The sequence below is a fragment of the Pseudomonas sp. LSJ-87 genome, assembly GCF_032971465.1.
GTDB classification, from domain to species: domain Bacteria; phylum Pseudomonadota; class Gammaproteobacteria; order Pseudomonadales; family Pseudomonadaceae; genus Aquipseudomonas; species Aquipseudomonas putida_Z.
Genome location: NZ_JAWJYQ010000007.1, coordinates 56,487 through 113,487 on the forward strand (window position 1 = coordinate 56,487; position 57,001 = coordinate 113,487).

A 57,001-nucleotide genomic window follows, 5' to 3' on the forward strand; every position below is an offset into this window, starting at 1 on the left:
GGCCATCATGCCGAGGTCAGAGGCTGCTGTCTCGAAGCACATGTCATAGTTTGTAGTAAAGACCTTCAGGCGAGGATCTCGGACTCGTCGTCTCGCCAGCTTTTGCAGCAACTGCCTGTATGCCGAAATATCGGCGGTCGGGGCCCTCAGGAATGCAGAGCATGCGTGCAGGATGACTGCTTTGACCTCGCTGACGAACTCTTCGACAGTCGCGTCTTTGTTGAAGGCGAGATAGGCGTCGCACTGTGAAAGGAAATGCTCGATGTTTGGATTGGTGGTTTCTTTGTAGTGCACCACATCCATCACGCGTGCTGCCGCTTCGGTGGGATCCCCTGAGCCAGCTGTGCACATCGAGCGCTTCCACAGATCCCACATGCTTGGCCCACCTGGAGCCCCTAAAGACGTCCCACTTCCTGCCAAGAAGCCCAGATTGGGAACTTGCAATGCCGCAGCGAGCATGTCCGACAGAGCCGTGCGGTTGGAGACGATCCTCGCTGGATCAGATGGTGGAGCGCCCTTGAGAACGATGTGGGCGTGTTCATTCAATGGCGCCCAATCAGAAGCCCCTGGTGCCAAGTAGGCCTGAAGGCCCTTACGGTTGGCATCGAGCTCCACAGGTTTGTCAGCAGCGGGCGAGGGTACTACGGCATCTTGAGAAGGGGTGAAGGCTGGCGGGGCGTTTTCGTTGGACATCAACACGATCCTTGAAGGTGTGGCGTATCCCGATGGCGTCCTATGGGCCAATCGAGTGCGCGTGATGAAACCTATGGGCAACGCAGTGTGAGCATAATGCCATCAGCGCTATGAGGCCGGTAGTAGGAGAGGGCGCTGAACCTCACAGATACTTAAACGTGTGTTTAGAATGTCAGTCGTTAATGGCCTGGGCGCTTTATTTGGCCACTTATAAACAACCCTCTGCGTCTCTTACGCGCCCCTTGTAGCCCCACTCAGCTCCAATTCTGTCCCGACTTTTAGAAAGAAGTGAAGGCTATGAGCATATTGCTACCAATGGCGAGCAATATGCTCGCCAGTACGAGCTTATTGCCAGCTTGTACCGGTCAACTGATGGCGTAGCATGACAACATGAGCAAGATGACAGCAACCATGCACGGAAGCGCGTAGGTGTGCAGCGCTCATGGATAACTGTGGTTTTGATGAGCACAACTCGTTGAAACGGCTAGCCCTTAATTCAATTACAATATCTAGGGATTTCCAAATGATGTCACTCCGTAAGCTTTTTGTTCTGGCTGCGCTTCCCTTCTGCATCAGCCTGGCGCAGGCGAAAGAATATAAAGAGATCCGATTTGGCGTAGATGCCAACTACGCTCCCTTCGAATCCAAGGCTCCAGATGGCAAACTTGTCGGCTTTGATATTGACTTGGGAAATGCGATTTGCGCTGAGCTCAAGGCTGAGTGCAAATGGATCGAAAGTGATTTTGATGGACTGATTCCTGGGCTTCGTGCAAATAAGTTCGATGGAGTGCTGTCTTCTATGACAGTCACACCTGTACGTGAAAAAGCAGTCGATTTCACAAATGAACTGTTCTCCGGCCCAACGTCGTATGTTTATAAAAAGGGCTCTGGGCTCAGCGCGGATGTGAGTTCGCTCAAAGGCAAGCGTGTTGGCTTTTTCCAAGGTAGCATTCAGGAAGGCTACGCTAAAGCGGTATTGAAGAAGGCGGGTGTTAAGGTTCAGTCCTACCAAAACCAGAGCCAGGTTTACTACGATCTTGTGTCGGGCCGGCTCGATGCTTCTATCCAGGACACGCTTCAAGCGAAAGCAGGATTTCTAAGCTCGCCTCAAGGTGCTGATTATGAGATGAGCGAGCAAGTCGAAAGCGAGTTGCTTCCCTCTAAAACGGCCATTGCAGTTGTCAAGGGCAATGATGACCTGAAGGCCCAGTTGAATAGGGCCATTAAGGCAATCCACGAAAATGGAACCTACGCCAAGCTCCAAACGAAGTATTTTGGTGATTTGAACCTTTACAGCGGCAAGTAATGGTATGCGCCTATCCCACATAGGCGCTTTATTTCATCAAGAGTCGTTCGATCATGATTGATAACTTTTTTGAAGTTGTTGGTCTGCCAGGGCTTAGCATGCAGGGCTTTGGGCCACTGCTGCTGATGGGTACCTGGATGACCATAAAGCTGTCCTTGCTGTCCCTTGCAGTGAGCGTAATATTGGGTCTAATTGGCGCTTGCGCCAAGCTTTCCTCCTTAGCTATAGCTCGGTTACCTGCTCAGATGTACACCACGCTCATTCGCGGGGTACCAGATCTTGTGCTGATGCTCCTGATCTTCTACAGCCTGCAGACGTGGTTAACCAGCCTGACGCAATCTTTGGGCTGGAATTACATCGAAATTGACCCATTTGCGGCTGGCGTGATAACTCTTGGGTTCATCTACGGAGCCTACTTCACGGAAACATTCCGAGGAGCCATGCTTTCCGTCCCCAAGGGGCAGCGAGAAGCGGCAGTGGCTTATGGTCTCAGCAGATCCCAACGCTTTTTCCTTATTACCTTTCCCCAAATGATGCGTTTTGCGCTCCCCGGCATTGGCAATAACTGGCTGGTTTTGCTCAAGGCTACAGCTTTGGTGTCAATCATAGGTCTTGCAGATTTGGTCAAAGCCGCCCAGGACGCCGGCAAGAGTACGTTTCAGCTATTTTACTTTCTTGTGTTGGCGGCTCTTATTTACTTAGTCATTACGACGCTATCGAACTTGGTATTGCGCAGGCTTGCACGTAAATATTCCGCTGGCTCTCGCGAGGCTCTGCAATGATTGAATTACTGCAGGAGTATTGGAAGGCTTTCCTGTACACGGATGGGACGGAAATGACAGGGCTGGCCATGACGCTGTGGCTGCTGACCGCCTCAATCTTCATAGGTTTTTTGGGGGCGATTCCCCTAGCCATTGCGAGGGTTTCAGAGCGAGCTTATGTACGTTGGCCTGTCCAGTTTTACACCTATCTCTTCAGGGGAACGCCCCTCTACATTCAGCTACTGATTTGCTACACGGGGATCTATAGTATCGCTGCCGTGCGCTCACAGCCTTTGTTGGACGAGTTCTTCAGAGATGCGATGAACTGTACCATCCTGGCCTTTGCGCTGAATACGTGCGCGTATACAACCGAGATATTTGCAGGCGCAATCAGAAATATTCCCTATGGCGAGCTTGAAGCGGCTAAGGCCTACGGGCTTAATGGTTGGAGGTTAAACGCATTCGTAGTAGTGCCGTCTGCGCTGAGGCGGGCTCTCCCGTACTATAGTAATGAAGTGATATTGATGCTGCACTCGACCTCGGTAGCCTTCACTGCCACCATCCCGGATATCTTGAAAGTTGCACGTGACGCAAACTCAGAAACGTTCTTGACGTTCCAGTCTTTTGGGATTGGAGCTTTGATCTATTTGGTTCTCTCGTTTGCTCTTGTAGGATTATTTCGCTTAGCTGAGCGACGCTGGCTGTCCTTTCTTGGGCCCGCTCATTGACTTTAGGAATGCCGCTGATGACCAGTCTAATAACACCCAATAGCATTGAGCAGAACCAGCACATGGGCAAAGGCCTTGAGTTAGGGTACAAGCTGACCGTTGAGAATCTTCACAAAAGCTATGGCGACCACCAAGTTCTGAGAGGTGTATCGCTAAAAGCTCATAAAGGTGATGTGATCAGCCTCATAGGTGCCAGTGGGTCTGGAAAAAGTACCTTCTTGCGTTGTATCAATTTCCTGGAGACGCCTACTGACGGCGCTATGACGCTCGACGGGCAAGTGATCAGGATGGTTAAAGATCGTCACGGGTTGCGGGTGGCTGATGCCGCAGATCTACAGCGGCTGCGCACTCGTTTGGCCATGGTATTCCAGCACTTCAATCTGTGGAGCCATTTGAGTGTGCTGGACAATATAACCCTGGCACCTCAGCGTGTTCTAGGCGTTAAGAAAGCTGATGCAGAGCAGGCAGCACGTCAATATTTGGATAAGGTCGGCCTTCCCGCTAGGGTTGCATCACAGTACCCAAGCTTTTTGTCTGGTGGGCAGCAACAACGTGTTGCTATTGCCCGGGCGTTAGCGATGGAGCCTGAGATCTTACTCTTTGATGAACCAACATCGGCTTTGGATCCTGAGCTTGTTGGTGAAGTGCTGAAGGTGTTGCAGGCGCTGGCTGAAGAGGGGCGAACCATGTTGATGGTGACACACGAAATGGCCTTCGCAAAACAAGTCTCTAGCCAGATCCTGTTTTTACACCAGGGGCTGGTGGAAGAGCAGGGTGGAGCGGACATCTTAACCAATCCTCGTAGTGAGCGCCTCCAGCAGTTCCTGTCGAACGGTCTCAAATAATAGCCAATGTTCGGTATGCGGCCAATCGATCTCCGATTGGCCTTTTTTATTTCGGCGATAGGACGATCGTCAATGAAATTGAAGTTTTCACATAAGATCATAATCTCTGCTGCGCTAGTGGTTGCAGCTTCTTTTGCTAGCTTCGCCGCGTACAACGACATGCTACAGCGTGATGCACTGTACCGGGGGATTGAAGCTAAGCTATCGGGTGTGAGTAACTCCACTGCCAATGGTATTTCACAATGGATGTCTGGTCGAATGCTGTTGCTTGATAGCTTGAAGGAGTTGCTCGCGGGCTCTCCGGCCTCAGAGAAATTAATTTCTGTGCTTGATCAATCAGTTCTTAAATCAGTGTTTTCATTTACCTACTTTGGTAATGCGGAGGGGGAGTTTTTTATTCGTCCTCAAGATGAAATGCCATCTGGTTACGATGCCCGTACGCGACCTTGGTACAAGACAGCAGAAGCGCAAAAGCACACCGTGCTAACAGAGCCCTATCGAGATGATACAAACGGGAAACTGATGCTTACTGTTGCGGCGCCAGTCATTAGTAGGGACAGCGTGCAAGGCGTTGTGGCGGGTGATTTGCCGCTTGATACCGTTGAGAAGATGATAAGTTCAGTAGAGCTCAAAGGCATGGGCTACGCATTCCTGGTTGATTCGGAAGGCAAAATATTAGTCCACCCTAATCGTGACCTTCTGATGAAGGATTTCACTTCGGTCTACGCCGGCGGCAAGGATGGGTTTGGCGGTGAGCTCCATGAGGTGCAGCAGGCAGGCAAGCGTGAGTTGGTCATGTTTGCGGCGATCAATGGGCTTCCTGCAGTCAAGTGGTACGTTGGCTTGGCGCTCGACAAGGACAAAGCGTTTCAAGAGCTGGCTGGCTTCAGATTTGCGGCGGTCATAGCTACATCGATCACCGTCGCTGCGACAGTACTGCTCCTGGGCGTCATGATTTACTGGCTTATGCACCCTCTACGACGCATGAGTGTTGCAATGAAGGACGTTGCCAGGGGGGAGGGAGACCTAACAAAGCGCCTTGAGGTTAAAACCCAAGACGAGTTCGGTATGCTGGCCCAGGATTTCAACGTGTTTGTAGGGCGGATACACGATTCGATTCGTGATGTTTCCACCGCAACTGAGTTGGTGTTTACCGAGGTGAAGCTTGTCACCACTTCATCTGCGGGCTCCCTGTCGATGTCTGGCGAGCAGGCGCAGCGAACAGATAGCGTAGCGGCAGCGATTCATGAACTTGGTGCGGCTGCTCAAGAGATCGCCCGCAATGCCGGCGATGCCTCGGTACAGGCAGCAAAAGCTCGGAGTCAGTCTCATGAGGGAGGACAGGTGGTTGCAGGTACCATCTCCAAGATGAGTGATCTCTCTGACAATCTGCGGCTGGCGTCGGGCAGCATTGAATCGTTGAACGATAAAACGGTCAGCATTGGACGCATCCTGGAGGTCATCAAGGGTATTTCCGAGCAAACCAATTTGCTTGCTCTCAATGCTGCGATCGAGGCAGCCCGAGCAGGAGAGGCTGGTCGGGGATTTGCCGTTGTCGCAGATGAGGTTCGTAGCCTCGCATATCGAACGCAGGCTTCAACCCAAGAAATTCATGTGATGATTGATGAGCTACAGGCAGGCGCCCAAGAAGCCGTCAATCGGATGGAAGTGAGTGGCCATCTGAGTGAGCAAGGCATGGCGGTGGCGAATGAGGCGGGAGCGTGCCTTCACGTTATCAATCACCATGTCGGCGATATCGATGGCATGAATCAAGCTGTGGCGACCGCCACCGAGGAGCAGTCCTCTGTCATTGAGTCTCTCAACGTTGATATCGCGCAGATCAATAGCCTGAACACAGAAAACGTGAAAAACCTCCAGTCAACCCTGAGCGCCTGCGAGAACCTGCAATCGCAGATCGAGCGGCTCAGGGGTCTGGTTACTTCATTCCGGACGTGACGCCCGGATGTGAATGGCCCGCCCGTGACGCACTGCTGGCATGAGAGACTTAAAAGCTGCGCTGCCTCAGTTCGTCGCTCACGAACGATATGAACTCGCGAACTCTCGCGGTATGCCGCAGGTCGCGATGTGTAAGGATCCAGAGGCCAGTTGTGAACGGATCCAGCGCATCCGATTTGAGCCTGACAAGGCCTGGCGTGTTATCTCCCAGATAGCGGGGTAGAGGGGCAATTCCCATCCCTGCTAGCGCGGCCTGGCGCAACGAGATCAACGAGTCAGCCTTGAAGATGATTGAACTGGCTGGGATTGTTGATTGAATCCATTTCGTGACAGCCATCTGGCTGAAAGTCAGGTCAGGTGAGATCCACTTGGTGAAGGTCAAGGGGTCGTCACCCTCTAGCAACTCTGCCATTTCAATAGATGCGTACAGGGCGAATCGGACATCGGAGAGGCGCCTGCCAATCAGGGATTCAGTGGGGTTATCTCCAGTCCGGATAGCCACATCTGCATGTCGCTGCGCCAAGTCAGTGACAAAAGGCCCAGTTGACAATTCAACTACGATTTTCTCATGTTGCTTGCTAAATTTCTCAAGAATCTGAGGAAGGATCGAGCCCATAATCGTATCGCAGGTGGTGATTCGAAGTATCCCCTCCAGCTTGAGGTCTTTTCCTTCAAGTCGAAGCGATAGGTCGCTTACGGCTCCTCTCATTATTTCAGCAGTCCGCAGCAGTTCCTCACCGGCTTCAGTCAGCGTATAGCCTGTGGCAAGCCGATTGAAAATTCGTAACCCATGTGCCTGCTCAAATGTATTCACTCGCCGTAGGACGGTGGTGTGATTTACATTGAGGTGCCTGGCTGCTGCTGCAAACGATGCATGTTCAGCTACTGCGAGGATTAACCGTAGATCATCCCAGTCCCAGTTGTGCATTCTTGCAGTCCTGTTTGGTGAAAAAGCAGATTGTTTGGAATTCAAGTAACCACCAGAATTAGTCGTAAGCAGGGCAAACGGCACTGCATAGATGAAGGAGCTGACATGACTAATTTTAACCCTGCGTACTTCGGTCGCTTATTTCTTCGACTCACTGCAGGTGTCGCACTAATCACGCACTCGCTTTATCTCAAGGTGTTTGTATTCACGATGGCAGGGACGGTCGCATTTTTCGAGTCTATCGGACTTCCCGGGTTCTTGGCTTGGGTAACGCTCTTGGTGGAGATTGTCACGGGGGGCATGCTTATCTTGAGACTAAAACCCCATATTGCAGCAACTGCTGCAGTTCCTATCTTACTAGGCGCAACCTGGGCGCATTCGGGCAATGGCTGGTTATTCAGCAACACCGGAGGCGGTTGGGAATATCCATTGTTCTGGACAATGGCGTTGGTATCGATTGCGCTGACTGAGTGGCAGTCCAGTACGGCACTTGCGGTTGCTGAGCCTCAACCATGTGCAATGCCAAAAAGCTAAACCTCTACTGCCAAGCCGGGGAAAATTCGAGCTTGAGTTACTGTATGTGCTGGTGACCGAAAAAGTCAATATGATGACCTTTGCATACGTCCGTCTCGGACGATCGGCTAAGAAGCATCAGGCTGCTATCGGTGAAATCCCCGAGCCACTGCCCCGGCTCACTGATTCTTTCAATGATCCGGGGCTGCGCTTTACAAGCGCCTTGAACGCAGCGGTTTAGGCTCAGCCCATCCCACAATCCATTGGGCTAGAGATTCTTGGCTGCTTCGAGCATGGCATCTCCGATGTTATGCTCTCCAAGCTCCTTGAGGGCCGTGCCCGCACCGACCATGTCTTTCGCCCCATCATCCTGACTTAATTTGAACTTCCCGACAAGATCAGTTATTTCAATCTCAATTAGAAAAATTCTATCAAGGAGTTCGCTGATATATTCTTTAGGGGCGTCAGATATTTTCCAAGGCCTTTCCATTGAGGCCTCATGACGCTTGGTCAGCTTGGCGACCAGTTTGCGGACGTGGGCCTCATCGTGGATAAGCGTGATGCGTCCCTTTGCATGGACGACCTTGTAGTTCCAGGTCGGTACTTGTCTCTCTGTGTCTTTTTTGCTCGGTAGCCAGGTAGGTGAAATGTAAGCACTGCCTGCCTGGAATACCACCAGTACCTCATCCAGGTTCTTTACTTCGTTGAGTAGGGGGTTGTTTTTTGAAACATGGGCACTGAGCACCCCCAGTGCACCAATATTTGGTTCAAGCTCGAAAGGAAGATGGTTGGCATCGAGTCCAGCTGGCCCATGGGTTACCAACGTGCCAAATGGATTATCCATTATTATGGTGTGTAACGCTTCCCTTTGATGTTCACTGAAATATGTCGGTAAGTACATGTCTAGTCCCTGCCTGAAGGGTTTGTTTCTTCACGATCGCCCTATCGCTATTTGATCTCGGAAATGAAACGCGGCAAGCCTTATAAAAATTAAGGCTGAATCATATTTACTGCTTCAAGAACGTCGTGAAGTGATCCTGCCAGCCTTCACTTGCTGCAAAGGGTAGTAGGCCGCTGACCATCCCACGATGCAGCAGTCCATGCGAGAGGACATGGCTCAACATTTCTGACTTTTTCATATTCCCTGGCTTCCCATCTGCAAATACGAAGTTCAGCCTTTCTTCAAGCTCTGCCTCCGTCACAGATTTTGTGTAGTTAACAAACCAATTGTTCGTTTTAGAAAACTTTAACGATAGGTCAGATAAATGTTGCGGTTCGGTTGTAGTGGTTGAGCTGCAGGGCATGGGGTCACCCAACAACCTCCCCTTAAACAGGTTGTCCACGATGTTGATGTGAGCGAGATGCCATAAAGCTTCTGTCAGATGCGGCGCAGTGAACGTGCTAGGAGACTCTGTGAGGATTTTGAACAGCTCGGCTTCAGACCAAGCTTTGTACTGAAACATCGAGTGAAAAACGTCTTTGGCAGTCATTTTTTCTCCTTCGCCCATGTGGGACTGGGTTGGCTTTGCCTTCCTGGCAAAGGGCGGTTGGTGTGGCGACGGTCAGTATATTGACTTTTTCGGTCGATGGCACGAAGCTGTGAGCATGCCTGCCGACCAGAGCAGATAGCCGAGATCTTGGATCCTCCACCCTGGTGGGCCAACGGATGAGCCCTGGCCCTGATGCCGGGTTTGGCTCGGCTGAGCTTAAGAGGCTTGGCCAGGGCAGCTAAGTAATAATTTTATGTGAGTGATTGCTTTACGCGATCCGGAGGTAGCGATGAAACGCACTTTGGACAAAGTCGATGAAAGGATCATCGAAGAACTAACTAGGAATTCGCGTTTAGCTCACAACGATATTGCGCTGAAAGTTAATCTTTCTAGAAACGCTGTTCGGCTCAGGATTGAGCGCTTGGAGCGAGACGGGTATATCAAAGGATATACGATTGTGAAGGGGGCTGCGTCTTCAGACCATCCTCCGATACGAGCACTGGTTTTTGTGTACAGGCACGATCGCATGAGGGGTGCGGACGTGGTGCGCTCTGTCGCTGCGATTCCTGAGGTGATCGCTTGCAATGTAATGAGTGGTGATCTTGATATCGTTCTGACCGTTGAGGCGAGTTCTCCGGACAGAATTAATAAGGTCTGGACTGATATTTCCAGTCTGCCTGGGGTTGTGAATACGGTGACTTCTTTTGTGCTGTCTCATACAAAGTAGTGCACAAGCAAAGCGACATGCTGTGCGAGCATTTTGCTAGCAAGATCTGTCTGTTTGGCATATTCGGTTAAGCAGGGTTGCAGCTTACGATTTCCTCCAGTGGTAAACAACAAAATGAGGCCGTTGCTGTGACTGAATACAAAATTGCTTTGCTGGGTTTCGGCGGTGTTAACCGCGCTCTGGCCCAATTGGTTGCCGAGAAGAATGAACTGTGGGCTGCCGAGCTTGGCTTTACGCTGAAAATCGTTGGCGTTAGCGACATTTTCTTGGGTTCGGTGATCGGTAAGGACGGCCTGGATCCTAAGAAATTGGTAGCTGTGCCTGCAGCCAAAGGTGCCTTCGCAGCCCTGGAGAATGGTAGCGCCGAGCCGGCCAATGAGACGGTCATTCGTTTTTCCGGTGCAGATATCGTTGCTGAAGCCACCTTCACCAATCCGGTCGATGGTGAGCCAGCAACCACGTTCTGCCGCTGGGCTCTGGAAAAGGGCATTAGCGTTGTGACTACAAACAAAGGCCCAGTGGCTCTCCACTCGGCTGCGCTGAAGAAGCTGGCTGCGACGAATGGTGCAGCCTTTGAGTTTGAAGGTGCCGTGATGAGCGGTACTCCGGTGATCCGTCTGGCGCAAGAAACATTGGCCGGTTCGGAAATCACTGGTTTCAAGGGCATTCTGAACGGAACTTCCAATTTCATTCTCAGCAGCATGCAAGCCGGTCTCAACTTCGGTGACGCATTGTCGGAGGCTCAGGAGCTGGGCTATGCCGAAGCAGATCCAACTGCTGACGTTGAAGGTCATGATGTACGTCTGAAGGTGGTGATCCTGGCAAATGAACTGCTGGGTGCGAAGCTGACTCCGAACGATGTGTGCTGTGAAGGCATCTCGAACATCACTGCACAAGATATTCAGAATGCCGCTCAAAATAACTCGCGCTGGAAGCTCATTGGCAGTGCACAGCGCACCCCGGCTGGTACTGTGACTGCTTCGGTTAGCCCGCAACTTCTTCCGAACTCTGATGCATTGGCCGGGGTAAGTGGCGCAACGAATGCTGTCAGCTTTGAAACCAACCTCCTGGGCCCGGTCACTGTTGTAGGTGCTGGTGCTGGCCGTATTGAAACTGCCTACGCACTGCTGTCCGACATCATCAGCATCCACAAGAACAAAACCAAACAGGCGATCTGAATATGAACAGCTTGAGTCTGGCTCTGTCCACAGATTACGAAGAGATCACAGTATTCAACCCGTTTGATGGTTCTGTGATTGGTGAGGTGGCCAAGGTTCCCGCAACTTCTGCTCACTTGGTGATCGAAGCTGCCAAGCACGGTGCTGTGACCGCTCGCAACCTTTCTCGTGCTGAGCGTTCTCGTATTCTGGAGCACACAGCTGCACTGGTGGAGAAGGACAAGGATGATTTCGCGAAACTCATTTCAGCGGAGTCTGGTAAAACAATTCGCCAAGCACGCAAGGAAGTCCTTCGTTGTGTAAACACGCTCAAGCTTTCGGCTGAAGAGGCCAAGCGTAACGCAGGCGAGGTGATTCCATTCGACTCCTATGTTGGTTCTGAATCTCGCCAAGGGTGGTTCACTCGCGAGCCTTTGGGCGTGATCTTGGCTATCACCCCCTATAACGACCCGCTGAACCTGGTTGCTCATAAGCTGGGCCCGGCTATCGCCGGCGGCAACTCGGTGGTGCTGAAGCCTTCCGAGCTCGCTCCGCTGTCCGCCGTCAAGCTGGTGACCTACCTGAACAAGGCTGGGTTGCCTACTGAAGTTGTTTCGGTGGCTACCGGTGATGCTGAGCTGGGTAAGGCGTTGGTTGCTCACCGCGCTGTGCGGATGATCTCCTTCACAGGTGGCTTTGCTACAGGCGAGCAGATTACCAAGACTGCAGGGCTCAAGAAGATGGCAATGGATCTTGGCGGTAATGCGCCAGTAATCGTCATGGCCGACTGCGAGCTTGAGTCGACCGTTGAGTCGTGCGTTTCTGGCGCGTACTGGGCAGCAGGGCAGAATTGCATCGGTACCCAACGCATCCTGATCGACAGCAAGATCTACCAGATCTTCAAGGAGAAGTTCGTCGAGCAGTCCCGCGCTTTGGTAGTGGGTAATCAGGCAGACGAGGCGACGGACGTCGGCCCGATGATCTCTGAGGCAGCGGCCAAACGTGCACAAGACTCCGTACAGGAAGCTGTCAGCAAGGGTGCCAAAGTTCTGCTTGGTAACAAGCGGGAGGGCACTCTGTTCTATCCAACCGTCCTGGAAGACGTGAGCTTTGAGTGCAAGGTCTGGCAGGAAGAGGTGTTCAGCCCCATCGTCATCTTGCAGGAGGTCAGCACGCTTGAAGATGCGCTGGCGCTTGCCAATGAGCCAGAGTACAGCCTGCACGCTGGCATCTTCACCAGCAATCTGAACACCGCTATGAAGGCAGCAAAGCTGCTTGAGGCGGGTGGTGTGATGATCAACGACTCGTCTGACTACCGTTTCGATGCGATGCCATTCGGTGGCTTCAAGTACGGCAGCATGGGGCGTGAGGGTGTGCGCTTCGCCTACGAAGATATGACCCAGCCTAAGGTCATTTGCTTGAACGGGCCCAGTGAATAACGTCTGAAGCCAATTCAGGGGCCGGTTTTCGTCAGGTAGTAAAGGAGGGGCATCCGTGCCCCTTTATTTAAGATCAGGGGAGCGATAATGAGCAACCTTATTCAACGATACCCTAGCCAGGCACCACTCCCTCTTTCCAGAGCTGTGAAGGCGGGTGGTTTTCTATTCCTTTCAGGGCAGATTCCCGTTAGCGCATCCGGTGAAATCATCAAGGGTGACATCAGGGCTCAGACCAAAGCAGTCTGCCTGCGCATTGGTGAAACCTTGGCCGCTACTGGGGCCAGTTTTGACCAAGTCGTCAAAGCAACAGTATGGCTATCAGATCTGAGTCATTTTGATGGCTTGAATGAAGTCTACAAAGAATTCTTCGGCACAAATCTGCCTGCGCGCTCGACAGTCGTTTCTGAACTGGTACTGGGTGTGGATGTGGAGATAGAAGTTCAAGCTTTTATTGGCGGTTCTCACTAACTATCCGTGCGTTTATAAATTTTCTACTCGCCCCATCCTGGTCTACCTGGCTTGGAGTGTGCGAGGTGATAGTTTTTCGATGTGAATATGCTGCGTATGTAAGGTGTGTATGTCTTGCACCTTGCCGTAATACAATAACAAGGTGTTGGCGTATGAGCTTTAAAGAGAGTGTAACTGCTGGCCCAGCTACTGAGCGTGCAAGCAGGGTTAAGTATGTTGGTGCGGAGGACGTCGGTTACAAAAAGACGTTGCGAGCTCGTCAAATACAGATGATTGCGATTGGCGGGGCGGTTGGCAGCGGTTTGTTCTTGGGTGCAGGTGCTCGACTTTCTGAGGCCGGCCCGTCACTTGTTTTTGCATTTGCTGTGTGCGGTGTCTTTGCGTGGTTCATCATTCGCGCTCTCGGTGAGTTGGTTCTCCACAGGCCGTCCACCGGGTCATTTGTGTCTTATGCCCGAGAGTTCTATGGTGAAAAACTGGCTTATGCAGCGGGTTGGATGTATTGGACAAACTGGGTAACGGTTGCGATTGCTGAACTCACTGCGACCGCGCTTTACCTGAATTTCTTCAAGGCGTATGTTCCATTCCTCGGAGACGTCCCACAATGGGCCTCCGCACTGGGTGTGCTAGCGATTATTACTGGTATTAACCTGGTATCTGTAAAAATTTTTGGCGAGCTGGAATTCTGGTTTGCCTTTTTTAAAGTAGCAGCCCTGGTTACATTCCTCTGCGTGGGTGTGTACATGGTTATCTTTGGTACACCCATCGACGGCCATGTTCCTGGGTTCCAGTTGATTTCTGATCATGGGGGGTGGTTCCCTTATGGTGTGATGCCGGCTGTAATTTTGATACAGGGTGTGGTATTCGCTTACGGTAGTATTGAACTTGTTGGCACAGCCGCAGGGGAGGCCAAAGATGTTGAAAAGGTCATGCCTAAAGCCATTCGAGCAGTTGTCTTCCGTATTGTTGTTTTCTATGTTGGCACTATATTGCTGCTTTCGCTGCTTATGCCGAGCTCCTCTTATATCCCAGGAGTGAGTCCATTGGTGACCTTCTTCGGTGCCATTGGGGTGCGCGGTGCTGATGCAATCATGAACATGGTGTTGTTCACTGCTGCCATTTCATCCCTCAATGCCGGGATTTACACCACCGGACGTATTCTCCGCTCCCTTGCTGTAACAGGATCCGCGCCGCCATTCCTTGTGAAAATGAACAGCAATGGGGTGCCGTTTGCAGGGATTATGTTCACGACAATTGCTTCCCTGGTTGGCGTTGCAATGAATGCATTTCTGCCCGGTCAAGCTTTTGAAATTGCCATGTCGTTGACGGCCATTTTGATGCTTGGTGCTTGGGGAGTGATTATTCTCTGCCAGCTCAAACTCTTCAAGCTATCCCAGCAAGGCCTTATTGAGCGGCCTAAATTCAGGATGTTGTTCGCGCCTTATAGCGGTTACGCAACGCTGGCATTCTTCGTTTTGGTCTTCATTCTGATTGCTTGCGACTACCCAGTAGGTACGTACTCCGCTGCGTCTATCCCCTTCTACGCAGCGGTTCTTGTGATTGGTTGGTATGTGGTTCGAGGTCGAGTTTACGGAATCGCAAACGGAAAATTGAAGTTTGATGAAAATCAGGAGTTGGTTTTAACCACAGCTGCTGAAGCAAACGAAGAGTTGGCTGTTAAGCCCACATTAAAAGAAGCTCAATAAGCAAGAGGGTATTAAGATGCGTCCTGATAAAGAAAACTTGGCCACGTTGGGCGTTAGCAGCCAGGCAGTTCATGGTGGCAACGTTATGGACGTCACCACCGGCGCCGTGCGCACCCCGCTGGTCATGGCAAACTCTTATCGTCTTCCTGATGACCCGGAAGACATGGACTGGTCGAGCCCAGATGGGTTGGTCTACACCCGTAACGCGGGCCACAACCAAGTGTGCCTGGAGAAGAAACTAGCAGCTATTGAGGGAGGTGAGGCTGCAGCCGCATTTGCGACTGGCGTTGCTGCACTGCACTCGGTGTTTTTCACTTTTCTGAAAAGTGGAGACCACATTGTCGTCGGCGACGTGACCTACGAAGCGGTGTGGCGTCTGTTCGCAGAGCTGCTTCCTGAGCGCTATGGCATTCAAGCGACCTTCGTCAACATGGGGGATTTGGACGCAGTGCGTAAGGCAATGAAGCCTAACACCAAGCTGATCCATACTGAGTCCATCGGGAACCCGACCACTAAGGTCGCTGATATCGAAGGCTTGGCAGAAATTGCCAAAGCGCATGGTGCTCTTCTGTCGGTCGACGCAACCTTCACACCGCCGCCGTTCTTCCGCGCCTTGAGCAAAGGGGCTGATCTGGTCGTTCACTCCCTTACCAAGTACATCAATGGTCATGGTGACGCCATGGGTGGTGTTGTGATTGGCAGCAAAGAATTGATCGGGAAGATCAAGCATGACGCCTTGGTTGACCTGGGTGCTGTCATTTCTCCATTCAATGCCTGGCTGATAATGCGTGGTTCAGTAACCTTGCCCCTGCGCATCCGTCAGCATCTCGCGACGGCTGAGAAGGTGGCTGCGTTCCTGGATTCCGATGAACGCATTGCCTACGTTTACTACCCGGGCCTACCGTCCCATCCTCAGCACGAGCTGGCCCGTCGTCAGTTCGAAGGCAAAGGGTTTGGCGGTGTCATGGCGTTTGCTGTGAAAGGCAACTCTGACAAGCAGAACCGCTTTGTTGCGAAACTGAGGGTTATTACTTCAGCCGTTTCCATCGGTCACGACGAATCGCTCATCGTTCACGTGGGCCCTGAGGCCCGCGGCGGCTCTGAGCACTATCCAAAAGAGTTCCTTGAGTATGGTCACCTGCGTCTTTCGATTGGTCTCGAAGATGCTGACGACCTGATCAAGGACATTTCGGCGGCCCTAGACGAGACCTTCAGTAACTGAAATTCATTCGGGAGACCTCATGCAACCTCCCGAATCCCTGATCTTCGTAGGTAACCCTCTTTGCCTCCCTATCCGGGAGGCTTTTTTTTACTTAAGGAACCTTACTGATGAAGCTCGGCTACGGTCATGGCGAAAATGACTGTCTTTTTTCCATTGTTGATGTACCGGTGGGGGACGTCTGTTTTCGCAACTGCTGAACACCCCTGTTCAATGATGAGCGTTGTCTCGCTGATCTCCAGGGTCAACGTACCTTGTTCAACATGAAACAGCTCGAAGGTGCCTGTGGGATGGCCACTGGACTCGAAAAACTCACCAGGTTTGATTTCCCACTTCCACAGCTCAATCATGTTAGGCCCGCTTGTGCCTGCGAGTAAGCGAGCTGTGCCACCTTCGGGCCCATTCCAGAGCGTCGGAATCTCCTGCGCGTCAATTAGGCGGGCAGTGGGGGTGCTCGCCACATTCACGACGTCAGCGACGGACAACCCAAGGGCTGCGGAGATCTTGCACAGGATGCCGATACTTGGATTCGCTTTGCAGTTTTCAATCTCTACTACCATTCCCTTGCTGACGCCAGAGCGACGGGCAAGCTCATCAAGAGAGATTTTCTGCTGCTTGCGTACCTCCCTAAGCCGCTTGGCCACTGCCTCGCTGACCTGTTGGACATGGATTTCCGGGTCGGTCGATATATTGACTTTTTTGGTCATCGGTCAGTAAAATGCTCTAAATTGGTCAGTTTAGGAGATTCTCTGATGCTTTCTGTACATCCGTCAATTGACCCAAGGATTGCTGAGCTCACTCCAGGCTTTCGAGCCGTCAGCGTTGTCGTAGAAGCGGCTCCTATCGTCAATCCTGGTGTAGCCGCTGAAGCGATGGAGCGTGCGTATCAGGTTGTTGAGGCAGGCACTGCACATTGGGCTGATGCTCACCTCGCTGCTTGGGGGGACGCGTTCCGTAAGTTTGGTGTGAAGCCGCAGCGTACCCCGTGCTCTGCCGAGGCGCTCCTAAAGCGGGTCAAAAAAGATGGGAAGCTTCCAACAATTGATCCGGTTGTCGACCTTTACAATGCCATCAGCATTCAATATGCCATTCCAGTGGGTGGCGAGAATTTTGCCGCCTACGTTGGCATGCCCCGCTTGACCTTCGCTGATGGCAGTGAAGAGTTTGACACGATGAAAAGTGGCGAGCCTGCGAATGAACCACCTGATGCTGGTGAGGTCATTTGGCGCGATGATCGGGGTGTCACCTGCCGTCGTTGGAACTGGCGTCAAGGTGTCCGAACCCGTCTGGATGCCGAGGCGAAGCAGATGTGGTTTATTCTCGAAAGTTTGCCTGAAATGCCAATTGAGGCACTGAATGCAGCAGCAGATGATCTTATCACCGGCTTGTCGAAAATGATGCCGGGCGCTGTAATTACTAGTGAGCTCATCGAAGCTTGAGTTAGCTTCAGAGTTCTGTTGCCCAGGGGACGACCCCTTGAATTTGGGTTAATCTTGCCGGGACGACCCGGCTTCTTAATGGAGCCGTCGATGGCTTGGGTTAGTTTGATAATTGCAGGGATTCTCGAGGTTGTTTGGGCCTTTTCGATGAAGCAATCAGAAGGCTTCACAAGGATCGGAGCTTCAGTTGTAACTATCATTACAGTTGTTGCAAGCTTTGTTTTGCTTTCCTATTCGATGAAGAGTTTGCCATTAGGTACGGCCTATACTATCTGGACAGGGATAGGCGCTGTTGGCGCGTTTGCGGTAGGTATTGCATTTCTTGGCGAGCCGGCAGGCTCGCTCAGGATTCTAGCTGCCATTATGATTATAGGTGGTTTGTTGCTTATGAAGTTTTCGTCGGCAGCATGATCTTGATTAATTACAAAAGGCCGCCATTGAGCGGCCTTTTGTGCATTCCCAAACGAGCATGCTTTTCGATTTGCATGGTTCGCGAGCAAAATGTGGTTGTTGGTGTTTTGCCATGTAATGCGATTTGTTCTATTCAGCTGCGAATTCTTCATGCATAAGGTGGTATTAGGGCTGCTTGAGAAATTCTCTTGCAACACAGAATGGTCGCTTGATTATTATTTGGAGTAAATATGGACTACGTAAGCACTCGTGGTTCTGCTGAGCCTGCCAATTTTCGTAGCGTTGTTCTCTCAGGCATGGCATCTGATGGAGGGCTCTACGTGCCGGAGAGCCTCCCACACTTCGATAGTGAAGCCATTGCCAGTTGGTCATGGCTTCCCTTTGATGAGCTCGCGTTTCGTGTAATTTCCCCATTTGTTGGCGGTGAAATTGAAAGCTCTGCCTTGAGGTCGATATTGAAAGACTGCTACCAATGCTTTGACCACCGAGCGGTAGCTCCTCTTCAACAGATTGGCCCAAATGAATGGGTTCTGCAGCTGCACCATGGGCCCACGCAGGCTTCCAAGGATTTTGCAGCCCAACTCCAATCTCGGCTTGTTACATATTTTCTGACCCCACCCAGGCAAGCAGTCGTTATTGGGGCGACCAATGGTGATACAGGGCTTGCAGCTGTCGAAGCCTTCAAAGATGTGCCCAATGTAAAGGTGTTGGCCCTATATCCCCAGGACGGTGTGCCTGCCGATCGGTTGGCCGGTTTGATGGGATCCAGCTCAGATCATGTTCGGTTGATCGAGGTTAGCGGTAGCTTCGATGATTGCCAGACACTGGTTTCCAAAGTGCTCAGAGCCTGGCCGGTGAAAGATGTCCTTCCAATCAGTTTCAACTCTACGAATTGGGTGGGCGTCTTGGCTCAGATCGTCTTCTTTTTCCACAGTGCTTTGCAGCTTGGTGGAGGCGTGCGACCTGTTGGTTTCAGCATACCGGGTGCGAGCTTCGCCGAGATCTATGCTTGCTTCATTGCCCAAAAAATGGGGCTGGCAATCAATCAGGTCATTGTGTCGACTAACACCAATGACTCCCTGCATCGCTTCATCAATCAGAACAGCTACTCTACCCGAGAGGTCAGCCATTCGCTGTCCCCCTCAATGGACTTTTCACTCTTTTCAAACCTCGAGCGCTTTATCTGGGAACTCTATGATCATGACGGCAGTACCGTGCAGCGCCTAATGGCTGCTTTCGAGGACTCCGGTAAACTGAGCATTGGGAACAAGCAGTGGCTGCAGGCGCGTATGTTGTTTGACTCGCATGCTGTTGCTGATGAGCAAGTCAAAGCGGAGATGGTTACCTTGTACAAAGAGGCGGGAACAGCTGTCGATCCGCAGAGTGCAACGGGCGCCCTCGCAGCACGGCTGCATCGTCGGAGCATTGCGAGCCCAATGGTCACCCTGGCGCAGCTTGCTCCCAGCAAGTCTTCGCAGCTTTTGGCGGAGCTGGGCATGTGGAAAGGTGAAGTGACTGCGACGGCCAGTTTGTCTGTGGATCATCTTGTACTGAGCAAAGGAGATATCGATGGCCTTTCCAGCTTTATTCGGGACATGTAGGGATACTGTATGAAAAAACGTTAGCTCGACCCACAGGGTGCGGATCCTGGCTGAGCTCACCGCCAACGCCAAAATTGCCCATGCAGAGCTAGGTATCAAGGTTACCTTTCGCGCAACGCAGTCCTTCAGCGTATTGAACGTATGGAGCGCGATGGAGTTATTCACGGATACACAGTTAGGGTAGGGGATGAGCTTAAGCCTTCAGTAACCATGAGCGCCATCATCTCCAGCTAGGCGTTGATGGTATCAATGGTTGGCTTGGATTACGGTCGCGGCACCGGCTTCCAGCAACTGGGTTGTGGCTGACTCAGGCCCACCTGGTGTCTCCACAGGCAACTTTGCATCGGGTGCGGAACAAGACCACAGTAGAGTGTAGGCGAGGGGGAGGGACATCCATTAGATCAGCTCATGAGCGTGCCTCTGGCTATTGTCCGTGGAGGACAAACTGGGCGTTTGAAGCGAACAACCTAATGGACGAGTGACCGGATTCGAAGAAAAAGTGCGGGCAAAAAGAAGCCCGCTGCTAGGCGGGCAAGGTCTATCACACGTAGGGGGGGCTTCACAGTCTCCCAACCCCTCGTGAATATTGAGTGAAGGAAATTAGGTGACTGACGGCATCGTCAGAATGATCTTGCCGACATTCATTGATGCCTCCATTTTCCGGTGAGCATCTGCAGCTCGCGCCAAGGGGAAGGTGCTATCAACCACGGGCTCAAGACTGCCTCCTCCCTCAAAACGATCAAGCCAGTGTTCCCGGAAGCGTCTGACCATTGCATGTTTTTCAGACTGCGTGCGCGACTTCATCACTGTGCCGATGATCTGCAAGTGACGGTATAGAAGGTCTTCCAGCTTGAGGTTCACTTCACCACTTCCACCCAAGATACCGACCTGCACCAGGCGACCACCCTTGGCGAGCGACTTTATATTCCTGGTGAAGTAGGGCTCACCTACAAAATCGATGATCACATCGACACCTTGCCCGTCCGTGTGCTGCGCGACGACCTGGGCGAAATCCTGCGCTTTGTAATCGATGGTGAATTCGGCCCCTACCCGGGACAGTTTTCCAACCTCAGCGGTTGCGAACACCTTGGCACCAGCGGCGTAAGCAAGCTGCACAGCTGCCGAACCAACGCCACCAGCGGCGGCATGGATGAGTACCGACTCACCCCGTTTCAGCTTCGCCAGGTGGATCATCGCCTCGTGAGCCGTCACAAAAACTTCCGGTATCGCCGCGGCATGCACGTAGTCGAGCTCAGCAGGAATCGGCATCGCCATGCGGTAATCGATACGCGCGATTTCAGCATAGGCGCCGCCACCTACAACACCCATCACCCGATCGCCGACCTGGTAACCTGACACCTCGCTGCCAACCTCGAGCACCTCACCCGAAATTTCCAGGCCGATGATCAGCGAGTCGCCGAAGTTGGGATGCCCATAGCCACCGGTACGATGGGTCAGATCAGCTCGGTTAACGCCGGCAGCATGCACGCGAACCAGCAGGTCGGCGGGGCGGACTTCCGGCACGGGTACTTCACTCACCTGGAGCACTTCAGGGCCGCCAAAGGTTTCAAAGGTGATCGCTTTCATCGCTTCAATGGCTCCGAGTCAACGAGAGTGGATTGGGCTACGGCAGATGCAGTGATCGCAGCAGGAAAACCTGCATAGAAGGCGAGATGAGTAATGGCTCCAGCAAGCTCCTCAGGCGTAACGCCGTTGACAACAGCGCGCCGCAGATGGGCCGGCAACTCATCGGAGTGACCGCCAGCAATCAACACGGCGATGGTGATGAGGCTCCGGTCGCGTGGTGACAAAGAGGGGTCGCCCCAAATTTGCGGGTAAAGCGTCGAGTCAATGAATTCCGAGAGTTTCGGCGTGAAAGCCCTGGCCGCCTCACGAGGGCTTGTAAAGTTGAGACCTGTCATGGGGGCGGCTCCTCAAACCTGGCTGATGAATTTGTTGGTGAGGTAGTGTTCGATACCCTCGATGCCGCCTTCCGAACCGTGACCGCTTTCCTTGATGCCGCCAAAGGGCAGCTCTGTGGCGACTATGCGGTACTGATTGACCCCAATCATGCCGGCCTCCAGACCATCGGCAACATCGATGGCCGTCCGTGCATTGTTGGTGAAGGCATAGGCCGACAGACCATAGGGCAAGCGGTTAGCCTCGGCCAATCCATCAGCCAGGCCATCGAATGGCATTACGATAGCGATGGGGCCGAACGGCTCTTCATGCATGATTCGAGCGTCCATCGGCACGTCGGCTAACACCGTTGGAGCGAAGAAGAAGCCCGGGCCAGGCAACGCCTCACCGCCGGCCAACACCTGAGCCCCCTTGGCCACGGCATCAGCCACCAGTTCCTCCATCTTGTTCAGTTGTCGCAGGTTGGCGAGTGGCCCGACCTGCGTATGAGGGTGCATACCGTTGCCGACCCGCAGTGCTTTGGTAGCAGCCACGAACTGGTCGACGAATTGCGGGTAAACACCCCGCTGAATCAGGAAACGTGTTGAAGAAATGCAGACCTGGCCGGTACCGCGGAAGCGGTTGGCGACGCCCTCCACAGCGGCGCGCTCCACGTCGGCATCATCGAACACCAGCACCGGGCCATGACCACCCAGCTCGAGCGTGATTGGCTTTACGCCTTCGGCTGCGCGACTCGACAACAGACGGCCAATGGGCACAGAGCCGGTGAAGGTCACTTTGCGAATGATCGGCGAGGCGATCAGTTGGCTGGAGACCTCATCAGGCACACCAAACACGACCTGCAACACACCTTTGGGCAATCCGGCGTCATCCAAGGCACGAGCAAGGGCGAGGGCAGTGGAGGGGCTTTCCTCACCAGGCTTGAGAATGACGCTGCAGCCGGCCGCCAGCGCTGCAGACAATTTGCGTGCTGGCGTGATTGCCGGGAAATTCCAAGGAGTGAACGCGGCAACGGGGCCTATTGGCTGGCGCTTGACCAGTTGCAGCACACCGGGGCGGTTGGCCGGCACCACACGACCATCGATGCGCCGGGCGCTTTCGGCGAACCACTCGAAATATTCCGCCGCCCGGGTAACCTCGTCCATGGCCTCGCCAATCGGCTTGCCTTCTTCCAGCGTCATCTGCGCGGCGATGTGTGCCGCACGATCCAGGATCAGGTCGGCAGCGCGTTTGAGAACCCGGGCACGCTCAGCTGGAACCGTGTTGCGCCATTGTTCAAACGCGAGCTTTGCCGTCTCGAGGGCCAGGTCAAGCTCGTCAGCAGTAGCCAGCGGCACCTGACCAATGATTTCTTCAGTTGCGGGGTTTCTGACGGTCGCAGTTTTACGGCCGTCTGCGTCGATCCATTTGCCGCCGATGAAAAGGTAGAGCGAGTCATAGGGTGTGTTCATGGCTGTGACCTTCATAGGGTTCTCTGGTTGGCCTGCACTGGAAGCTACGCAGGGCTTGGAAGACGGTGGCTGGCGCCGGCCCGTGGAATCGAGTCTATGGAGGTCGCCGGGATGGATTTAGCCCAGCTGAAGGGAATGATTGTTGGGCAGAACGGTAAAATCGCTTTCAAAAGCGCACCGCTTTGCACACAGTGAAGGTGAATGAGCCGGCACAAGGGAAGAGGGCGATGGACAAGTTTTCTAATATGTCGGTGTTCGTGAAGGTCGTTGAGATGGGTAGCTTCACGGCAGTGGCCAATCACCTCGATTCCACGGTTGGGAATGTGTCGAGGGCGGTGTCGGCGCTCGAGCAGATGCTCGATACGCGCCTGCTGCAGCGTTCCACTCGGCGCTTGTCAGTCACCGATGCGGGCAGACGATTCTATGAGCGCTGTACCATCATCCTGGCCGATCTGGAAAACGCTGAAGCAGAAGCAAGCAACGCATTGCTCCAACCACGAGGCACTCTCCGCGTCCATTGTGTGCCTGGGCTTGCTCGACACCTTGTTACTGAGGCCGTATTGGAGTACCGCAGGGCGTTTGGTGACGTAACGGTCGACTTGATGCTCTCGCAGCGCATGCCGAATCTGCTGGAAGACCAGTTGGACGTATCGATTCAGATCGCCAGGGTGCTGCCAGACTCAAGCTATGTCAGCCAAAAAATAGGAGTCAGCCACTGCGTGTTGGTGGCATCGCCCGATTACCTAGCGAACCATGGAGCACCCGAGACACCTGCAGGTCTCGTTGATCATCAATGTCTCTTGCTGGGTACCGTGGATTACGCGAGAGATGAGTGGCAGCTCAAGAGTCGAATGGGCGATGCAACGTTCATCCCCAGCGGGCCAGGCTTCAGTGTGAATGACATGGAGGCCATGTCTGTGGCGGTCGGAAGTGGTGCGGGTATCGGCTTACTCGCTGGCTTCGCAGCCATCGACGATTTACGTTCCGGGAAACTGGTACGTGTGCTACCTGATTATTTCACTGAGGAACGGAATGTGTACGCGGTGTACTCGTCGCGGCAGTTCATCGATGCCAAGATCACCCGGTTCATTGAGGCCTTGAAGGACAAGGTCGGGAGCCGGCTGGCGGTGATTGCCGAGGAGCTCATCAAGATTTGACGTTGGGGGGCGCTGCCACTTAGATTAGGTGAAACGATAGGTGCAGATTGGGATCAGGCCTCGCCTAAGTTTCTCCCGTGTCGCAGCGGTTTTCGAAGTCACCTCGTTTTTCAAGCCTTACGAAGGCACAAAAACCTCGTCCCCTTAGATCATTGGCTGACTCAGGGGCTTCGACACAAGCTCAGTGACGAGTATGCCAAACAAGGCGGAGAGACTCTCCTGGATCACCGCTGCCATGGCCTTCTCGGCGGTACGTCGCGGTTCAAGAAAGCCAGGAAAGTAGCTGCCTTGGCGTAGCTTCGGAATCTTCAGGTCAACGTCGCCGGCTCGGGTTTGCCAGAGACGATCACTGTAGCCGTTACGGCTGTTCGCTCGGTCTGGGCTTTTGACATCGAAGCCCGCGCCGCACAGGCCTTCGACATCAACCTCCATCATGTGCAGGGCAATGAACTGGTTCATTTGCTTGAGCAGATCAGCATCTGTCCCTTTCTCAACCAACTCGGTCAATGCGATAGTGGGCTTGGTCATCGTGGTTTCTCTGGTGAATGTTAAGTCCGCAAACTCAACGTTAACCAAGAACCACGATGACCATCCTCTTTCGCCCGCAGCGCGCCTTCGGCTGGTTCAGTTACACCACTTCCCGGGATACGATCCGAAATATCCGTATCCAAGCACTGCGTTCAAAATAGAACCGTCCTCAGGCCATCTTTCAAGGGCCAACTCAGTTCTCGAAAACTGGGTACGACGCTTTATCGATCGCGGCCATCGCATCTTCGCGCGACAGAATTCCAGACTCGTCCAGGATGGTAAGCAAGGAGCGGCCTTCAGCAACGGATTGACGGGCCAGCTTGCTGACCTGCGCATAGCCAAGCGTCGGAACCAGTGCGGTAGCGACAGCCATGGATTCGGTGAGGTGCTGCTTGTTGCGCGCCTTATCAGCAGTGATGCCCTTCACGCACTTTTCGCGGAAACGCTGGATGCCTTCCTTGAGCAGAGTGATGCTGTCAAAGACGCGGGAGGCTACCACAGGCTCGAAGTGGTTAATTTCAAGCTCGCCGTACTGAACAGCTTGTGCGACTGCCGTATCGTTACCGATCACGGCGAAGCTCAGTTGGATCATCGACATTGGGAGAACAGGGTTAACCTTACCTGGCATGATCGAAGAGCCTGCCTGGGCTTCAGGCAGCTTTAGCTCACCCAAGCCGGCGACTGGGCCAGAGGACAGCTTGGTCAGGTCAACGGCAATTTTTGCCAAGGATGCCGAGCAGGTACGTAGCTCGCCAGAAATCCGGGAGAACACATCCATGTTCTGCATAGCATCGAACGGATTAGAGGGCGCCAGATACTCGACGCCGGTGATCATCTTCAGGTGCTTGAATGCATGGGCGCGGTAAGCTGGCGGTGCGCCAAAACCGGTGCCGATCGCGGTACCGCCCAGAGGCAGTGTGAGAAGCTTTTCACGCACCGCAGCCAGTTCTGCCGCCAGTCGGTGAGCGAGGGAGGCGTAGCCGGAGAAGAGTTGGCCCAGACGCATCGGCTGGGCATCCTGCAGGCAGGTGCGGCCTAGGTGCAAAATGTCAGCGAATTCATGGGCCTTTTGGTCGAATTGGCGAGCCAGTTCTTCAACCTCTCTGATCAGCGGGCCCATCATCGCGTACGTAGCAACTTTCATCGCTGTTGGATAAACGTCATTGGTGGACTGCGAGATATTGACATGGTCGTTGGGGTGAACAACCTCGTAGCTGCCAGCAGCGCTACCCAGTACCTGTTGAGCACGGTTAGCGATGACTTCGTTGAAATTCATGTTTGTGGAAGTGCCGCCCGAGCCCTCGAGCAAATCGACAATCAGAGAGTCGTCGCACACGCCGCTTTGGACGTCTCGGCACGCCTGGACGATCGCATCACATACTTTCTTGTCCAGCACACCGCAATCGAGGTTGGCCAGGGCGGCAGCCCGTTTGCACTGGGCGAACGCGTTACGGAATTCAGGGTAATGGGCAACCGACAGAGGCGATACGCTGAGGTTTTCGAAGCCCCTCACGGTGTTGACACCGTACAGTTTGCCTGCAGGAATTTGAACTTCCCCGACGTAATCCTGTTCGGTTCTGGCGGTGTTGTTCTCAAAAGTACTCAACTGAAGTTTCTCCATCTAAATAGACTAGGGTATTGACGCCATTGCCCATGGCTTTCAGCCTGGGCAAGAAGGTATCGAGCACAACTTCACGTGCGGCTTTGCAGGCATCTTCGAAGAAAACGCTGTATTCGTCTCGCCGAGCTATCAGATACAACGAACGCTCGAGATCAAGAACGGGGTTAATATGGACATCCACCTTGTCCGCCCACGCAGCTGCTTGCATGAAGCACAACGGGCTGGTTACTGCCCATCCAATACCGTCTGCGACCATGGAGGTCACGGCATCAGCTGTATCCAGCTCGAGTCGGTTGGGGACTCGGATATTCAAACTGCGCAGGTAGCGTTCGATTTGCAGGCCCACCTGGGAGCCCCGGTTGAACCGAACTACCGGAAGTGTGTTGGCCATGGCCCGCACATCATCGAGTGTCTTTAGTCGCGACCCTGCGCCTGGCGTGGTGATGACGAAATATTTTTCAGTCAGCAGCCGGTAGCGAATGACGTCATTCGTATCCATGAGCGGATCGCTGGTGACGATCAGATCCAAATCCCGACGCATGAGCGCTTCACCTTGCTGAGGGCTCAAACCTGTCCGGATAGACAATTGAGACACTCTCTCCAGCAGGCGCTTGGTGAGCGCGGAGCCGCACGTTGATGCGAATGAATCAACCAGACCAATCCGCACATCAGGTTTGACGCCTCGCCCTGCATCGAGCACCTGAGCTTTCAAGTGCAGAAGCTCTTCACTGAGCACCGTCCCACGGTTTCTCAGCGCGACCCCAAATGATGTCAGCGTCATTGGACGGGTAGAGCGGTCGACCAAAACCACACCCAGTTCCTCCTCAAGCTGACGAATCAATTGAGAAACGCCCGATTGAGAAATACCCATTCTCTGGGCTGCGCCCGACATGCTTCCTTCCTCAGCTACAGCCAGGAATACTTGCACGGAGTGCATATCGATCATTTTTGTCGTGGGCATTGGCGCTTACTCAGAAAGTGATGGAAAGCATGATTGTCAGTCATGCTTTCCGGCACGTCATTGCTTGACGGCGGTGCCGCCTGTAGTAGCCATGGAAGAGGACTCCGCATCCTGCGGTGACATCGATGCCAGGCGCTGGCTGCTCGTCTCCGGGGCGAACAGATGGCAGAACACACCACCAATCAGCAAAACACCTACACAAACGCCCAGAGCGGTCTGAACGCCGAGGTTCTGAACAGCGATGGGGAGCAGGAAGGTTGCGAACGCGGAACCAAAGCGGCTTGCGGCCACAGCCATGCCGATACCCGAGGCGCGCAGATGAGTAGGGAACAGCTCAGGCGGGTAGACAAACTCCAAGTTCACAGCAGCCGCCAGTACGCAGGCGAAGATGCCGAAAGCGATGATCGTTCCAATAGGCCCAAACCCGCCGTAGGCCAGAGCAGCCAGGCCGACTGCACTCAGGTAGAAGGTGCCAATCAGGAAAGCACGTCGAGAAATGCGATCGATGCACAGCAGACCCAAAATCGCTCCGAGCATCAGCAGTACGTTGTAGACCAGTCCACCGACGAACTTGTCCTGTACGTTCAGCGCTTCCAGCACGCGAGGAGAGAACGTGCCTAGTGCAAAGAAGGGGATCACTTGGCAGGTGTAGAAGACGCACCCGACCAAGGTATTCTTGCGCCACCGTTTGCTGAACAGGTCAGCCAATTTGCTACCAGAGTTCGCGGCTGGGGTCATGACCTCAGGCAGAATAACGCTCGGGCCAAATTTGTTTTTTACAATCTCCTTAGCTTCAGCGATCCGCCCTTTGGCCATGAGCCAAATAGGCGACTCAGGTACGCCCATGCGCAAAGGAAGGACGAGCAGGGCAGGGATACCGCTCAGTGCGAGCATGACCCGCCATGCATCCGGGCCAGTGTCGCGGACGGCGAAACCTAAGAGATAAGCTGCCACGTAACCACCGGCCCATGCTGCAGCTAGGATACTCAACAGGCGTCCACGATACTGCCGTGGGGCGAATTCGGTAACCAGGGACTTGCTGACGACATAGTCAAAGCCAAGGATCAGGCCGAGGAGCAAGCGCAGCACAAGGAGCTGTTCAGGGGTGTTCACAAAGAACTGTGATGCGGAAATGCCGGCGAATAGCAGCATGTCCCAAGCGAAGATGGTTCGACGACCGTATTTGTCTGCAAGAGGGCCGGCAATCAAGCTGCCTAGGAACAGACCTGCGAGCGAGGCCGCACCAAGAAGCCCCATCCACAGAGCGTTGAGTTGAAGGGGGCCGGCAGCCATGCTGACCGCGATGCCTATAATCCCGAGGACGAATCCGTCGCTAAATTGACCACCAGTACCGCTGACAACCGTCCGGATATGGAATCGGCTGAGCGGTATATCCTCGAAGGAAATGGGTTTGCTCATGAGTTGACCTCGGCTTTGTTATTGAATGTTCGTTCAGCTCTTTGGCTGGGCCGGGAACCGAGTCTATGAGAGACTTTGTCAAAATACAGCAGGTGATGAGACAGTATCAACGTAGCTAATACTATGATGCATACTGGCTGATCCTGACATCCCGGAAGACTCTAAAGTTAATTTTTCGGTGCTGTCGCAAAATAAAAAACGCTAAAAATATTCAGTCTGCTCAAATTCCTAGTCCATCGGTTTGCGTCTTTGGCAGAACGATTTAGCGCGGTAAGATAAACTCATGGCCAACCAAAACTTACCTAGGCGTATGCAGCAAACTCGGTCTCTCGCAGAGCTCAACTGAGGAAATTTGTTGGGAGGCGCGGGTACTCGAATTACTCGCCGCTCTATGCCGGTTAACGAGCCTTGACGAACGAGGTTGTCCTTCGCCAGCGAGTCGTATGAGATGACCCATGAGCGGATTATCCACTTCGTGGCGGATTTCGGTCTTCAGCCTTTCCTTACAGATGCGGTGGTGGCTCAGGGAACGTTTTTCGCTGGTTTAGCTGCGATCGGTTTACTGAGTTTGCTTGGCAAATTGAGGCCTAGTCTCAGACTCTGGTGAGTGGCCGAGACCTAGGAGTATGGGCTTTTCTGGAGGAAGCGTGTCTTAATGTCTGCGAGGGGAACAGGTACCATTCATTTTAGAAATAGACCGGGTGCGCCCACACGGGGCGGGCGCACCGAAGGTACTACTGTGTATGACCCGTTTTCAAAAAATCGACAGCGGGTAAGAGGTGATGATGCGGAGTTCGTTGAGGTCGACCAACGCATTGGCGTCCGAGGATCGAGCTGTTGCATACCGTGCTTGAACGGTGAGGTTCTTGGCCGGGCCCGATTGAACAACATACTTCAAATCAATGTCTCTTTCCCAGTGCTTGACGTCTTGCCCATATCTATTTGCATAGAAGCTGTTTGCGTTAGTCCCGTCGATGTCCCAACCTCTCACGTAGCGGGCCATGAAACTTAGGCCAGGAATGCCAATTGCGGTAAAGTCGTAATCATATCTCAGTTGAGCAGACTTCTCGTTGGGGCCGTTGAAGTCAGAGTACTGGACTGAGTTGGCTAGCCATAGTCGCCCATATTGCCCAGGTGTGCCCTGATGGTCGAATGTTTCGTCACCATGAACTTGCTGGAATGCCAATCCAATACGGTGGGCGCCATATTTTATGCCGCTGGCAAGACTCCATGTGGTATTAGCAATATCGCCGGCTTTTTCGGAACCCTCACTAATAGTCCTATACAGGTTAGCTGTCGCATCCCACGTCATGCTTTCCGAGATTCGTGACGTGTATGTAGCACCTAGATAGTATTGTCGCCAGATATCCTCAAGCTCTGACCCGTATGCATATATCGAAGTGCTGCTGGAAGGCTTGATAACGATGCCTGCATACTTAGCTGAGCGAGCATCAATCGCGTTGTTCGAATTTGTAAATGTCAAGCCAATAGAGCTGTCGTGCCCTCGGTCAACTCTTGAGCTTCCGCTTGTGAAATAACCAAGGTCAAGCATTGCCGAATCAAATTCATTGCTTTGGAGTGAGAAACCCGTGTAGCTTTGAGGCAGAAGCCGGCTATCTGAATAGTTAAATACGGGATTCTCTGGTTGAAGATTTCCGTATTTCAGCGTCGTTTTAGATATGCGCATTTTCACAGCGGCATTGACTCGCTGCTGATAGTCGTCGGGAGTTCCGTCCGCTCCTACTGGCATCAACCCCGAACCCACCCGTCCTGGGCCGCCATCAAGCTTCTGTGCTGTGTAGCTTTGCAGGTCAACACCGAAGCCGACAGTTCCTTGAGTAAAGCCAGAACGGTAGTTAAGCATAAGGGCATGCGCCCATTCTTCAGCATAGTTCTGAGTGTTTGACGGGCGATTAAGAAAATTTCTATGGAAGTAGAAGTTCCTGTACAACAAATCCATTGAAGAATCTTCGATGAAGCCTTGTGCTTGGGGTTGCGATGATTCAGTTGCAGAGGCGTAGAGCGGTGACACTGTCAGCATTGCTAGAAAAATTGAACGCTTCATATAAACCCCGACCTAATTTGGCAGATTTTGGTATGTGCCAGCTATTGTTATAAATATTGTCACAGCGGTCGGGCGAGCCCCAATTGATGGGACTCGCCTACAAAGGTTAACCCATCCAAGCGCTTACGGGGGCTTGAGTCTCATGCAATTCTCTCACTGTAATCTCCACAAGGCTCGGGCCGCTATGAGCTAAAGCTTCACGTATTGCGGCTTGTACATCTTCATCTTCTAGCACACGCCAAGCTTTGATTCCGTGGGCTTCCGCTATTCTGGCGCTGCTGGTTTGGCTGAAGTCAACCGAGAAGTATCGCTCGCCGTAGCTCGCAAATTGTCCGGCTTTAATCCAGCCGTAGTTACTGTTGCTAAGCACGATCAACGTAACAGGAATGTTCAGGCGGAAAATTGTTTCCAATTCGCTCGATGAGAAGCCAAAGCTTCCGTCCCCCATGATTGCAACACATTTCTGGTCTGGCCTAGCGTAATAGGCACCCACGACTCCGGGAAGCGAGTATCCCAGTCCGCCATGGAAGCGGTTATAAACTATGTTGTTGCCAGGCTGCGTTACGTCGAGATAAGCAGAGAGGAAGGGTGTGGGTGTGCCAGGGTCAATCACCAGGACTGCGTCTTCTGGAAGACTGGCCTTAAGTGCTTTCACAACCACCTCGGGTTCTATTTGCCCGGATTTAGAATTAATTGGTCGATTGAGCGTATTGCTTCTGGCGGACTTGACGGTGGCAATCGCATCGATCATATCCGGACGATCTACTGTGCTGTCTAATTTGGCAACTTCAAGCAGCTGTTGAAGGACGGTGCGAGCGTCTCCCAATAGTGGGAACTGAGTGTTGTAGTTGCAACCGATCACATGAGGATCGATGTCGATGTGGCCGATTTGGCGGTCTCCGACTTTAGGGTTGCCCCACTTTTCGGTCACTACTGACCCTGCCCTTGTACCCAAGAAGATGACGAGATCACAGGTTTGCATGAATGCCCGTGCTTCAGGCGTTGACCCGTTGGTGCCGACCACACCTACTGCAAGGGGATTGTCGTCCGAAACCGCACCCTGGCCGCTGATTGATGTTGCGATAGCGACATTAAGGTGAGCGCTCAGCTTTTGCAGCTCGTCGCAGCCTCCTGAAAGAATTACCCCGCCAGCACACACAAATACTGGTCGCTTGGAGTCTCTGATTGCTTTTACGGTGGCTTTAACGATCTCAGGGTCTGCTGCAGGCCTGATAGACGGGAACTGATTGAATTGTTCGAAAGCATAGACTTCACTTTCGTCAAGCTCGCCCTTCATTACATCGTAGGGAACTGCGATGTGAGCAGCCCCTGGCGCACCAGACGTCATTTCCAAAAACGCAGTTCGCAGAACTTTAGGAAGGCGAGCGGGGGTCTCAATCACTGAGTTCCACTTTGTGACAGGCTTAAAGAGCGCCTTCATATCCAGTTCGGTCAGAACGAATTTGTCTCTACCCGCAACTGGAATATCAGAATTGATACCTAAAACACATACCGAAGAACCGTTAGCCTCAGCGATACCAGGCAGCATGTAGGTTGCCCCGGCGCCACTCGGCCCCTCGCATACGCCTACTTTCCCTGTGAGCTTTGCATAAACGTATGCCATGTAGCTCGCACAGCGCTCGTCTCGTGCCAGAACGTGGGTGATCCCGTGATCAAGACGGTACAGGGCGTCGTAAAAAGGGAGGCTGGTGTCACCCGTGACGCCAAAGATATGTTTTACGCCCTGTAGTTGCAACATACGCACGAGCGCATCGCCGCCGGTGATTGTCTTCTGGCTAATGTTCGTCATGGGAAGATAAACCTTTCTCTATTTGCTACGGAAAATTTTCAGCCGCCTACAACGCGGTAAAGAGCCACTCAAAAAGTCGGGGCCATATACGCTTGCCTGATAGCTTAAAGCGCGTTGTTATCGGCGTTCGCGAACTAATGGATCAGCGATGGGGTAATTACGCATCGATGACGAGAGTAAACGCAAGCATAAATAAGTGTTGGGAGATTGACTTTTAGTCAGGATGATTCCGTCATGACAAAAAGTAATGATCAGAAAACTTATATACGCTTGTCCTTGGATCGGTCATCCGCGATTATGCAGAAAACGTCCCCATCATGAGGCCGTATTAGCAAGGGTAACGAGGGGTGCTCGCATGTCACAGAATGGGTTCAAGCTAGGTGTAGTCATGCTAGCCACCAATTTCCCGAGGCCTCTAGGTGACATCGGAAATCCGCAGTCGCATGGACACCCTGTTGATTTCCGCGTAGCTCCCGCTGCAACCCCATCATCAGTGGTTTGCCCCCATGCAATTCATGCTGATGTGGTGGAAAGCTTCGTAATAGCAGCGAAGGCATTGGTAGAAGGGGGGTGCCAAGCGATCACCACATCGTGTGGATTCGCGTGCGCTATCCATGATGAGCTCCAAGCAGAGCTATCGGTACCTTTGGTCACATCGTCACTAAATCTGGTGCCAGAAATTGCAGCGCGATATGGTCGAAAAGTTCCTCTCCCTGTAATCACTTATGATAGTCGCGTTCTTTCTAAGTACCACTTTGGCCGGTTTTGGTCGCCTGGTGTCGTGCTCCAGGGAATAGAGAAGGGTAGTGAGCTTTACTCTGTAATCAAAGAGGATCGGTCTGAGCTTAATTTAGAGCTTGCAGAGAGTGACGTTTTGGAGAGTGTGGCCAGAATATTGAATAGATACCCAGATAGTAAGGCTATTCTTCTTGAGTGCACAAATCTCCCGCCATATCGAGAGGCAATAGAGGATCGGTTTGGGATTCCTGTGTATGACATATTTTCTGCGCTTGAAATCTTGCTTGATAAGCCGGGTTTTCGAAACTTTGGTTGATCGCTAATCAGTGCGAAAATAAGGAAAATAAAATGAATGTTGTAGTAGTTGGCGCCGGAATTGTCGGAGTCTGCACAGCGTTAGAGCTGATTAAAGCAGGTGCGAAAGTTACCATTGTTGAGTCTGAGTCACCGGGTGGAGAACAGTCTGCTAGTCATGGTAACGGGGCTTGGTTGAGCCCAGCATCTGTTGTCCCAATGTCGATGCCTGGTCTCTGGAAGAAAGTGCCAGGATATCTTCTAGACCGTAGTGGCCCATTGACAATCCGCTGGAAGTCTCTGCCCGGGCTCGCTTCTTGGCTATTAAAGTTTACATTGGCTGGGTCGACCACTGCCAAGGTCGAGAGAACATCAAGGGCCTTGAATAAGCTTCTTCGTGATGCCCCCAGTAGGCACATGCGTTTAGCAGAAGAAGCAGGTCTGGGGCATTTGATTCGCCAAGACGGTTTGCTGTATGCATATCCAGACAAAGCGGCCTTTGCTGCCGAAGCACTATCTTGGAGACTGCGTCAAATAAATGGCGTCCGCTGGCAAGAGTGGGATGATCTGATGATAAAAAGCGCCATTCCACACCTCGCCAGTAAATACAAGTTTGGTGCTTGGGTGCAAGACGGAGCTCATTGCTTGAATCCAGGACAATATGTTGGTGGTTTGGTTAGCTATGCGGTTTCGTTGGGCGCAAACTTTATCAAAGGCACTGTGACAAAAATTGATACGAAAGGGAATTTGTATATTAATGGAGAGCTGCTTACAACAGATAAGATTGTAGTGGCTTGTGGAATACACTCTAGGGTATTGGCGAAGATGATTGGAGATGACGTACCGATGCGTAGTGAGCGAGGCTACAATGTCGTCATTAAAGATCCAAAGTTTCAGTTGACAGTGCCAGTTATGCCTAGCGATGGACGAATGGCGAATACTTCCACAAACGAAGGGCTTCGGCTATCAGGACAAGTTGAACTTGCAGATGAAAACGCAGCTCCAGATTGGCGTCGTAGCGATATCTTACTGCACCATGCTGCTGATACCTATCCATCGCTTGTAGGTGAAAAATATGATCCGGCAACCATGACCAGGTGGATGGGCAAGCGGCCTTCAACATCAGATGGATTACCCGTGATCTCTCCATCTCGTGCTAGTTCGAAGGTAGTATACGCGTTCGGGCATGGCCATGTAGGGTTGGCTGCTGCACCTAAAACGGCGGAAATTATTTCCCAGATAGTCTTGGATCGAGTCGTGCAAACGAGTTACAGTGAGTTTTCGGTGAATCGATTTTATGGAGGTGCTGATATTCCTAGTCCCGTCGAAGGAGGTCAAAGTTTGCGTTGAAAGGCAAGTTGTTAGGATTAAAAATTTAAAAGCCTTAAAGATTGTAGCGGGATAAGGACTTCTACAAGGAAAGGGTGAAGAGCATTGACGCTCATTTAAATTGGTTGCTGCCTCGAAAATAAATTTTCTAAAGATACGAGGGGTGTGCGAGATGAAATCTCAATTGGATAAAAAAACCTTCCGTGCAGCGTTTGGCGCAGCGCTTTTTGCTACAGCTTCATGCTTAGCTACATTTGCACACGCCGAGACTTCCATGGAGAGGGTGGAGCGAACGAAAGTCCTTCGCGTGGGTGTCGTGAATGGTGCTACGCCCTATTATCATAAAAGTCTGACAACTAATGAGTGGTCTGGGTTTGGCCCAGACTTCGCCAAGGATTTAGCAAATGACCTAAAGGTAGATGTCAAATATGTTGAGACTACTTGGGGTAACGCTGTTCTAGATCTTCAGGCTGACAAAATTGATGTGATGTTTGGCATGGCCTCAACACCTGCCAGACAAGAAATGGTCAATTTCTCGAATCCGATTTTTCAAAATACTTACACCATGGTGTGCAAGAATGGCTACCCGGAAAAGACCTGGGATCAGTTCAACTCGCCCGACTCCAAGATTTCCGTTGATGTAGGGTCATCAATGGATAACTTTGCGACAACCATGCTTCCAAATGCAGCTTTGTCCAGGCTAGAAAGTACCAGTGCTGCTACCATGGCATTGCAGTCAGGTCGAGTGGATTGCCAGATTTTGGTCATTTTGCTAGCTCAGCCTCTCCTCAAAAAGCTTCCGACTATTGGCACTATTCAAGTTCCCACCCCAATTTTGGCTGCCCCAGTCACAATTGGGATGCAAAAAGAAACAGACACTGCTTTCAAAGAGGCAGTAAACCGGTGGGTGGAGAAAGAGCAAAAAAGCGGTGAGATCCGAAAAGTGATTCTCATGAATATGCAGAAGCTCGCAGGTGTAGAGCCATCCTCTTTCCCCACTTCGGTCAAATTTGAGTAGTAGTCATGCCTTCTTATATTTGGGATTTCTCGTTTTTACTCGGTTATCAGTCTTTATTCCTTACCGGAATCTGGTACACCCTCCTGTACACTGCGATCTGTGTTGTTCTAGGGATGTTGATAGGGGTTTTGACTGCGCTTCCAAGACTGTCGAACAACCCTTGGATCTGCGGGCCATTTCGCGCCTATGTAGAAATCTTCCGCTGTACGCCTGTATTGGTACAGTTAGTGTGGTTCTACTATGCACTCCCTGTCTTGACAGGTGTCCAGATCTCAGCCATGACTGCAGCTGTGCTGTGCTTGTCTCTTTACGGTGGCGCGTTTTACTCGGAGATATTTCGAGGAGGTATAGTTTCAGTCGACGAAGGTCAATCTGAAGCGGCAAAAGCCCTGGGCATGCGACGCGGTCAAGTGATGTGGCGGGTCATACTTCCACAAGCGTTGAAGCGGATGGTGCCCCCATTGGTTAATCAGTCTATCATGCAGTTGAAGAATACCTCGCTGCTGTCGGTATTGGCGCTTCCGGATCTGCTCTATCAAGGTCAAGTTATTGCGCACGATTCTTACCGTCCGCTTGAGGTCTATTCTGTTATTGCACTTGCTTACTTTGTTATTCTCCTGCCTGCCACCATGTTGTCGAAACGACTTGAGCGCCGTATGAGCCGAAATGTAGGAGCATGAAATGACTACGCCTATTATTACCATCAGCAATCTCAAAAAGTCATTTGGGCAGCTCAATGTCCTGACGGACGTTTCGTTGGAGGTTAACAAGGGTGAAGTAGTGGCTCTCCTTGGCCCATCGGGATCCGGAAAGTCGACTCTATTGCGATGCGTTAATCTTTTGACAGTCCCAGATGGCGGCTCAATAAAAGTAAATGCTCACTCGATGAGTTTTGGCAATGGCCGTCGCTCAAAGCTACCTAAGGACAAAGATCTGGCTGGATTCCGTGCCAATACCGGCATGGTATTTCAGCAGTTCAATCTCTTTCCTCACATGACGGTTTTGCAGAATGTTATGGAAGGGCCCGTGACCGTGAAGAAGACGTCAAAGAGTGCAGCGCGTGAGCTGGCCTTGGCTCTTCTTGGTAAGGTAGGTTTAGCCGATCGAGGTGATTATTACCCAGATATGTTGTCGGGAGGGCAGAAACAACGTGTTGCCATTGCTCGAGCACTAGCGATGGAGCCCTCTGTAATGCTATTCGATGAGGCGACTTCTGCGTTAGATCCGGAACTTGTCGGTGAGGTTCTCGGCGTGATGAAGTCCCTGGCGAGCGAGGGAATGACTATGATCTTGGTCACCCACGAGATTGCATTTGCTCGCGAAGTAGCTGATAAAGTCGTTTTCATGCGGGATGGTGTTGTTGTGGAGTCTGGGCCTCCTTCAGTTGTTATCGATAATCCAAGGTGCGAAGCCACTCGAAGTTTTCTCAGTCACTTTTATGGCAATAGCGTAGTTGCCTGAGCTGAGAGAGTGGCTCCGGGGTGGGTGTCATTGTGGTGCGGTAATGTTCTCTTTCCGCGCCACAAATGATTATTTTACCGAATGTAATTGCACCTATTGTGTCAGGAAGGCAGCCAGGCATTACCGGGTTCTTAAGTCGGATTTTGAGGCTGAATCAACGTCTTCAGTTTCAACTGTCTATAGGTTTGGTACTCGTTTGGCTGCACATGTTTTCTGCAGGTGCTGTGGGGTGCATGTATATTGCCACCCAAGATCAGCCCCCAGCGAAGTAAATGTAAATCTCAACTGTTTGCATGAGAGACATTTTGCTTGGTTATCAACGCTAACGTCCAGATTTTATAATGGTAGAGATCTAAAATGAGAAGTTCCTCTATTTGTTAATGTTATAAAGGTTGGGCCTGGTTTCCTGTCAACAAGCGGCATGAGGCTAGCCAAGCTGCGCCATGCTCTTCTTATCTGCATGCTGCAATCATGGTGCTTTGCCGTTTAGGGGTGGATGATCAATTCGGGCAGGGATCTTGGCTTTTGACTGAGTGCCCTGATCTTTTAGCTAGTTTTCATTTCATAGCCTCGTTCACACCTCTGCTTAGCCTCTTGTACTTGATGTCTATACCTATTCAGTTCTAGGATTATCCTGGGATTCTGGTGAATAATTTCCTGGCTGAGAGTGCTTTTTGCGTTCACTCAGGATACCGTGGATAAGTGAACAGTAAGGTACAAGCCATGCGTCGTTTTCTTCCGTCTCTGTCAGCGTTGCAAGCCTTTGAAGCCGCTGCTCGCCATCTGAGTTTTACCCGTGCAGCGGAGGATCTGCAGATCACACAGAGCGGGGTGAGTCGCCAAATCTCAAATCTGGAAAAACAGCTAGGGGTGGAGCTTTTCCAGCGTGCGGGGTCTCGCTTGATTCTGACCGACTCGGGCAAGAAGTATCTTCGTGACGTGGATGTCATGCTCAATCAGTTGGAAGAAATCACGATTGACATCGTCAGAGGGCGTAAAGCTGACTCGTCGCTGAAGATCGCTGGCAATCCTACCTTCCTTTCCCGCTGGCTAGCACCTCGATTAAAGGAGTTCGTCAAGATCGCTCCAGGAGTGCCCATCGAGATATCGCCGGTCTCCGCAGATATCGATTTTCAGACGTGTGTAACTGACATCGTTATCACTAGGGGCGCAGGGGCATGGGCTGCGGCGCGGTCTGTTGAGTTATTCGCAGAGGAGTTAGTAGTTGTCGCGTCTCCTGATTTGATTGCTCCGACGCAAAAGCTCAATTTCTTGGATTTTTCGCAAATACCCACCCTACAGAACTCCACCAGGCCCAGCCTGTGGTTGCAGTGGTTGAGGGCGTCCCGTACAGAGCATAGCGGGCTGATCCAAGGGGTTCGTTTCCCTCAGAGTGATATGCTCATTAATGCCGCAATCAGCGGGCTTGGCCTTGCCGTCGTTCCAATTCACTATGTGAGAAAGGAGCTGGAAAGTGGAAGGCTTCATCTGCCGTTCGGGGCGCCTGTTCGATCCAGTGACTCCTATTGGATCGTCTGCCCAGAGCGGAAAATGCACAAACATCATGCATTGATTTTTCGTGACTGGTTAATACAACAGGTACGAAAAGAGTTTGGTGTGCCTTCTGTAATGAACGTGTAGCACGGAGCGTGCGAAGCAGTACGTAGTGGTATCGTAGCTGATTATTAGCTTTTTCAGAATTGTCAAGCGCGACTCTCATCATGGCGCGGGTTACTTACCTAATAGACGCCGGATAGATTCAAGCAAGCCAACCACGTCGCCCGTTAATCAGCATTGCAAAAAAGGTGTGACCATAGATTGTTTAAAACCGATTGCTCCCGTTCCTACCGGTTGATTCGAGCTTCCTACTCTTGAATCTTCCGTTGCTCGGGCGTCAGCGCCTTGCTCGTTGGCGTAGGACTGCCACGCTCTGATTGGAGTTGATTCGCCCAGCGACGCAGCGTCGATTCAATCAAGTCGAGTGATCTGGCGGCTTTAGTAAGGCTATAGTCTTGGTCGAGCACTAGGCTAGCAGCCTACTGCTTGAATTTGGGGGAAGGTATGTCCGTTGTCTGCTCATCGAACACCTCTGCGTGGCGATCATTTTCGCCTATAAAGGTGTCCGGGTTAGTAGGCCACTACACCAATCCCTATACCCAGTTGATGCTCAGCTTGAGCTTTTAACCTCGGAGCGACGCTGTTTTAAGGCCTATCATTTCAGAGACGGCATGGAAAATCCGTTATATGGGCCAGAAATGATGCTCATCTAAATCAGATGGGCACTATGGCCTTTGGCGTGAGGAGGATGTGTTGGCTGGACAGATACGAAGGCTATCGCTGAGGCGGCTGGTCAGCGCGATGTCGAGTCTGCCGGTGGTGTCTGGGGCTTACGCAGGGAAATGATGAATCAGAGCTTCAGGACGCGGATCGATCAGCTCTGGACTGATTACTGTAAGTGATATGCGCTTGCTCACAGCCCCGCAGCTACAGCAATGGAATGCTGTAGCTGATGATGAGGCGGTTTTCGTCAGTACCGCGGGTGAAGTCAGAGCGATAGCTTGCGTTCCGCCAGCGGATCCCCAGGTTCTTCAGTGCGCCACTCTGGAAGACGTACTGTAGTTCGGTATTTCGCTCCCACTCATTGCCAGTGACATTACCAGCAAGCTCGACATCATGACCTTTCACGTAGCGAGACATGAAGGTGAGGCCTGGCATTCCCACAGTAGTAAAATTGAAGTCATACCGAAGCTGCCATGATTTCTCCTTGGCGCCGGCAAAGTCGTTGATCTGGACGAAATTGATCAAATAGGGGTCGGTGCCATCAATGTAAGGGAAGGCTGTGTCCCCTGACATCTGCTGATAACCGACGCCAAAGCCGTGCCCCTTGAGGCTGTACGTCACCATGCCATTGGCTGACCTGTTGTCTATTTTCCCTGCTGCTGAGCTGCCGCTGTCTCTGCTGATAGCAAGTCGGAGGTCTGCCTTCAACTGGCCTGCAGGCAAGGGAACAGATCCAACAAGTCCGAAGAAGTGCTGGGTGTACACATCCTCAAGTGCCCCGTACTGGTAGGAGCCGACGAGGTTTTTGGAGAAGGTGTAGTCAAAGCCTGCTACGTCGAAATGATCAGCAGCAATGCCGGCCTGAAAGCGGCGATTTTTGTTGTTCAGCATTAGGTCTTGAGCGGCAGTCTGGTCGCGGTCAGTGACTTTTGTGAGGCGACCCGCCACGACATCAAGGGACTCGATTTCCCCAATGCTCAGCAATCCACCTCTAAAGGTCTGCGGGAAGATGCGCCCGTTGTTGGCTTTAACGGTAGGCATGTACGGGATCAGCGTTCCCACTTCAAGGAGGCTTTCTGAGTACCGGGCTTTCGCTGTCAACCCAAGCTTGGAGTATTCGTCTGTAGCTCTGTCGTCATCGTGAACAGGAAGAAGACCTGTGCCTGTCCGGTCGGGACTGGAATCTAGCTTCAAACCAAGCATCCCAATGGCGTCTATGCCGAAACCAACAGGGCCAGGCGTGAACCCTGACTTTGCGTCGAGAATGAAGCCCTGTGCCCATTCATCGCGCTTGTTCTGGCCTGCACCGTCTCGAAAGTCTCGATTCAAATAGAAGTTCTTCGTTTGCAGAGAGACCTTGGCGTCTTCTATGAGGCCCTCCGCCAATACGGGGGAGGCAAGATTACCAATGCCGAGTAAGGTGCAGACTGGGATGGCGTTACGTGGTTTCATGAATACTCCAGGTGTTATCTGCGCGCCCAACAGATGGGTACGCAAAAACAGCCAAATTGTTTTTTGTTGGGTGGAGTTGCTTGTTTAACTACTGCGCTGTGTGCGTTTCGATCGATACAGACTTGGATCTTTTGAAAAATATTGAGGTGCCGGGGGGTTCCCCCCCGCCACCAAGGTTCACTTACGCTCGGCGTTCGTGGCTCCGAGCAGCTCACCAAAAAGGTCAAACGACCGTCAGAACACCCGACCTTCTTGTGAAAGGCCGGGGTCGCAATCTGGCTTCATTGGCGAAGCTGATCACTTCAAACACAGGTGAACTTGCCCACCTATGCATTGCGCAGTTGAGGGAGGCCCTCAGTTGAATACGTCGATGGTTCCAATCGCGATAGCTGCCACGAACATCACCAGACACGTACCGATGCTCCAGCCGATGGACGCTCGCTGGTTGTCGCCGTAGTCAAGGTCGAGCAGTCCACAGAGCAGGTAGGTCGAGGCAACCAGGGGGCTGAGCAGATGGACTGGCTGTCCGATCAAACCGGCGATGGCCATTTCTTTAGCGCCAATGCCGTAATGGCTTGCGGTCTCGGCCAGGATGGGGAGGATCCCGAAGTAGAAAGCGTCGTTGGTCAGCACGTAGGTGAAAGGCATGCTGAGGAACGCCGTGATGACCGACATGAAATGGCCAGCGGATTCAGGGATCACATGGATCAGGCTTTCCGAGATTGCTTTGATCATTCCTGTGCCGGACATGATCCCGACAAAGATGCCAGCGGCGAAGATCAGTAGGGTTACCGCCATTACGTTGTCGGCGTATTTACCGATGACTTCCTTTTGGTCTTTGACACTCGGGAAGTTCACCAAGACGCCCAGGCCGAAGGCGAGCATGAAGAGGATCGGAAGGGGCATGAGGCTGAGCATCATCATGGTGATCAGCGTGATGGTGAGTACAGCGTTGAAGAGAAAGCGCCAATCGGTCAGTTTGAACTCGGTGAAGTGGCTCATGACCTCATCGTGATCGAGTTGCACGACACCTAGGCGACGGCGTTCCCGGCCACCGAGATAGAAGGCCGCGAAAATCACCCAGCCCGCTCCAGCGATCATAAGTGGCAGCATCTCGATGAACAGTTCGGTAATGTCTACGTGCATGGCGCTTGCCGCACGCGAGAAGGGCCCTGCCCAAGGGAGGATGTTCATTACCCCGTTGGTCAGCAATAGAACGGTGGCCAGAACCTGCAGGCTCATCCCTGTGCGTCGGTATAATGGAAGAAGCGCTGCAGTAGTGATGATGTAAGTCGTGGCGCCATCGCCATCCAGGCCTACGCAGATTCCGAGCACTGCAGTGCCGATGACGATCTTCAGCGGGTCGCCTTTCACGCATTTCAAGATCAGCTTGATCAGCGGATTGAACAAGCCTGAATCGGTCATCATGCAGAAGTAGAGGATCGCGAAGGTCAGCATGATCCCTGTTGGGGCCAGCATCTTCACGCCATCGAACATCATGGGGCCAAGCTGGGTTGCAAAACCTCCCAGGCTGGCGAATGCAACCGGCACCAGGATGAGGGCAACCAGTGGTGACAGTCGTTTGCTCATGACGAGATACATGAAGCAGACGATCATTGTGTAGCTCAAAAGTGTGAGCATTTTGCCCTCTTATTATCTGTTTTGTATGAGTCTTAGGGATCGCCAGGCTTTTTTAGGGCCGAGCAAGACCCGTGCGCCATTTGCACAGGGCTGTAGCAAGTAGTCGTTAGGCTGGGGCGTGCGAGAACATTTGCTTCCCAGAGTGACCGGGGTCAGCTCTCAAGATGTGGCCGGTCGACGAGTCGGTGATGTAGAGGCCACGATTGCCCTCACCGCCAAAGGCGAGGTTGGTGAGCGTGCGGCCTTCGGTGCATGACTTGAATCGATAGAGCGGCACAGCGTGGGAATCGAATGCCCACACGCATGCATTGCCTGCATCGCATACATACAGGTTTCCTGACTCATCCAGAGCCATACCGTCTGCGCCACTCACGCCCCCGGCCATGGCAGTGAAGACTCCAACCTTGGAAGTTGTGCCATCGGGTTGAAGCGGGAGTCGCCATACTGCGTTTCCGCGAGTCATCGCTACCAGCAGCGCTTTCTCCTGAAGATCCATCACCAGGCCATTAGGGCTAGGGCCGTTATCCAGCAAACAATCCAGGCGTTGTTGCTCCAGGTCGTAGCGGAAAACTCGACCCGTTGGATCATGCATGCCTGTCTGACCTTGATCGGTGAAGAAGAGGCGCCCCTGTCGGTCAAAGAACAGATCATTTACACCCTTGAAGCCTTCACTTCGGCGATGCGTCAGGAACGGCTCGATGCGTTTGCTGATCGGGTCGAGAACGAGGATCCCACTCTTGTAGTCGGCAATGAAAATTCGCCCGTCACGATGGATTTTCAAGCCGTTAGGCCAGCCGTCGTATTCAACAACCAGATCCCAGTCTCCCTGAGGGGAAATGCGAAAGATTCGGCCATATGGGATATCCGTAACATAGAGATTGCCGGCCTGGTCGAAAGAGGGCCCTTCGAGGAAGCTGGCAACTTGCTGGCCTGGTTTGTTGGCTCTGACCCAGTCGGAATCCCCATCACGCCAAAACTCTTTCGGCAGTCTGCTGAAGACTTCGGTTGGGCGTTCCTCGGGAGGGGCATACAGGCTCACGGCAAATCTCCATGTGAAAACAGACACACGACGCTGAGGCTCAAACGGCAGAGTCTGGGCCAATCTCATCAGTGTACGTTGCCTGGGATATCTTGTTGTTTCGAGCTTTAGTTCTATCTGACAGAACGTTATTGCTCTTGATAGAACACTTTCCAAGCTATTTCCTGCCCTGTCAAGTCTCTTCAGATACTCGTCACTCCACCCCAATTGGCAGTAGCCGAAATGTCTGGCCGTTCATCGACAGTCTCGTTGACAGGTACGAAACTGCGGGTAGATACTAAAACAGAACGCAATTCTGCCTGACAGAACAATCATTAAAAAACAGCGCTCCGCCTAGCAGCCGCACTGCATGAATGTTCGGGCAGGCTCTCCCCAGTTACAGGAGAACCTCCGTGAAAGAAGCGACAGATATCGACATCCTCGTCAGCGAAGTCGGGCCCAGAGATGGCTTGCAGAGCGTCAAGGCCACCATGCCCACCGAGTTGAAGCTGGAGTGGATTTCGGCTCTGGCGAGCGCCGGCTTGAGAGAAATCGAGGTCGGATCGTTTGTATCGCCAAAGCTGCTGCCGCAGATGGCAGACACTGCCCAGGTAGTAGCCCACGCACTGACTCTGCCAGATCTTTTCGTCACTGCTCTGGTGCCGAATCTCAAGGGGGCCGAAGCCGCTTTCAACGCTGGTGTGCACAAGATCACATTGCCCATTTCCGTAAGCGAGCAGCACTCGATCTCAAACATCCGCAAGACACACGCTCAAGTCTTCGATGAGGTTCAGGCGGTGGTTGCCTTGCGTAATGAGCGCTTCCCGAGTGTCCTGATCGAAGCCGGCGTTTCGACAGCCTTCGGATGCACACTCCAAGGTGTTGTAACTGACGACGAGACCATGGCGATTGCCTTGAAAATGGCGGAGTTGGGGGTAGACGAGGTCGGCCTTTCAGACACGGTCGGCTACGCCAACCCCGTTCAAGTGCGTCGACTGTTCACTCGCCTGTTCCAAGAGCTCGGCGCACTCGCAGGCAGTGCCCACTTCCACAACACTCGCGGCCAGGGTCTAGCCAACGTCGTCGCTGCACTGGAAGCAGGAGTGAAGACGTTCGATGGTTCCCAAGGCGGTTTGGGAGGCTGTCCATACGCGCCGGGTGCCTCGGGCAACATCGTCACCGAAGACTTGGTGTATCTCCTCGAATCTATGGGCCTGAGAACTGGCGTAGACATTGATCGCCTTGTTGCAGCGCGTGAAGTGCTTCGCCGTGGGCTCCCGGGAGAGCCTGTTTACGGCTTCATCCCTGATGCCGGGGTTGGCAAGAATTTCATCTATGCGAAGGAGGCCGTATGAGCCGGCAAGAAGAGCAGTCTCTGCCCCTGGAAGGCATCCGCGTAGTCGAGTTCGTCCATATGGTGATGGGCCCGACCTCTGGTCTTCTTCTCGCTGACCTTGGTGCTGAAGTCATCAAAGTGGAGCCTGTGCCGGAAGGGGATAACACTCGCCGCCTCATGGGCTCTGGTGCTGGTTACTGGATGACCTACAACCGCAACAAAAAGAGCTTTGCAGTAGACATCAAGTCTGAAAGCGGCATGGCAGCAGTGAAAAAATTGCTTGCTACGGCTGATGTTGTGACTGAGAACTTCCGGCCAGGCGCAATGAAGAAGCTGGGCCTGGGCTACGAGCAAGTAAAGGCAATCAAGCCCGACATCATTTACAGCTCGATGAAGGGCTTTCTACCAGGCCCCTATGAAAAGCGCACGGCGTTGGATGAAGTTGTCCAGATGATGACCGGCCTGGCTTACATGACGGGGCCTGTTGGCCGACCTCTGCGCGCCGGGGCCTCCGTCAATGACGTGATGGGCGGCATGTTCAGCACAGTGTCGATTTTGGCTGCTCTGCTGCAGCGTAAAGAGACTGGGCGTGGCCAATTCGTGCAGACCGGTTTGTTTGAAAACTCGGCCTTCCTGGTCGCGCAGCACATGATGCAGAAGGTTGTGACCGGCAAAGCGGCGGCGCCTATGCCAAGTCGAATCTCGGCATGGGCGATCTACGACGTCTTTGAGACCGCTGAGGAAGGTGAGCAGGTTTTCATGGGCGTCGTCAGTGACTCTCAGTGGGTATCGTTCTGCCAGGCGTTCGACTTCCCGGAGCTTGGTGGGGACGCTGAACTGAGCCGAAACAACCAGCGTGTTCAGGCTCGTGACCGAATCATTCCGTTGGTGCGGGAGCGCTTGTCTGGAATGAATAAGCAGACGGTGATGGATCTCTGTGAGAAAGCCGGTCTGCCGTTCTCTCCTATCCAGCGCCCTGAAGACATGTTTGAAGACGAGCATCTCAATCAATCTGGTGGCATGGCCGAATTGACTCTTCCCGGTGGTGAGCAGGTCAAGGTGCCAATGCTGCCATTCGAGATGGACGGCCAGCGTTTTGGTGCACGACTGAATGTCCCCGAACTTGGTAGTCACTCGAAAGAGCTGTTGGCTGAGCTGGGCTACGGTAACGACGAGATAACCCAGCTAGAGGCCAGTGGCACGGTCAAATCCGCCTGATCAAAACTGTGGCGAGTCCCTCTGGGGGCTCGCTCTCGGCGGTTTTTCAAGCGTCGAGCTCGAAACGACTTTCGAGCGAAATCAGCAGAACCACTGATGCGGGACGTATCGGATGCCTGCATTCACCGTTGGCCCATCCAGCCACGGTATTCATAACAACAAAACCGAGGATACAGTCATGGCTAACGTCACGACCCCGGATACTTCATTGTCCATGCCACAGTTTGATGTCATTACCCCATTGCAACAGCAAGCGATGAAAAAGGCCGCGTGGCGCCTGATTCCATTGCTTGCTCTGGCCTACTTCTTCAATTATCTGGATCGCACCAGCGTAGGCTACGCCGCGTTGCAGATGACTGATCAACTAGGACTCACGGCTGCCCAGTTTGGCCTTGGTGCTGGCATCATGTTTGTCGGCTACTGCCTGTGCGAAGTACCAAGCAACCTGGCCATGTATCGCTATGGTGCGCGCCTCTGGATGGCGCGGATCATGATCACTTGGGGCCTGGCAGCAGCTGCAACAGCATTCGTTGTTGGCCCTTACAGCTTCTACATCGTTCGCTTCCTGCTAGGTGTGGCTGAAGCTGGGTTCTTCCCGGGCGTGATTTTTTTCCTGACGCTCTGGTTCCCTGCGCAGTATCGAACCCGGGTACTGGCATGGTTTACCGTTGCGACACCAATTTCCTTCCTTGTAGGTGGGCCGTTGTCGATTTGGTTGCTGCAAATGCATGGCACCCTGGGACTTGCAGGTTGGCAGTGGATGTTCATCATTGAGGGCCTGCCTGCGTGTGTGCTCGGCTTGATCACCTTGAAGGTGCTTGCAAATCGTCCTAGTGAAGCGAAGTGGCTCTCTCGGGAGGAAAAGGATGCTCTGACTGGAATGCTGGACAAAGAGAAAGCCAAGTCAAACAAAAGCCATGGTTTTGCTCAAGCCCTCAAGGATCCTCGCGTATGGATTCTGAGCTCCATCACCTTCAGCTTCACCATCGGCACCTATGGTATTGGAATCTGGCTGCCTCAAATGCTCAAGGCGCAGGGTGTCGAGATAAGCCTGATCGGGTGGGTCGCGGCGGTGCCTTACTTCTTCTCGACCATCGGTTTGCTTTTCTGGGCCAAGCACGTTGACCGCACTGGCCGAGGGATTCTCAACTTGATCGCTGCACTTGTGCTTGCTGGCCTAGCATTGATCCTTGCGGTGAACATGAATGCACTGATTCCAGCGTTGGCCGGCATCACACTGGCGTTGGTGGGCACCATCTCGGCGAAGACCATTTTCTACACCTTGCCAGCTAAATTCCTCAGCGGCCAGGCGGCAGCGGGCGGCATTGCCCTTATTAACTCCATCGGAGCATTCGGTGGGTTTGTTGGGCCATACCTGATGGGCTTCCTCAAGGACTACACCCAGTCGTTCACGGCAGGTCTGATGGTTATGGGGTGCATCCTCTTCTTCGCCGCACTTATGGCTCTGTCTCTTAAATTGTTCATGCGCGACGCCTAAGAACGGCGTTCTGGCGAATGGACTAGCTGCTAGCCTGACTGACAGGTAAGGTAATACCCATCTCTACGGCCCCTTCAAAGGGGCCGCTTATTCATGATGACGCCGAGCAGAAGTCTGATGTCGCCAAAAAATGACACCGTGGTAGTCAACGATACGAAGAGTAATGCGGACGGAGGGGTGGCTGCAGTCGATAGGGCTTTTGCCATCCTGAGTGCATTCGAACCTGATCGCACCAGTCTTCCATTGGCCGAAATTGCTCGTCGTACAGGCTTGTACAAGAGCACCATCCTTCGCTTAATGAGCTCGTTGGAGCGAGCGGGTTTCATCAGGCGTTTCGCGGATGGGCAGTACGGCGTAGGTCACGAGCCTCTGCGTTTGGCTCAGATTTACCAAGCCTCGTTCCGACTGCGTGATACGATCTACCCAGTGTTGGAAGCCCTAACTGAAGAAAGTGGGGAAACCTCTTCTTTCTATGTGATTGAAAACGATACCCGAGTCGTGTTGTTCCGGGTTGAGCCCAAACGCGCAGTGCGCTTCAGCATTCATGAGGGTGATCGATTCCCGCTACATGCTGGGGCTTCCGGAAAAGTCCTCCGGGCATTTGGCCCGCCAGCTGATCGCGCTTTGGCTGAGGTGCGAGAGCGGTTCTGGGCTACGTCATTTGGGGAGCGCGACCCAGATACATCGTCGATCTCGGCTCCTGTATTCGGTGTTGCCAATGAGTTTAAAGGCGCTCTAACGCTGTCAGGCCCATCCGAGCGCTTCAACAAGGATCAGTTGCAAGCGGCCCGCCTGCTATTGCTCAAGCGCGCTGCCCAAGCGACCAACCTGCTCGGGGGCAGTAACCGAGATCTGCTCGTAGCATTGGAACAGATTGAGAGTAAGTAAGTTGAACGGGATCAACTCTGCGTCAGACGGATGATCTGTCTGGCGAAAAATGCCCCGGTCAGAATTACACCGAACAGCCGGAGCGTTTGCATCGCGAGCACCATGCCTACATCGGCATGTGTCTCCACTGCGATGATGGCCATGGCATCCAGCCCACCTGGGCTGGTCGCCAAGTACATGGAAAGAAAGTCGGTGCATGTCGCATAGGCTAAAAGCCAAGCGCAGCACGCGCAGAGCATGATCAGTATCACTGCGCCCAGAATCATCGCGGGCAAGTGTTTGAAGACGTATCGTACCGTCACGCGGTCGAACCGTAGCCCGATATAGCAGCCAATGGCGCCATATGCGATTGCAAGCAGCCAGGCCGGCATCGTGATATCTAGCACTCCCGTCAGTTGCAAGGCGCCTCCGATCAGAAGCGGCATCAACAGGGCTCCCGCAGGCATCTTTGTACCTGCTGAAACTCCGCACAGAATTACTGCCAGGCTTAACGAGACGTTGAAGGCGGCAGTGCCATGTAGCGGGCCATTCGATGGCGCTATTTCCACAGGAATACCTGCCGCCCCGAGCAGATGACTCACCAGCGAGCCAATCATTACGACACAGACGACCCTGACGTACTGCATGGTCGCCACGACTCGTGAATCGGCACCGTATTCTTCGGCCATAGAAACCATTGCAGAAGCTGCGCCTGGTGCTGTTCCCCATGCAGCGGTGCTACCAGGAATGCCCCCGTATCGAACTGTTCCGAGCCCCACAACGGCGCTTAAGACGACTGTGATCAATGTGGCGAGAAGCATGATGTGCCATGAGTGGGCCAACGAGATCAGAACTGACCAGGTCACGGAATGAGCTACCAATAGACCAACGCAGCCTTGGCCAAAGCGGAAAATGTGCCGATGCAGGCGCATCTGAGCCCCGCACACTCCAAACGTGATGGCGACGAGCATAGGCCCTAAAAACAATCCGGCTGGCACTGCTAACGCATGAAGTCCTTGCCCCACCGCGCCGGCGATGCCTGTTAGTGCGATCCACTTGAGGATCTGGGGGCGCAGGGCAATGGCGAATTCTGAGGCTTGCAATGAGATGTATCTCCAGGCAATGGCTCCACGTAGCGACATTCCGCAGATGGCAGCAAAAATTATCGACGCCTGAACTGATCAAGTCTATTTTCTACTTTTGATAAACCTATAACTGAAATTCATGAATTATGGACTTTCGTGACCTTGCGTATTTCGAGACCATTGCCGAAACGGGGCATCTCGGACGAGCTGCTGAGAAGCTCAACCGTTCACAGCCGGCGTTGAGTAAAAGCATTCAACGCTTGGAGGAGTCACTGGGCGCCCGGCTTTTTCAGCGAGACGGCAGAAGGATCAAGCTGACCGATGTGGGTGAGCTATTGCTTGCTAGGGGCAAGCAGCTGCGAATCAACATTGCAGAAACCGAACGAGAAGTCCGGGATTATGCCAATGGCCTGGTAGGCAACATCCGACTGGGGTGTGCGGCTAGCATGGCCGAGTATTTGCTGCCACAGTTGGCGGAAGAGCTGTTGGATAGGGCGCCGAAACTGACCCTCAAGCTATCCATTGGCCAAGATGATGTCTTGAGGGAGTCCCTCAGGGCTGGACGTCTGGATGCAATCATCTGTCCCCTTGTCACTAACGATCCGGAATTCAAGATCTACCCAGTGCTCCAGGATGAAGCGGTGGTCGTCGCCAGCGCTGACCATCCAATTTTTTCGACGCCGTTTGATCAGCAGGAGCTGTGTCGTTACCAGTGGGTGCTGCCGGGGCCAACCGTTACGGCTAGACGCTGGATAGACAACGCTTTCATATCACGGCAGCTTCCACCGCCAAGTGTCCAAATCGAAACTAATTCGATTTCGCTGTTGCCCCGATTGATCGCTCGTACCCGACTCCTGAGTTTTCTTGCTCGGGAGACTCTCGAGTTTGGTCAAGGAATGTCCCGACTCAGGGAGGTTCCACTGAGCGAAACAACCATGAGCCGTACAGTTGCGATATCGGTTAGGGCAGAAGGATATCTACCCCCTGCCGCTGCCGCATTGATTGAACTGCTGCAAGAGAAAGGCAGCAGCTTTCTGCAGGATGCGTAAACGTGATTGGTTGAGCGCACGCAAATCCGTGCGGTCGCAGGCGCAGTTGCGTCAATGGTTGAACCCTCGCAGTGGTTGGCGAACCGAATATGAATTCAATTACTAGACTCGACCTTGTGATCGTTCCTACACATAGGCCACTAACGGGCTGTCCATCGCTACCCTGAGGACTGTTCCATGGATGACATAACCTGGCGTTCCTGGCCTTCAGCTTTGACCATCCGGAATCGGGAGAGCAGGTACAAGCGCTTACGGAGGCTTGTGCAATAGCGGCAGGTGAATCCCTGCCGGCGCTGCGAGATACCATGATTTCGCAGATTAGGCAGAGGCTAAGCAACGTAGTATTTCTCTGAAGGCGCTGGTACTAGAGCTCACCGGCCAATCGAGCCAAGCCGCACCCCCGCCGGCAGAGGCAAGCTAAGGCAATGAAGGAATGTAACTACCCTGGTTCGGCTGCTGCGGCAGCTATGCTCGTCATCTTAAGTACTGGGAAACTTAATGCAGCACCTCGATCACTTATCGTTGCACCTGTTCGTAATCATTTGCGAGGAGGGCACTATCGCCCGAGCCAGCGAGCGTGCATACATGGCGCCATCCGCTGTCAGCAAGAGAATCTCGGACATTGAGGCGCGCTTCGGCATCAGTCTGCTCAAACGCAGTAAGCGTGGCGTCGAACCTACCCCGGCGGGTGTCGCACTTTTGCGCCATGCACGAGGACTGACCCGCGCCATCGAATCTCTGCAAAGCGAACTGAGTGAATACGCGGATGGCGCACGCGGGCATGTGCGGGTGCTGGCCAACGTGTCGTCGATCATGGAGTTCCTGCCTGAAGAGTTGTCGGCGTTCATGCTCGACAACCCGCTGATCCAGGCCGATATCGAAGAACGCTTCAGCCCGGATGTGGTGCGCGGGGTGGCTGAAGGCAGCGCCGACCTGGGCATCTGCCGCAAGTCGATGGCCGTCGGCGATCTGGAGTTCGTGCCCTACCGCCAAGATCATCTGGCCGTGGTGGTCGGCGCCGAGCACCCGTTGGCCGGGCGGGGCAGCATCGCGTTCGAAGAGACGCTGGACTACGAGCACCTGGGTTTGTCGGCCTTCGCCACGCTCAACACCTTCATGCGCAACAGTGCCGAGGCGGCGGGCAAAGAGCTGCGCTTTCGCTCGTACGTGTCGTCGTTCGATGCGGCCTATCGTCTGGTGCAGTTCGGCCTGGGCCTGGCGGTGTTCCCGCAGGAGGCGGTGGCGCGCTATGCGCAGCTGTTCGACCTGCGGGTGATCCCGCTGACCGATGACTGGGCGTTGGGCGAGTTCGTCATCTGCATGCGCGACCGCCATGCCTTGAGCCTGTCTGCGCGTCGCCTGCTCGACCATTTGCTGCTGCGCGCGCCGGCCTGGCAAACACGGGGTTGATCCATCGCGGCTGACGATGGATCAGCCCGTGAAACACGTCTTTTCTGCCTGCCGTCCTGCTCTTAGTCTGGCCCCACGCTTCAGACAGAGAGACCCCGATGACAACAATAACCATCAATGAAGTCGGTATGCGCGATGGCCTGCAAAGCCTGCACACGGTGATGCCGACCGCCGCCAAGCTGCGCTGGATCGACAACGCCTATGCCGCCGGCGTGCGCCATATGGAAGTCGCCTCGTTCGTGCCGGCCCGGTTGCTACCGCAGATGGCCGACGCCAGGCAGGTGGTGGCCCACGCCCTGACTTACCCCGACCTGCTGGTGACGGTGCTGGCGCCCAATCTGCGCGGTGCCCAGGATGCGCTGGAGTCCGGCGCCCAGCGCATCGTTGCGCCGGTGTCGGTCAGCACCGCCCACAGCCTGGCCAATGTGCGCCGCACGCCGCAGGAAATGGTCGAGGAACTGGGGCGCATGTGCCAGCTGCGCAGCGAACTGGGGCGTCACGATGTGCAGATGATCGCCGGCATGTCAGTGGCCTTTGGCTGCACCCGCCAGGGTGATGTGCCATTGGCCGACCTGTGCGAGCTGACCCGCCAGGTGATCGAGGCGGGCTGTGACCTGGTCTCGCTGGGCGACACCACCGGCTACGCCAACCCCGGCCAGGTGGCGACGGTGATCCAGGCCGTGCGCGGCATTGCCGGCGAGCGCCTGCGCGCCGCGCACTTTCACGACACCCGTGGCCTGGCCTTGGCCAACAGCCTGGTGGCGGTGCAGCAGGGCATCCGTGAGCTGGATGCTTCGCTTGCCGGCCTTGGCGGTTGCCCGTTCGCACCGGGAGCATCGGGCAACACGGCGACCGAAGACCTGGTGTTCATGCTGCACAGTATGGGCCTGGACACTGGTATCGACCTGCCGGCGCTGATCGCCACACGCCAGCTGCTGCGTGAGGCCTTGCCGGATGAACCGCTCTACGGCGCCATCGCCCGCGCTGGATTGCCGCTCAATTACCCAGGAATCGCCTGATGTCCAGACTCCCTTTGGACGGCATCCGTGTCGTCGAGATTTCGCACATGGTCATGGGCCCCACCTGCGGGATGATCCTCGGTGACCTAGGGGCTGAAGTGATCAAGATCGAACCCACCCGCGGGGACGGTACTCGCCGTTTGCTCGGGGCAGGGGCGGGGTTCTTCCGCACCTTCAACCGCAACAAGCAATGCATCGCTGTCGACCTCGACGCGCCCCAGGGCCGTGAGGCGGTGCTGACGCTGATCGACAGCGCCGACGTATTCATCGAGAACTTCAAGCCGGGGCGCATGCTCAAGCTGGGCTTCGACTACGCCACGCTGCGCCAGCGTAATCCACGGTTGATCTATGCCTCGCACAAGGGCTTCCTCAGTGGCCCGTACGACAACCGCCTGGCCTTGGACGAAGTGGTGCAGATGATGGCCGGCCTGGCCTACATGACCGGGCCGGTGGGCCGCCCCTTGCGCGCTGGCAGTTCGGTGAACGACATCATGGGCGGCATGTTCGGTGCCATTGGTGTACTGGCCGCGCTCAACGAGCGCAACACCACGGGTGTCGGCCGCGAGGTGCAGAGCGCACTCTACGAAAACTGCGTGTTGCTCGCGGCCCAGCACATGCAGCAGTACGTTGTGACCGGCCAGGCAGCGGCGCCGATGCCCAACCGCATCAGTGCCTGGGCGATATACGACGTGTTCACCTTCGCGGGCGGCGAGCAGATGTTCGTCGCTGCCACGGGTGAAGGCCAGTGGCAGGCACTGTGCCAATTGCTGAGCCAGACCGCTTTGCTCGACGACCCGACCTTGGCAACCAACAATGACCGGGTATTGCAGCGGCCGCGGCTGCTGGCGCATCTGGCCGAGGTGTTCGCCAATCTCGATGCCCAGCAATTGGCTACGGAACTGGCGGCGAACAGTATTCCGTTCGCGCCGATCCGCCGCCCTGAAGAACTGTTCGACGACCCGCACCTGATCCAGAGCGGTGGCCTGGCTGACCAGCTGCTGGAAGATGGCAGCAGCACGCCGATGCCCTTGCTGCCGCTGTCGCTGGACGGCCAGCGCCTGCAGCCGCGCCGGCCGATTCCGCGGATTGGCGAACACACGCACAAGGTCATGCGGGAGCTGGGCTACAGCGATGAACGCATCGCCGAGCTGTGTGCGGCGGGTGTGCTGAAAACCGACGACCCGGCCCAGGGAGTGCGCTGAATGGCCATCTATCGATACGACACACTGACCCCGACCCTTCACCCGGAAACCTTCATCGCCGAGGACGCCACGGTAATCGGCGATGTCACCCTGGAGCAGGGCGTGAGCGTGTGGCCGCAGGCAGTGTTGCGCGGTGACAACGAGCCGATCCGCATCGGCCAGCACAGCAATGTTCAGGAAGGGGCGGTGCTGCATGCCGACCCGGGGTTTGCCCTGACCGTGGGGCGCAACGTCACCATCGGCCACCAAGTCATGCTGCACGGTTGCAGCATCGGCGATGGCGCTTTGGTCGGGATCCAGGCGGTGGTGCTCAATGGCGCGGTGATCGGCCGCAACTGCCTGGTCGGCGCCGGCGCCATCGTCACCGAAGGCAAGGTGTTCCCTGACAATTCGCTGATCCTCGGCGCGCCGGCCAAGGTGGTGCGTGAACTGAGCCCTGAAGCTATCGCCGGCATGCACGCCAATGCTGCCGAGTACGTGCGCAAGGGCCAGGCGTTCAAGGACAAGCTCGTGCGCATTGGCTGACACGTCGTACGCGGCGCCCCAATGGGCGTCGTCGCTCTCCAATAATTACAAGAATGGAGATTCACTATGGTTGCCTTGACCGGCGAAGTGGCGCGCGGACGCGCCGACAGCCACATTGATGAACTGCTGCTGTACCGCCGCGTGGCCTGGCGCATCATGCCGCTGGCCATAATCTGCTTTTTGTTTTCCTACTTCGACCGCATCAACATCAGTTTCGCCAAGACCCAGATGCAGGCTGAGCTGGGCCTGAGCGACGCCGCCTACGGCCTGGCCGCGAGCATGTTCTTCATCGGCTACGTGCTGTTTGAAGTGCCGAGCAGCCTGGGCCTCAAACGCTACGGGGCGCCAGCCTGGATCTGTCGGATCATGGTGTCTTGGGGCCTGGCCACGGCGGCGCTGGTATTCGCCTACACCCAGTACACGCTGTATTTCCTACGCTTCCTGATCGGTGTGATGGAGGCCGGTTTCGGCCCGGCGATCCTGTTCTACTTGGCCTGCTGGTTCCCTAAGAAACACTTGGCCAAAATGAACGGTCTGTGGTTCCTTGCCGTGCCCTTGGCTGGGGCGGTGGGCGGGCCGGCTGCGGGCTTCCTGCTGGGAACCATGGATGGTGTCTTGGGTCTGGCGGGCTGGCACTGGCTGTTTCTGATGTCGGGTTTGCCATGCGTGGTTCTGGGGCTGCTGGTGCTAAGGAAGCTTGACCGTGACATCGAGTCGGCCAGATGGCTTAGCCGACAGGAGAAAGACCTGCTGGCGGAGAACTTGGCTCAGGACAGGCGCGTGCAGAAACCAATGCTGGGGTCGATCTGGCAGGTGCTGCTGACCCGCGAAGTGGCGATCATGGCGTTCATTTACTACGTGGTTAAAACTGCTTCCTACGGCCTGAACTTCTGGATGCCACATCTGATCAAGTCGTCCGGCGTGCAGGACATGTTGTGGGTCGGCGTGCTGTCGGCATTGCCGTATGCAGTGGCCTGCATTGGCATGGTGTGGTTGACCCGCCGATCCGACCGTACGGGTGAGCGCAAGCGCTACTTGGTGTACTGCCTTCTGGCCGCCGCTTGCGGTTATTTGTTGGCTTGCCTGTACTCCGACTCGTCGGTGGCCATTATGGCTGCGCTGGTGCTGGCCACCGCAGGCACATTCATCGCCATCCCGATCTTCTGGACAATTCCCCAATCGACTTTCTCAGGGCTAGCCATCGCAACGGGCACTGCGGCGATCAACTCGGTCGGCCAACTGAGCGGCATCGTCGCGCCGGTGATGGTTGGTAAAATCAATGATCTTACCGGCAGCAGCTACATGGGCATGCTGTCGATTGCACCGCTGATCCTGATCGCTTGCCTGGTGGTGATGCGCTACGTCAGAAATCCCAAGGCTTGAACAACAGCGCTTTCCAACAAGAAAAACAAGGCGTAACCATGAATGTATCCTCCTCTTGGCGGGCATCGCTGATGCTCGCGGCGCTTGGCTGCGCGTGCCAAGCGGCCCAGGCAGGCTTTGTCGACGACGGCAAGGGCAGCCTGGAGCTGCGCAACCTCTACTTCGACCGCGATTTCCATGGTGATACTGCCAGCCAGTCGCGACGCGCCGAGTGGGCCCAGGGCTTCATGCTCAAGTGGCAGTCTGGTTATTCCGATGGAGTTGTCGGCTTTGGCCTGGATGCAGCCGGTATGCTGGGCATCAAGCTGGACTCTTCGCCCGACCGGAGCGGCACCGGCCTTTTGCCGCGAGGCAGCGACACGCGTGCAGCGGACAACTACGGGAAGGCAATTGCCACGTTCAAGGCGAAGCGGTCGCAGACTGAACTGCTGGTCGGTGGGCTAAGCCCGCAACTGCCGCTGCTAGCATCGAACTACAGTCGCCTATTCCCCCAGTGGTTTAACGGGGCGCAATTGGTCAGCAAGGATCTGGATGATTTCACCTTCACCGTGCTGCAGGTGAATGCGACCAAGCTGCGCGACTCCACCGATTTCGAAGACCTAACGGCAATGGCGCAGCAGGGCGCCTACCAAGCGACGGTGAGCAGTGACCGTTTGTATTACGCCGGGGCGGATTACCAGCCGCTGAAGAACCTCACCGTGAGCCTGCACAGCAGCGAACTCAAAGACCTGTTCCGCCGTGATTTTGCTGGTTTCAAGTATCGCGTCGCTGCGGGGCCAGGTGAGCTATTCACCGAGTGGCGCTGGTTCAATGCTAGGGAGCAGGGCAAGGCGTTGCTGGGGGAGGTGGACAACCGCAC

The 57,001-nt window shown here is 53.9% G+C and carries 50 protein-coding genes and 4 pseudogenes (2 of these 54 only partly in view); 35 read left to right on the top strand and 19 right to left on the bottom strand.

The annotated features are described in order from the left end of the window. A protein-coding gene (locus tag RYH74_RS07880) for an SIR2 family protein (RefSeq protein ID WP_317409214.1) crosses the window boundary here: on the bottom strand, positions 1–693 show its 5' portion. Its footprint begins 612 nt before the window's first position; 693 of the gene's 1,305 nt are visible here — the first part of the coding sequence; the start codon lies at positions 691–693; its stop codon lies off the left edge, out of view. Between the two features lie 523 nt (positions 694–1,216). Between RYH74_RS07880 and RYH74_RS07885 the strand changes: the two genes are divergently transcribed. The 6 genes and pseudogenes from RYH74_RS07885 (at position 1,217) to RYH74_RS26450 (ending at position 6,289) form a co-directional block, all read left to right on the top strand. Continuing rightward, complete coding sequence (locus RYH74_RS07885; protein WP_284385487.1) at positions 1,217–1,999, top strand: transporter substrate-binding domain-containing protein; 783 nt, start codon at positions 1,217–1,219, stop codon at positions 1,997–1,999. Between the two features lie 53 nt (positions 2,000–2,052). Continuing rightward, a complete protein-coding gene (locus RYH74_RS07890) occupies positions 2,053–2,781 on the top strand; it encodes an ABC transporter permease (protein WP_170029830.1) in 729 nt (242 codons plus the stop codon). Continuing rightward, complete coding sequence (locus RYH74_RS07895; protein ID WP_170029831.1) at positions 2,778–3,488, top strand: ABC transporter permease; 711 nt, start codon at positions 2,778–2,780, stop codon at positions 3,486–3,488. The genes RYH74_RS07890 and RYH74_RS07895 overlap by 4 nt, the downstream gene beginning before the upstream one ends. A gap of 62 nt (positions 3,489–3,550) precedes the next feature. Continuing rightward, positions 3,551–4,333 (top strand): ABC transporter ATP-binding protein, encoded by a 783-nt coding sequence (locus RYH74_RS07900; protein ID WP_284385571.1) that lies wholly within the window; start codon positions 3,551–3,553, stop codon positions 4,331–4,333. Between the two features lie 159 nt (positions 4,334–4,492). Continuing rightward, positions 4,493–5,434, top strand: a pseudogene (locus RYH74_RS26445) (cache domain-containing protein); the annotation flags it as partial. A gap of 96 nt (positions 5,435–5,530) precedes the next feature. Further along, positions 5,531–6,289 carry a methyl-accepting chemotaxis protein gene (locus tag RYH74_RS26450; RefSeq protein WP_372241577.1) on the top strand — a complete coding sequence of 253 codons (759 nt, stop codon included), beginning with the start codon at positions 5,531–5,533 and terminating at the stop codon, positions 6,287–6,289. Between the two features lie 49 nt (positions 6,290–6,338). Here RYH74_RS26450 and RYH74_RS07910 read toward each other — a convergent pair whose 3' ends face one another. Next, entirely contained in the window at positions 6,339–7,217 is an 879-nt protein-coding gene (locus tag RYH74_RS07910) for a LysR family transcriptional regulator (RefSeq protein ID WP_284385486.1), read from the bottom strand. A 105-nt stretch (positions 7,218–7,322) separates the two neighbouring features. Between RYH74_RS07910 and RYH74_RS07915 the strand changes: the two genes are divergently transcribed. Then, positions 7,323–7,751, top strand: coding sequence for a DoxX family protein (locus RYH74_RS07915; RefSeq protein ID WP_170029834.1), 429 nt, complete (start codon positions 7,323–7,325; stop codon positions 7,749–7,751). 247 nt (positions 7,752–7,998) lie between these two features. On the opposite strand, the gene RYH74_RS07920 is transcribed toward RYH74_RS07915, so the two are convergent. Next, positions 7,999–8,631 carry an FMN-binding negative transcriptional regulator gene (locus tag RYH74_RS07920; protein ID WP_170029835.1) on the bottom strand — a complete coding sequence of 211 codons (633 nt, stop codon included), beginning with the start codon at positions 8,629–8,631 and terminating at the stop codon, positions 7,999–8,001. Positions 8,632–8,737: 106 nt separating this feature from the next. Next, positions 8,738–9,220, bottom strand: coding sequence for a DinB family protein (locus RYH74_RS07925; protein ID WP_317409215.1), 483 nt, complete (start codon positions 9,218–9,220; stop codon positions 8,738–8,740). Positions 9,221–9,509: 289 nt separating this feature from the next. On the opposite strand from RYH74_RS07925, the gene RYH74_RS07930 reads away from it, so the two are divergent. From RYH74_RS07930 to RYH74_RS07955, 6 genes are all read left to right on the top strand, one after another. Beyond that, the gene (locus tag RYH74_RS07930; protein ID WP_317409216.1) at positions 9,510–9,947 is read left to right on the top strand and encodes an Lrp/AsnC family transcriptional regulator; all 438 of its coding nucleotides are present in this window, start codon (positions 9,510–9,512) and stop codon (positions 9,945–9,947) included. Between the two features lie 128 nt (positions 9,948–10,075). Further along, on the top strand, positions 10,076–11,125 hold the full coding sequence (locus tag RYH74_RS07935) for a homoserine dehydrogenase (RefSeq protein WP_280044312.1): 1,050 nt from the start codon (positions 10,076–10,078) through the stop codon (positions 11,123–11,125). Between the two features lie 2 nt (positions 11,126–11,127). Then, positions 11,128–12,543 (top strand): aldehyde dehydrogenase family protein, encoded by a 1,416-nt coding sequence (locus tag RYH74_RS07940; protein ID WP_280044313.1) that lies wholly within the window; start codon positions 11,128–11,130, stop codon positions 12,541–12,543. Between the two features lie 87 nt (positions 12,544–12,630). Then, positions 12,631–13,011, top strand: a complete 381-nt coding sequence (locus tag RYH74_RS07945; RefSeq protein WP_170029840.1) for a RidA family protein — start codon at positions 12,631–12,633, stop codon at positions 13,009–13,011. Between the two features lie 152 nt (positions 13,012–13,163). Continuing rightward, positions 13,164–14,717 carry an amino acid permease gene (locus tag RYH74_RS07950; protein WP_170029841.1) on the top strand — a complete coding sequence of 518 codons (1,554 nt, stop codon included), beginning with the start codon at positions 13,164–13,166 and terminating at the stop codon, positions 14,715–14,717. Positions 14,718–14,733: 16 nt separating this feature from the next. Continuing rightward, positions 14,734–15,939, top strand: a complete 1,206-nt coding sequence (locus tag RYH74_RS07955; RefSeq protein WP_170029842.1) for a trans-sulfuration enzyme family protein — start codon at positions 14,734–14,736, stop codon at positions 15,937–15,939. A 101-nt stretch (positions 15,940–16,040) separates the two neighbouring features. Here RYH74_RS07955 and RYH74_RS07960 read toward each other — a convergent pair whose 3' ends face one another. Beyond that, the gene (locus RYH74_RS07960) at positions 16,041–16,643 is read right to left on the bottom strand and encodes a helix-turn-helix domain-containing protein (protein WP_170029843.1); all 603 of its coding nucleotides are present in this window, start codon (positions 16,641–16,643) and stop codon (positions 16,041–16,043) included. Between the two features lie 45 nt (positions 16,644–16,688). Here RYH74_RS07960 and RYH74_RS07965 point away from each other — a divergent pair, with 45 nt between their 5' ends. The 4 genes and pseudogenes from RYH74_RS07965 to RYH74_RS07980 all read left to right on the top strand — a co-directional run. Then, positions 16,689–17,375 carry a B3/4 domain-containing protein gene (locus tag RYH74_RS07965; RefSeq protein WP_170029844.1) on the top strand — a complete coding sequence of 229 codons (687 nt, stop codon included), beginning with the start codon at positions 16,689–16,691 and terminating at the stop codon, positions 17,373–17,375. 90 nt (positions 17,376–17,465) lie between these two features. Continuing rightward, entirely contained in the window at positions 17,466–17,786 is a 321-nt protein-coding gene (locus RYH74_RS07970; RefSeq protein WP_170029845.1) for a DMT family transporter, read from the top strand. Between the two features lie 230 nt (positions 17,787–18,016). Beyond that, positions 18,017–19,387 (top strand): pyridoxal-phosphate dependent enzyme, encoded by a 1,371-nt coding sequence (locus tag RYH74_RS07975; RefSeq protein WP_280044314.1) that lies wholly within the window; start codon positions 18,017–18,019, stop codon positions 19,385–19,387. A 37-nt stretch (positions 19,388–19,424) separates the two neighbouring features. Then, positions 19,425–19,612: pseudogene (locus RYH74_RS07980) on the top strand (Lrp/AsnC family transcriptional regulator); the annotation flags it as partial. 375 nt (positions 19,613–19,987) lie between these two features. On the opposite strand, the gene RYH74_RS07985 reads toward RYH74_RS07980, so the two are convergent. From RYH74_RS07985 to RYH74_RS07995, 3 genes are read right to left on the bottom strand one after another with little or no spacing between them, the layout of a single operon-like run. Then, positions 19,988–20,974 carry an NAD(P)H-quinone oxidoreductase gene (locus RYH74_RS07985; protein ID WP_317409217.1) on the bottom strand — a complete coding sequence of 329 codons (987 nt, stop codon included), beginning with the start codon at positions 20,972–20,974 and terminating at the stop codon, positions 19,988–19,990. Beyond that, positions 20,971–21,309, bottom strand: coding sequence for a carboxymuconolactone decarboxylase family protein (locus RYH74_RS07990; RefSeq protein ID WP_280044316.1), 339 nt, complete (start codon positions 21,307–21,309; stop codon positions 20,971–20,973). The genes RYH74_RS07985 and RYH74_RS07990 overlap by 4 nt, the downstream gene beginning before the upstream one ends. Positions 21,310–21,321: 12 nt before the next feature. Next, entirely contained in the window at positions 21,322–22,758 is a 1,437-nt protein-coding gene (locus tag RYH74_RS07995) for an NAD-dependent succinate-semialdehyde dehydrogenase (RefSeq protein WP_280044317.1), read from the bottom strand. 227 nt (positions 22,759–22,985) lie between these two features. Here RYH74_RS07995 and RYH74_RS08000 point away from each other — a divergent pair, with 227 nt between their 5' ends. After that, positions 22,986–23,915 (top strand): LysR family transcriptional regulator, encoded by a 930-nt coding sequence (locus tag RYH74_RS08000; protein ID WP_280044318.1) that lies wholly within the window; start codon positions 22,986–22,988, stop codon positions 23,913–23,915. 213 nt (positions 23,916–24,128) lie between these two features. On the opposite strand, the pseudogene RYH74_RS08005 reads toward RYH74_RS08000, so the two are convergent. The 6 genes and pseudogenes from RYH74_RS08005 to RYH74_RS08030 all read right to left on the bottom strand — a co-directional run. Continuing rightward, positions 24,129–24,443, bottom strand: a pseudogene (locus RYH74_RS08005) (transposase); the annotation flags it as partial. A 193-nt stretch (positions 24,444–24,636) separates the two neighbouring features. Next, a complete protein-coding gene (locus RYH74_RS08010) occupies positions 24,637–26,064 on the bottom strand; it encodes an aspartate ammonia-lyase (RefSeq protein ID WP_280044319.1) in 1,428 nt (475 codons plus the stop codon). Further along, on the bottom strand, positions 26,036–27,010 hold the full coding sequence (locus RYH74_RS08015) for a LysR family transcriptional regulator (RefSeq protein WP_317409218.1): 975 nt from the start codon (positions 27,008–27,010) through the stop codon (positions 26,036–26,038). Before RYH74_RS08015 ends, RYH74_RS08010 begins: the two co-directional genes overlap by 29 nt. A 72-nt stretch (positions 27,011–27,082) precedes the next feature. Continuing rightward, the gene (locus RYH74_RS08020; RefSeq protein ID WP_280044321.1) at positions 27,083–28,444 is read right to left on the bottom strand and encodes an MFS transporter; all 1,362 of its coding nucleotides are present in this window, start codon (positions 28,442–28,444) and stop codon (positions 27,083–27,085) included. 754 nt (positions 28,445–29,198) lie between these two features. Next, a complete protein-coding gene (locus tag RYH74_RS08025) occupies positions 29,199–30,509 on the bottom strand; it encodes an OprD family porin (RefSeq protein WP_317409219.1) in 1,311 nt (436 codons plus the stop codon). Between the two features lie 106 nt (positions 30,510–30,615). Next, positions 30,616–32,319 carry a thiamine pyrophosphate-binding protein gene (locus RYH74_RS08030; protein ID WP_170029854.1) on the bottom strand — a complete coding sequence of 568 codons (1,704 nt, stop codon included), beginning with the start codon at positions 32,317–32,319 and terminating at the stop codon, positions 30,616–30,618. Between the two features lie 388 nt (positions 32,320–32,707). On the opposite strand from RYH74_RS08030, the gene RYH74_RS26455 reads away from it, so the two are divergent. From RYH74_RS26455 to RYH74_RS08055, 6 genes are all read left to right on the top strand, one after another. After that, positions 32,708–33,373, top strand: a complete 666-nt coding sequence (locus tag RYH74_RS26455) for an aspartate/glutamate racemase family protein (protein ID WP_280044323.1) — start codon at positions 32,708–32,710, stop codon at positions 33,371–33,373. A 32-nt stretch (positions 33,374–33,405) separates the two neighbouring features. Further along, positions 33,406–34,701 carry an NAD(P)/FAD-dependent oxidoreductase gene (locus RYH74_RS08035; RefSeq protein WP_170034178.1) on the top strand — a complete coding sequence of 432 codons (1,296 nt, stop codon included), beginning with the start codon at positions 33,406–33,408 and terminating at the stop codon, positions 34,699–34,701. A 151-nt stretch (positions 34,702–34,852) separates the two neighbouring features. Then, positions 34,853–35,698 (top strand): transporter substrate-binding domain-containing protein, encoded by an 846-nt coding sequence (locus tag RYH74_RS08040; protein WP_170029855.1) that lies wholly within the window; start codon positions 34,853–34,855, stop codon positions 35,696–35,698. A 5-nt stretch (positions 35,699–35,703) separates the two neighbouring features. After that, positions 35,704–36,378, top strand: a complete 675-nt coding sequence (locus RYH74_RS08045) for an amino acid ABC transporter permease (protein ID WP_170029856.1) — start codon at positions 35,704–35,706, stop codon at positions 36,376–36,378. A gap of 1 nt (position 36,379) precedes the next feature. Continuing rightward, the gene (locus RYH74_RS08050; protein WP_170029857.1) at positions 36,380–37,159 is read left to right on the top strand and encodes an amino acid ABC transporter ATP-binding protein; all 780 of its coding nucleotides are present in this window, start codon (positions 36,380–36,382) and stop codon (positions 37,157–37,159) included. A gap of 723 nt (positions 37,160–37,882) precedes the next feature. Continuing rightward, on the top strand, positions 37,883–38,800 hold the full coding sequence (locus tag RYH74_RS08055) for a LysR substrate-binding domain-containing protein (protein ID WP_170029858.1): 918 nt from the start codon (positions 37,883–37,885) through the stop codon (positions 38,798–38,800). Positions 38,801–39,027: 227 nt separating this feature from the next. Here RYH74_RS08055 and RYH74_RS08060 read toward each other — a convergent pair. The 4 genes and pseudogenes from RYH74_RS08060 to RYH74_RS08075 form a co-directional block, all read right to left on the bottom strand. Next, a pseudogene (locus RYH74_RS08060) lies at positions 39,028–39,183 on the bottom strand (transposase); the annotation flags it as partial. Positions 39,184–39,643: 460 nt separating this feature from the next. Then, positions 39,644–40,891, bottom strand: coding sequence for an OprD family porin (locus RYH74_RS08065; RefSeq protein ID WP_280044325.1), 1,248 nt, complete (start codon positions 40,889–40,891; stop codon positions 39,644–39,646). 354 nt (positions 40,892–41,245) lie between these two features. Next, positions 41,246–42,532: a CitMHS family transporter gene (locus tag RYH74_RS08070; RefSeq protein WP_170029861.1), complete on the bottom strand. Its 1,287-nt coding sequence runs from the start codon at positions 42,530–42,532 to the stop codon at positions 41,246–41,248. A gap of 106 nt (positions 42,533–42,638) precedes the next feature. After that, positions 42,639–43,571: an SMP-30/gluconolactonase/LRE family protein gene (locus RYH74_RS08075; protein ID WP_170029862.1), complete on the bottom strand. Its 933-nt coding sequence runs from the start codon at positions 43,569–43,571 to the stop codon at positions 42,639–42,641. 392 nt (positions 43,572–43,963) lie between these two features. Here RYH74_RS08075 and RYH74_RS08080 point away from each other — a divergent pair, with 392 nt between their 5' ends. The 4 genes from RYH74_RS08080 to RYH74_RS08095 all read left to right on the top strand — a co-directional run bounded on the left by RYH74_RS08080 (position 43,964) and on the right by RYH74_RS08095 (position 48,490). Beyond that, the gene (locus RYH74_RS08080) at positions 43,964–44,905 is read left to right on the top strand and encodes a hydroxymethylglutaryl-CoA lyase (protein WP_170029863.1); all 942 of its coding nucleotides are present in this window, start codon (positions 43,964–43,966) and stop codon (positions 44,903–44,905) included. Further along, a complete protein-coding gene (locus RYH74_RS08085; RefSeq protein WP_170029864.1) occupies positions 44,902–46,104 on the top strand; it encodes a CaiB/BaiF CoA transferase family protein in 1,203 nt (400 codons plus the stop codon). Before RYH74_RS08080 ends, RYH74_RS08085 begins: the two co-directional genes overlap by 4 nt. Before the next feature lie 112 nt (positions 46,105–46,216). Then, positions 46,217–47,602 carry an MFS transporter gene (locus RYH74_RS08090; protein ID WP_280044326.1) on the top strand — a complete coding sequence of 462 codons (1,386 nt, stop codon included), beginning with the start codon at positions 46,217–46,219 and terminating at the stop codon, positions 47,600–47,602. 93 nt (positions 47,603–47,695) lie between these two features. After that, complete coding sequence (locus tag RYH74_RS08095) at positions 47,696–48,490, top strand: IclR family transcriptional regulator (protein WP_023663180.1); 795 nt, start codon at positions 47,696–47,698, stop codon at positions 48,488–48,490. A gap of 11 nt (positions 48,491–48,501) precedes the next feature. Here RYH74_RS08095 and RYH74_RS08100 read toward each other — a convergent pair whose 3' ends face one another. Further along, complete coding sequence (locus RYH74_RS08100) at positions 48,502–49,611, bottom strand: AbrB family transcriptional regulator (RefSeq protein ID WP_280044327.1); 1,110 nt, start codon at positions 49,609–49,611, stop codon at positions 48,502–48,504. Between the two features lie 89 nt (positions 49,612–49,700). On the opposite strand from RYH74_RS08100, the gene RYH74_RS08105 reads away from it, so the two are divergent. The 7 genes from RYH74_RS08105 to RYH74_RS08135 form a co-directional block, all read left to right on the top strand. After that, positions 49,701–50,603 (top strand): LysR family transcriptional regulator, encoded by a 903-nt coding sequence (locus RYH74_RS08105; RefSeq protein ID WP_280044328.1) that lies wholly within the window; start codon positions 49,701–49,703, stop codon positions 50,601–50,603. A gap of 498 nt (positions 50,604–51,101) precedes the next feature. Continuing rightward, the gene (locus tag RYH74_RS08110; protein WP_280044329.1) at positions 51,102–52,013 is read left to right on the top strand and encodes a LysR family transcriptional regulator; all 912 of its coding nucleotides are present in this window, start codon (positions 51,102–51,104) and stop codon (positions 52,011–52,013) included. A 98-nt stretch (positions 52,014–52,111) separates the two neighbouring features. Then, positions 52,112–53,032 (top strand): hydroxymethylglutaryl-CoA lyase, encoded by a 921-nt coding sequence (locus tag RYH74_RS08115; protein WP_317409220.1) that lies wholly within the window; start codon positions 52,112–52,114, stop codon positions 53,030–53,032. Then, on the top strand, positions 53,032–54,234 hold the full coding sequence (locus RYH74_RS08120) for a CaiB/BaiF CoA-transferase family protein (protein ID WP_317409221.1): 1,203 nt from the start codon (positions 53,032–53,034) through the stop codon (positions 54,232–54,234). Before RYH74_RS08115 ends, RYH74_RS08120 begins: the two co-directional genes overlap by 1 nt. Beyond that, positions 54,235–54,759 (top strand): gamma carbonic anhydrase family protein, encoded by a 525-nt coding sequence (locus RYH74_RS08125; protein WP_280044332.1) that lies wholly within the window; start codon positions 54,235–54,237, stop codon positions 54,757–54,759. 66 nt (positions 54,760–54,825) lie between these two features. Beyond that, on the top strand, positions 54,826–56,142 hold the full coding sequence (locus RYH74_RS08130) for an MFS transporter (protein ID WP_317409222.1): 1,317 nt from the start codon (positions 54,826–54,828) through the stop codon (positions 56,140–56,142). A 38-nt stretch (positions 56,143–56,180) separates the two neighbouring features. Next, a protein-coding gene (locus tag RYH74_RS08135) for an OprD family porin (RefSeq protein ID WP_317409253.1) crosses the window boundary here: on the top strand, positions 56,181–57,001 show its 5' portion. The gene runs 463 nt beyond the window's last position; only the first 821 of its 1,284 coding nucleotides appear in the window; the start codon lies at positions 56,181–56,183; its stop codon lies beyond the right edge, outside the window.

Excerpts from the sequence above, each read along its gene's own strand:
- RYH74_RS07960 (WP_170029843.1), bottom strand. The coding sequence starts at position 16,643 with ATGACCAAAAAAGTCAATATATCGACCGACCCGGAAATCCATGTCCAA.
- RYH74_RS07985 (WP_317409217.1), bottom strand. The coding sequence starts at position 20,974 with ATGAAAGCGATCACCTTTGAAACCTTTGGCGGCCCTGAAGTGCTCCAG.
- RYH74_RS08045 (WP_170029856.1), top strand. The coding sequence starts at position 35,704 with ATGCCTTCTTATATTTGGGATTTCTCGTTTTTACTCGGTTATCAGTCT.
- RYH74_RS07945 (WP_170029840.1), top strand. The coding sequence starts at position 12,631 with ATGAGCAACCTTATTCAACGATACCCTAGCCAGGCACCACTCCCTCTT.
- RYH74_RS07915 (WP_170029834.1), top strand. The coding sequence starts at position 7,323 with ATGACTAATTTTAACCCTGCGTACTTCGGTCGCTTATTTCTTCGACTC.
- RYH74_RS08055 (WP_170029858.1), top strand. The coding sequence starts at position 37,883 with ATGCGTCGTTTTCTTCCGTCTCTGTCAGCGTTGCAAGCCTTTGAAGCC.
- RYH74_RS08105 (WP_280044328.1), top strand. The coding sequence starts at position 49,701 with ATGGACTTTCGTGACCTTGCGTATTTCGAGACCATTGCCGAAACGGGG.
- RYH74_RS08040 (WP_170029855.1), top strand. The coding sequence starts at position 34,853 with ATGAAATCTCAATTGGATAAAAAAACCTTCCGTGCAGCGTTTGGCGCA.
- RYH74_RS07975 (WP_280044314.1), top strand. The coding sequence starts at position 18,017 with ATGGACTACGTAAGCACTCGTGGTTCTGCTGAGCCTGCCAATTTTCGT.
- RYH74_RS07965 (WP_170029844.1), top strand. The coding sequence starts at position 16,689 with ATGCTTTCTGTACATCCGTCAATTGACCCAAGGATTGCTGAGCTCACT.
- RYH74_RS08000 (WP_280044318.1), top strand. The coding sequence starts at position 22,986 with ATGGACAAGTTTTCTAATATGTCGGTGTTCGTGAAGGTCGTTGAGATG.
- RYH74_RS08110 (WP_280044329.1), top strand. The coding sequence starts at position 51,102 with ATGCAGCACCTCGATCACTTATCGTTGCACCTGTTCGTAATCATTTGC.
- RYH74_RS07910 (WP_284385486.1), bottom strand. The coding sequence starts at position 7,217 with ATGCACAACTGGGACTGGGATGATCTACGGTTAATCCTCGCAGTAGCT.
- RYH74_RS08120 (WP_317409221.1), top strand. The coding sequence starts at position 53,032 with ATGTCCAGACTCCCTTTGGACGGCATCCGTGTCGTCGAGATTTCGCAC.
- RYH74_RS08115 (WP_317409220.1), top strand. The coding sequence starts at position 52,112 with ATGACAACAATAACCATCAATGAAGTCGGTATGCGCGATGGCCTGCAA.
- RYH74_RS08095 (WP_023663180.1), top strand. The coding sequence starts at position 47,696 with ATGATGACGCCGAGCAGAAGTCTGATGTCGCCAAAAAATGACACCGTG.
- RYH74_RS07930 (WP_317409216.1), top strand. The coding sequence starts at position 9,510 with ATGAAACGCACTTTGGACAAAGTCGATGAAAGGATCATCGAAGAACTA.
- RYH74_RS08030 (WP_170029854.1), bottom strand. The coding sequence starts at position 32,319 with ATGACGAACATTAGCCAGAAGACAATCACCGGCGGCGATGCGCTCGTG.
- RYH74_RS26455 (WP_280044323.1), top strand. The coding sequence starts at position 32,708 with ATGCTAGCCACCAATTTCCCGAGGCCTCTAGGTGACATCGGAAATCCG.
- RYH74_RS08065 (WP_280044325.1), bottom strand. The coding sequence starts at position 40,891 with ATGAAACCACGTAACGCCATCCCAGTCTGCACCTTACTCGGCATTGGT.
- RYH74_RS08035 (WP_170034178.1), top strand. The coding sequence starts at position 33,406 with ATGAATGTTGTAGTAGTTGGCGCCGGAATTGTCGGAGTCTGCACAGCG.
- RYH74_RS08100 (WP_280044327.1), bottom strand. The coding sequence starts at position 49,611 with ATGTCGCTACGTGGAGCCATTGCCTGGAGATACATCTCATTGCAAGCC.
- RYH74_RS08085 (WP_170029864.1), top strand. The coding sequence starts at position 44,902 with ATGAGCCGGCAAGAAGAGCAGTCTCTGCCCCTGGAAGGCATCCGCGTA.
- RYH74_RS08070 (WP_170029861.1), bottom strand. The coding sequence starts at position 42,532 with ATGCTCACACTTTTGAGCTACACAATGATCGTCTGCTTCATGTATCTC.
- RYH74_RS07920 (WP_170029835.1), bottom strand. The coding sequence starts at position 8,631 with ATGTACTTACCGACATATTTCAGTGAACATCAAAGGGAAGCGTTACAC.
- RYH74_RS07925 (WP_317409215.1), bottom strand. The coding sequence starts at position 9,220 with ATGACTGCCAAAGACGTTTTTCACTCGATGTTTCAGTACAAAGCTTGG.
- RYH74_RS08050 (WP_170029857.1), top strand. The coding sequence starts at position 36,380 with ATGACTACGCCTATTATTACCATCAGCAATCTCAAAAAGTCATTTGGG.
- RYH74_RS08015 (WP_317409218.1), bottom strand. The coding sequence starts at position 27,010 with ATGATCGATATGCACTCCGTGCAAGTATTCCTGGCTGTAGCTGAGGAA.
- RYH74_RS07890 (WP_170029830.1), top strand. The coding sequence starts at position 2,053 with ATGATTGATAACTTTTTTGAAGTTGTTGGTCTGCCAGGGCTTAGCATG.
- RYH74_RS08010 (WP_280044319.1), bottom strand. The coding sequence starts at position 26,064 with ATGGAGAAACTTCAGTTGAGTACTTTTGAGAACAACACCGCCAGAACC.
- RYH74_RS07995 (WP_280044317.1), bottom strand. The coding sequence starts at position 22,758 with ATGAACACACCCTATGACTCGCTCTACCTTTTCATCGGCGGCAAATGG.
- RYH74_RS07990 (WP_280044316.1), bottom strand. The coding sequence starts at position 21,309 with ATGACAGGTCTCAACTTTACAAGCCCTCGTGAGGCGGCCAGGGCTTTC.
- RYH74_RS08025 (WP_317409219.1), bottom strand. The coding sequence starts at position 30,509 with ATGAAGCGTTCAATTTTTCTAGCAATGCTGACAGTGTCACCGCTCTAC.
- RYH74_RS08090 (WP_280044326.1), top strand. The coding sequence starts at position 46,217 with ATGCCTGCATTCACCGTTGGCCCATCCAGCCACGGTATTCATAACAAC.
- RYH74_RS07970 (WP_170029845.1), top strand. The coding sequence starts at position 17,466 with ATGGCTTGGGTTAGTTTGATAATTGCAGGGATTCTCGAGGTTGTTTGG.
- RYH74_RS08130 (WP_317409222.1), top strand. The coding sequence starts at position 54,826 with ATGGTTGCCTTGACCGGCGAAGTGGCGCGCGGACGCGCCGACAGCCAC.
- RYH74_RS08020 (WP_280044321.1), bottom strand. The coding sequence starts at position 28,444 with ATGAGCAAACCCATTTCCTTCGAGGATATACCGCTCAGCCGATTCCAT.
- RYH74_RS07950 (WP_170029841.1), top strand. The coding sequence starts at position 13,164 with ATGAGCTTTAAAGAGAGTGTAACTGCTGGCCCAGCTACTGAGCGTGCA.
- RYH74_RS07900 (WP_284385571.1), top strand. The coding sequence starts at position 3,551 with ATGGGCAAAGGCCTTGAGTTAGGGTACAAGCTGACCGTTGAGAATCTT.
- RYH74_RS07885 (WP_284385487.1), top strand. The coding sequence starts at position 1,217 with ATGATGTCACTCCGTAAGCTTTTTGTTCTGGCTGCGCTTCCCTTCTGC.
- RYH74_RS07895 (WP_170029831.1), top strand. The coding sequence starts at position 2,778 with ATGATTGAATTACTGCAGGAGTATTGGAAGGCTTTCCTGTACACGGAT.
- RYH74_RS26450 (WP_372241577.1), top strand. The coding sequence starts at position 5,531 with ATGTCTGGCGAGCAGGCGCAGCGAACAGATAGCGTAGCGGCAGCGATT.
- RYH74_RS07940 (WP_280044313.1), top strand. The coding sequence starts at position 11,128 with ATGAACAGCTTGAGTCTGGCTCTGTCCACAGATTACGAAGAGATCACA.
- RYH74_RS08125 (WP_280044332.1), top strand. The coding sequence starts at position 54,235 with ATGGCCATCTATCGATACGACACACTGACCCCGACCCTTCACCCGGAA.
- RYH74_RS07955 (WP_170029842.1), top strand. The coding sequence starts at position 14,734 with ATGCGTCCTGATAAAGAAAACTTGGCCACGTTGGGCGTTAGCAGCCAG.